General features: G+C 60.6%; 54 protein-coding genes and 1 tRNA gene (2 of these 55 running past the window's edge). 25 read left to right on the forward strand and 30 right to left on the reverse strand.

The window, feature by feature from the left end:
- Both dnaK and F3J08_RS08870 read right to left on the reverse strand, forming a co-directional pair.
- Nucleotides 1-473 carry the start of a molecular chaperone DnaK gene (gene dnaK / locus F3J08_RS08865; protein WP_166929374.1) on the reverse strand. Its footprint begins 1432 nt before the window's first position, so the window shows 473 of its 1905 coding nt (coding positions 1-473); it begins with the start codon at nucleotides 471-473; its stop codon lies beyond the left edge, outside the window.
- A 129-nt stretch (nucleotides 474-602) separates the two neighbouring features.
- Nucleotides 603-1190, reverse strand: a complete 588-nt coding sequence (locus F3J08_RS08870; protein ID WP_122038366.1) for a nucleotide exchange factor GrpE — start codon at nucleotides 1188-1190, stop codon at nucleotides 603-605.
- Nucleotides 1191-1451: 261 nt separating this feature from the next.
- On the opposite strand from F3J08_RS08870, the gene F3J08_RS08875 reads away from it, so the two are divergent.
- Nucleotides 1452-2165 carry a response regulator transcription factor gene (locus tag F3J08_RS08875; protein ID WP_023978270.1) on the forward strand — a complete coding sequence of 238 codons (714 nt, stop codon included), beginning with the start codon at nucleotides 1452-1454 and terminating at the stop codon, nucleotides 2163-2165.
- Nucleotides 2166-2171: 6 nt separating this feature from the next.
- Nucleotides 2172-3971, forward strand: coding sequence for an ATP-binding protein (locus tag F3J08_RS08880; protein WP_255493461.1), 1800 nt, complete (start codon nucleotides 2172-2174; stop codon nucleotides 3969-3971).
- An 11-nt stretch (nucleotides 3972-3982) separates the two neighbouring features.
- On the opposite strand, the gene F3J08_RS08885 is transcribed toward F3J08_RS08880, so the two are convergent.
- The 7 genes from F3J08_RS08885 to mlaD all read right to left on the reverse strand — a co-directional run bounded on the left by F3J08_RS08885 (nucleotide 3983) and on the right by mlaD (nucleotide 9169).
- Nucleotides 3983-4336, reverse strand: a complete 354-nt coding sequence (locus F3J08_RS08885; protein WP_122038365.1) for a UrcA family protein — start codon at nucleotides 4334-4336, stop codon at nucleotides 3983-3985.
- Between the two features lie 439 nt (nucleotides 4337-4775).
- Nucleotides 4776-5276 carry a disulfide bond formation protein B gene (locus tag F3J08_RS08890; protein WP_062165564.1) on the reverse strand — a complete coding sequence of 167 codons (501 nt, stop codon included), beginning with the start codon at nucleotides 5274-5276 and terminating at the stop codon, nucleotides 4776-4778.
- Nucleotides 5273-6616: a trehalose-6-phosphate synthase gene (locus F3J08_RS08895; protein ID WP_166929376.1), complete on the reverse strand. Its 1344-nt coding sequence runs from the start codon at nucleotides 6614-6616 to the stop codon at nucleotides 5273-5275. Before F3J08_RS08895 ends, F3J08_RS08890 begins: the two co-directional genes overlap by 4 nt.
- A complete protein-coding gene (otsB, locus tag F3J08_RS08900) occupies nucleotides 6616-7359 on the reverse strand; it encodes a trehalose-phosphatase (protein ID WP_166929378.1) in 744 nt (247 codons plus the stop codon). Before otsB ends, F3J08_RS08895 begins: the two co-directional genes overlap by 1 nt.
- 193 nt (nucleotides 7360-7552) lie before the next feature.
- Nucleotides 7553-8455 (reverse strand): DUF2155 domain-containing protein, encoded by a 903-nt coding sequence (locus F3J08_RS08905; protein ID WP_166929380.1) that lies wholly within the window; start codon nucleotides 8453-8455, stop codon nucleotides 7553-7555.
- A 10-nt stretch (nucleotides 8456-8465) separates the two neighbouring features.
- Nucleotides 8466-8672 (reverse strand): hypothetical protein, encoded by a 207-nt coding sequence (locus F3J08_RS08910; protein WP_166929382.1) that lies wholly within the window; start codon nucleotides 8670-8672, stop codon nucleotides 8466-8468.
- On the reverse strand, nucleotides 8669-9169 hold the full coding sequence (mlaD, locus tag F3J08_RS08915) for an outer membrane lipid asymmetry maintenance protein MlaD (RefSeq protein ID WP_023978262.1): 501 nt from the start codon (nucleotides 9167-9169) through the stop codon (nucleotides 8669-8671). The genes F3J08_RS08910 and mlaD overlap by 4 nt, the downstream gene beginning before the upstream one ends.
- A gap of 218 nt (nucleotides 9170-9387) precedes the next feature.
- Between mlaD and F3J08_RS08920 the strand changes: the two genes are divergently transcribed.
- The 4 genes from F3J08_RS08920 (at nucleotide 9388) to F3J08_RS08935 (ending at nucleotide 13236) form a co-directional block, all read left to right on the forward strand.
- Complete coding sequence (locus tag F3J08_RS08920; RefSeq protein WP_166929384.1) at nucleotides 9388-10938, forward strand: vitamin B12-dependent ribonucleotide reductase; 1551 nt, start codon at nucleotides 9388-9390, stop codon at nucleotides 10936-10938.
- A gap of 38 nt (nucleotides 10939-10976) precedes the next feature.
- Complete coding sequence (locus F3J08_RS08925; RefSeq protein ID WP_166929386.1) at nucleotides 10977-11453, forward strand: RidA family protein; 477 nt, start codon at nucleotides 10977-10979, stop codon at nucleotides 11451-11453.
- Nucleotides 11454-11638: 185 nt separating this feature from the next.
- The gene (locus F3J08_RS08930) at nucleotides 11639-12808 is read left to right on the forward strand and encodes a GNAT family N-acetyltransferase (RefSeq protein WP_166929542.1); all 1170 of its coding nucleotides are present in this window, start codon (nucleotides 11639-11641) and stop codon (nucleotides 12806-12808) included.
- Nucleotides 12809-12999: 191 nt separating this feature from the next.
- Nucleotides 13000-13236: a hypothetical protein gene (locus F3J08_RS08935; RefSeq protein WP_166929388.1), complete on the forward strand. Its 237-nt coding sequence runs from the start codon at nucleotides 13000-13002 to the stop codon at nucleotides 13234-13236.
- Nucleotides 13237-13352: 116 nt separating this feature from the next.
- Here the strand turns inward: F3J08_RS08935 and F3J08_RS08940 are convergent, their stop codons facing one another.
- On the reverse strand, nucleotides 13353-15392 hold the full coding sequence (locus tag F3J08_RS08940; protein ID WP_166929390.1) for a M1 family metallopeptidase: 2040 nt from the start codon (nucleotides 15390-15392) through the stop codon (nucleotides 13353-13355).
- A gap of 217 nt (nucleotides 15393-15609) precedes the next feature.
- The gene (locus F3J08_RS08945) at nucleotides 15610-16842 is read right to left on the reverse strand and encodes a hypothetical protein (protein ID WP_240149233.1); all 1233 of its coding nucleotides are present in this window, start codon (nucleotides 16840-16842) and stop codon (nucleotides 15610-15612) included.
- 416 nt (nucleotides 16843-17258) lie between these two features.
- On the opposite strand from F3J08_RS08945, the gene F3J08_RS08950 reads away from it, so the two are divergent.
- The 3 genes from F3J08_RS08950 to F3J08_RS08960 all read left to right on the forward strand — a co-directional run bounded on the left by F3J08_RS08950 (nucleotide 17259) and on the right by F3J08_RS08960 (nucleotide 21471).
- Nucleotides 17259-17657 carry a hypothetical protein gene (locus F3J08_RS08950; protein ID WP_122038356.1) on the forward strand — a complete coding sequence of 133 codons (399 nt, stop codon included), beginning with the start codon at nucleotides 17259-17261 and terminating at the stop codon, nucleotides 17655-17657.
- A 271-nt stretch (nucleotides 17658-17928) separates the two neighbouring features.
- Nucleotides 17929-20100, forward strand: a complete 2172-nt coding sequence (locus tag F3J08_RS08955) for a TonB-dependent receptor family protein (RefSeq protein WP_370458696.1) — start codon at nucleotides 17929-17931, stop codon at nucleotides 20098-20100.
- Nucleotides 20101-20109: 9 nt separating this feature from the next.
- Entirely contained in the window at nucleotides 20110-21471 is a 1362-nt protein-coding gene (locus tag F3J08_RS08960) for a PepSY domain-containing protein (RefSeq protein ID WP_166929394.1), read from the forward strand.
- Here F3J08_RS08960 and F3J08_RS08965 read toward each other — a convergent pair.
- The 3 genes from F3J08_RS08965 to F3J08_RS08975 form a co-directional block, all read right to left on the reverse strand.
- On the reverse strand, nucleotides 21457-22128 hold the full coding sequence (locus F3J08_RS08965) for an SCO family protein (RefSeq protein WP_166929397.1): 672 nt from the start codon (nucleotides 22126-22128) through the stop codon (nucleotides 21457-21459). The two genes, F3J08_RS08960 and F3J08_RS08965, sit on opposite strands and share 15 nt — an antisense overlap.
- A 137-nt stretch (nucleotides 22129-22265) precedes the next feature.
- Entirely contained in the window at nucleotides 22266-23555 is a 1290-nt protein-coding gene (gene ahcY / locus F3J08_RS08970; protein ID WP_062165552.1) for an adenosylhomocysteinase, read from the reverse strand.
- Nucleotides 23556-23702: 147 nt separating this feature from the next.
- On the reverse strand, nucleotides 23703-24074 hold the full coding sequence (locus F3J08_RS08975; RefSeq protein ID WP_023978254.1) for a hypothetical protein: 372 nt from the start codon (nucleotides 24072-24074) through the stop codon (nucleotides 23703-23705).
- Nucleotides 24075-24283: 209 nt separating this feature from the next.
- Between F3J08_RS08975 and F3J08_RS08980 the strand changes: the two genes are divergently transcribed.
- Nucleotides 24284-25369, forward strand: a complete 1086-nt coding sequence (locus F3J08_RS08980; RefSeq protein WP_035444349.1) for a CorA family divalent cation transporter — start codon at nucleotides 24284-24286, stop codon at nucleotides 25367-25369.
- A 134-nt stretch (nucleotides 25370-25503) separates the two neighbouring features.
- Here F3J08_RS08980 and F3J08_RS08985 read toward each other — a convergent pair whose 3' ends face one another.
- The gene (locus F3J08_RS08985) at nucleotides 25504-25788 is read right to left on the reverse strand and encodes a hypothetical protein (protein WP_166929399.1); all 285 of its coding nucleotides are present in this window, start codon (nucleotides 25786-25788) and stop codon (nucleotides 25504-25506) included.
- Nucleotides 25789-25819: 31 nt separating this feature from the next.
- Complete coding sequence (locus F3J08_RS08990; protein WP_166929401.1) at nucleotides 25820-26752, reverse strand: rhodanese-related sulfurtransferase; 933 nt, start codon at nucleotides 26750-26752, stop codon at nucleotides 25820-25822.
- Nucleotides 26753-26966: 214 nt separating this feature from the next.
- Here F3J08_RS08990 and F3J08_RS17545 point away from each other — a divergent pair, with 214 nt between their 5' ends.
- Nucleotides 26967-29216, forward strand: a complete 2250-nt coding sequence (locus tag F3J08_RS17545; RefSeq protein ID WP_122038351.1) for a Hint domain-containing protein — start codon at nucleotides 26967-26969, stop codon at nucleotides 29214-29216.
- 83 nt (nucleotides 29217-29299) lie between these two features.
- Here F3J08_RS17545 and F3J08_RS09000 read toward each other — a convergent pair whose 3' ends face one another.
- Nucleotides 29300-31648 carry a TonB-dependent siderophore receptor gene (locus tag F3J08_RS09000; RefSeq protein ID WP_205206841.1) on the reverse strand — a complete coding sequence of 783 codons (2349 nt, stop codon included), beginning with the start codon at nucleotides 31646-31648 and terminating at the stop codon, nucleotides 29300-29302.
- Nucleotides 31649-31996: 348 nt separating this feature from the next.
- Here F3J08_RS09000 and F3J08_RS09005 point away from each other — a divergent pair, with 348 nt between their 5' ends.
- The 4 genes from F3J08_RS09005 (at nucleotide 31997) to F3J08_RS09020 (ending at nucleotide 34677) form a co-directional block, all read left to right on the forward strand.
- Nucleotides 31997-32293, forward strand: coding sequence for a tetratricopeptide repeat protein (locus F3J08_RS09005; RefSeq protein ID WP_166929403.1), 297 nt, complete (start codon nucleotides 31997-31999; stop codon nucleotides 32291-32293).
- Nucleotides 32294-32406: 113 nt separating this feature from the next.
- Nucleotides 32407-32604, forward strand: a complete 198-nt coding sequence (locus F3J08_RS09010) for a hypothetical protein (protein ID WP_166929405.1) — start codon at nucleotides 32407-32409, stop codon at nucleotides 32602-32604.
- 98 nt (nucleotides 32605-32702) lie between these two features.
- The gene (locus F3J08_RS09015; RefSeq protein WP_166929407.1) at nucleotides 32703-33572 is read left to right on the forward strand and encodes an aldose 1-epimerase family protein; all 870 of its coding nucleotides are present in this window, start codon (nucleotides 32703-32705) and stop codon (nucleotides 33570-33572) included.
- 157 nt (nucleotides 33573-33729) lie between these two features.
- The gene (locus F3J08_RS09020) at nucleotides 33730-34677 is read left to right on the forward strand and encodes a S1/P1 nuclease (protein WP_166929409.1); all 948 of its coding nucleotides are present in this window, start codon (nucleotides 33730-33732) and stop codon (nucleotides 34675-34677) included.
- 60 nt (nucleotides 34678-34737) lie between these two features.
- Here F3J08_RS09020 and F3J08_RS09025 read toward each other — a convergent pair whose 3' ends face one another.
- Nucleotides 34738-36666 carry a S9 family peptidase gene (locus F3J08_RS09025; RefSeq protein ID WP_166929411.1) on the reverse strand — a complete coding sequence of 643 codons (1929 nt, stop codon included), beginning with the start codon at nucleotides 36664-36666 and terminating at the stop codon, nucleotides 34738-34740.
- Between the two features lie 168 nt (nucleotides 36667-36834).
- Here F3J08_RS09025 and F3J08_RS09030 point away from each other — a divergent pair, with 168 nt between their 5' ends.
- From F3J08_RS09030 to F3J08_RS09040, 3 genes are read left to right on the forward strand one after another with little or no spacing between them, the layout of a single operon-like run.
- On the forward strand, nucleotides 36835-37419 hold the full coding sequence (locus tag F3J08_RS09030; protein ID WP_062165547.1) for a DedA family protein: 585 nt from the start codon (nucleotides 36835-36837) through the stop codon (nucleotides 37417-37419).
- Complete coding sequence (locus F3J08_RS09035; RefSeq protein WP_166929413.1) at nucleotides 37416-38363, forward strand: SDR family oxidoreductase; 948 nt, start codon at nucleotides 37416-37418, stop codon at nucleotides 38361-38363. The genes F3J08_RS09030 and F3J08_RS09035 overlap by 4 nt, the downstream gene beginning before the upstream one ends.
- Nucleotides 38360-38668 (forward strand): hypothetical protein, encoded by a 309-nt coding sequence (locus tag F3J08_RS09040; protein WP_231944596.1) that lies wholly within the window; start codon nucleotides 38360-38362, stop codon nucleotides 38666-38668. Before F3J08_RS09035 ends, F3J08_RS09040 begins: the two co-directional genes overlap by 4 nt.
- Before the next feature lie 176 nt (nucleotides 38669-38844).
- On the opposite strand, the gene speE is transcribed toward F3J08_RS09040, so the two are convergent.
- The 4 genes from speE to fbaA all read right to left on the reverse strand — a co-directional run bounded on the left by speE (nucleotide 38845) and on the right by fbaA (nucleotide 41911).
- Entirely contained in the window at nucleotides 38845-39717 is an 873-nt protein-coding gene (speE, locus tag F3J08_RS09045) for a polyamine aminopropyltransferase (protein WP_023978245.1), read from the reverse strand.
- Nucleotides 39718-39800: 83 nt separating this feature from the next.
- The gene (speD, locus tag F3J08_RS09050) at nucleotides 39801-40277 is read right to left on the reverse strand and encodes an adenosylmethionine decarboxylase (RefSeq protein ID WP_023978244.1); all 477 of its coding nucleotides are present in this window, start codon (nucleotides 40275-40277) and stop codon (nucleotides 39801-39803) included.
- 207 nt (nucleotides 40278-40484) lie between these two features.
- A complete protein-coding gene (locus F3J08_RS09055; RefSeq protein WP_166929415.1) occupies nucleotides 40485-40796 on the reverse strand; it encodes a hypothetical protein in 312 nt (103 codons plus the stop codon).
- 5 nt (nucleotides 40797-40801) lie between these two features.
- Complete coding sequence (fbaA, locus tag F3J08_RS09060) at nucleotides 40802-41911, reverse strand: class II fructose-bisphosphate aldolase (RefSeq protein ID WP_031240430.1); 1110 nt, start codon at nucleotides 41909-41911, stop codon at nucleotides 40802-40804.
- 251 nt (nucleotides 41912-42162) lie between these two features.
- Here fbaA and F3J08_RS09065 point away from each other — a divergent pair, with 251 nt between their 5' ends.
- The 3 genes from F3J08_RS09065 (at nucleotide 42163) to F3J08_RS09075 (ending at nucleotide 44715) form a co-directional block, all read left to right on the forward strand.
- On the forward strand, nucleotides 42163-42825 hold the full coding sequence (locus tag F3J08_RS09065) for a TetR/AcrR family transcriptional regulator (protein ID WP_166929417.1): 663 nt from the start codon (nucleotides 42163-42165) through the stop codon (nucleotides 42823-42825).
- 132 nt (nucleotides 42826-42957) lie between these two features.
- Nucleotides 42958-43743 (forward strand): glutaminyl-peptide cyclotransferase, encoded by a 786-nt coding sequence (locus F3J08_RS09070; RefSeq protein ID WP_122038343.1) that lies wholly within the window; start codon nucleotides 42958-42960, stop codon nucleotides 43741-43743.
- A gap of 195 nt (nucleotides 43744-43938) precedes the next feature.
- Nucleotides 43939-44715, forward strand: coding sequence for an IclR family transcriptional regulator (locus F3J08_RS09075; RefSeq protein ID WP_162922153.1), 777 nt, complete (start codon nucleotides 43939-43941; stop codon nucleotides 44713-44715).
- Nucleotides 44716-44853: 138 nt separating this feature from the next.
- Here the strand turns inward: F3J08_RS09075 and F3J08_RS09080 are convergent, their stop codons facing one another.
- Complete coding sequence (locus F3J08_RS09080; RefSeq protein ID WP_370458697.1) at nucleotides 44854-45162, reverse strand: YggT family protein; 309 nt, start codon at nucleotides 45160-45162, stop codon at nucleotides 44854-44856.
- A 163-nt stretch (nucleotides 45163-45325) separates the two neighbouring features.
- Between F3J08_RS09080 and F3J08_RS09085 the strand changes: the two genes are divergently transcribed.
- A tRNA-Ala gene (locus F3J08_RS09085) sits at nucleotides 45326-45401 on the forward strand.
- 43 nt (nucleotides 45402-45444) lie between these two features.
- Here F3J08_RS09085 and F3J08_RS09090 read toward each other — a convergent pair.
- Both F3J08_RS09090 and F3J08_RS09095 read right to left on the reverse strand, forming a co-directional pair.
- Nucleotides 45445-46371, reverse strand: a complete 927-nt coding sequence (locus F3J08_RS09090) for a retroviral-like aspartic protease family protein (protein WP_166929419.1) — start codon at nucleotides 46369-46371, stop codon at nucleotides 45445-45447.
- Between the two features lie 5 nt (nucleotides 46372-46376).
- Nucleotides 46377-47312 (reverse strand): tyrosine recombinase XerC, encoded by a 936-nt coding sequence (locus F3J08_RS09095; RefSeq protein WP_166929421.1) that lies wholly within the window; start codon nucleotides 47310-47312, stop codon nucleotides 46377-46379.
- Between the two features lie 56 nt (nucleotides 47313-47368).
- On the opposite strand from F3J08_RS09095, the gene F3J08_RS09100 reads away from it, so the two are divergent.
- Nucleotides 47369-49603, forward strand: a complete 2235-nt coding sequence (locus F3J08_RS09100; RefSeq protein ID WP_166929423.1) for a primosomal protein N' — start codon at nucleotides 47369-47371, stop codon at nucleotides 49601-49603.
- Nucleotides 49604-49821: 218 nt separating this feature from the next.
- Here the strand turns inward: F3J08_RS09100 and F3J08_RS09105 are convergent, their stop codons facing one another.
- The 3 genes from F3J08_RS09105 to ykgO form a co-directional block, all read right to left on the reverse strand.
- Nucleotides 49822-50076 (reverse strand): hypothetical protein, encoded by a 255-nt coding sequence (locus F3J08_RS09105; RefSeq protein WP_146926680.1) that lies wholly within the window; start codon nucleotides 50074-50076, stop codon nucleotides 49822-49824.
- Between the two features lie 70 nt (nucleotides 50077-50146).
- A complete protein-coding gene (locus F3J08_RS09110) occupies nucleotides 50147-50929 on the reverse strand; it encodes a tetratricopeptide repeat protein (protein ID WP_166929425.1) in 783 nt (260 codons plus the stop codon).
- 37 nt (nucleotides 50930-50966) lie between these two features.
- Nucleotides 50967-51092: a type B 50S ribosomal protein L36 gene (gene ykgO / locus F3J08_RS09115; RefSeq protein WP_025886195.1), complete on the reverse strand. Its 126-nt coding sequence runs from the start codon at nucleotides 51090-51092 to the stop codon at nucleotides 50967-50969.
- A 167-nt stretch (nucleotides 51093-51259) separates the two neighbouring features.
- Between ykgO and F3J08_RS09120 the strand changes: the two genes are divergently transcribed.
- A complete protein-coding gene (locus tag F3J08_RS09120) occupies nucleotides 51260-51652 on the forward strand; it encodes a hypothetical protein (RefSeq protein ID WP_122038336.1) in 393 nt (130 codons plus the stop codon).
- Nucleotides 51653-51692: 40 nt separating this feature from the next.
- Here F3J08_RS09120 and F3J08_RS09125 read toward each other — a convergent pair whose 3' ends face one another.
- Complete coding sequence (locus tag F3J08_RS09125; protein WP_166929427.1) at nucleotides 51693-53822, reverse strand: S9 family peptidase; 2130 nt, start codon at nucleotides 53820-53822, stop codon at nucleotides 51693-51695.
- A gap of 236 nt (nucleotides 53823-54058) precedes the next feature.
- Between F3J08_RS09125 and F3J08_RS09130 the strand changes: the two genes are divergently transcribed.
- Complete coding sequence (locus F3J08_RS09130; protein WP_166929429.1) at nucleotides 54059-54589, forward strand: DUF2501 domain-containing protein; 531 nt, start codon at nucleotides 54059-54061, stop codon at nucleotides 54587-54589.
- Nucleotides 54590-54810: 221 nt separating this feature from the next.
- On the opposite strand, the gene mdoH is transcribed toward F3J08_RS09130, so the two are convergent.
- Nucleotides 54811-56110, reverse strand: partial view of a glucans biosynthesis glucosyltransferase MdoH gene (mdoH, locus tag F3J08_RS09135; protein WP_166929431.1) — the 3' portion only. 878 nt of this gene lie beyond the right edge of the window; only the last 1300 of its 2178 coding nucleotides appear in the window; its start codon lies off the right edge, out of view; it ends in the stop codon at nucleotides 54811-54813.

Raw genomic sequence — 56110 nt, forward strand, 5'->3', positions numbered from 1 at the left:
CCGGCATCGCGCGTTGCCTGACGCTGGGCGTCATTGAAGTAGGCCGGTACCGTGATGACGGCCTGGGAAACGGTCTCACCGAGATAGGCCTCGGCGGTTTCCTTCATCTTGCCCAGCACGAAAGCGGAGATCTGCGACGGGGCGTAGTTCTCGCCACGGGCGCGGACCCATGCATCGCCGTTATCGCCACGTACGATCTCGTACGGGACCATTTCCTTGTCCTTGGCGACGGTCGGGTCATCATAGCGACGGCCGATCAGACGCTTGACGGCATACAGCGTATCGGAAGGGTTGGTGACAGCCTGGCGCTTGGCGGCCTGTCCGACGAGACGCTCACCGTTGGCGGTGAAAGCGACCATGGACGGCGTGGTGCGTGCGCCTTCGCTGTTTTCGATGACCTTGGTCTCATCGCCTTCGCGGATCGCGACGCAAGAGTTCGTGGTGCCAAGGTCAATACCAATGACTTTGCTCATATTTCAGTCCTTTCAGCGGCGTCATCCGGCCCATTCAGGCACCGGGCAACGCCCTTGTTTTCGTCTCCCTGCCTCGGCAGGGGCGGGTTACAGATAAAATCTAGGAGCGCATGACGAGGGTTTCAAGCCTCATTCTGCGGCTTTGTTGCCGCCCTTCGCCACAACGACCATAGCGGGCTTAAGCAGACGGCCATTAAGCGTCCAGGTGGGGGTCCAGGCCTGCATTACCGTACCGTCCGCGTGTTCGTCGCTCGGCTGCTCGGCCATCGCCTGATGCAGATTGGCATCGAACACCTCGCCCACCGGATGCTGGCAGGTAATGCCATTGCGTTCCAGAATACCAAGGAAAGAGCGTTCCGTGCTCTCGAAGCCCTCGCGCAGCTTGGCGACGAGCCCTTCTTCACCTTCGGCCTTGGGCGGCAGGGAGGCAAGGCCACGCTGCAGGTTCTCAGCCGCTTCGACCACATCCTTGGCGAATTTCTGCACCGCATACTGGCGGGCATCTTCCACTTCGCGCTTGGCGCGGGTGCGGTAATTCTGCATCTCGGCTTCGGAGCGCATCCACTTGTCGCGGAATTCCTCAACCTGGGCTTCCAGCTCGGCAATGCGGGATTCAGGCGTCTGGCCTGCCGTATCGGGGGTGGCCTCTGCCGCTTCGGCGGTCTCGGGTGCCGGGGCGTCGTTCTGCGCGTCGTGCAGCGTGTTCTCAGTCGTCATCGTGGTCGCAACCTCGAAAAATCGGGCCCGGTCAGGCCGGGCAGCAAAAGGTCGGCTTCAGCGTACTCCCCCGCAACGGGGCGAGCATGACCGCCAGAAGCCACGGAAACACTCGGGTCGACCATCCAGCGATGTCCGACCGTTTTCGGCAGCCCCGTCTTGGGCGCAGCCGCGTGGTAAGATATAGGTGGCTGTGACAAGCCATATGCCAACCCCCCTTGGATTGGCAACAGGCAGAAATTGAAGGCGGATACATCGCGCATGGAGACGACAAAGCACACCATCGCCCTGGTGGATGATGACCGTAACATCCTCACTTCGGTCCAGATGACGCTGGAGGCCGAAGGGTTTGTTGTGCACGCCTATACCGATGGCGAAGCCGCCCTGCAGGGCATACTGGCGCGTCCTGTCAGTCTGGCGGTGCTGGACATCAAGATGCCGCGCATGGATGGTATGGAGTTGCTGCAGCGCCTGCGGGCGCGCTCATCCCTGCCGGTCATTTTCCTCTCCTCCAAGGATGAGGAACTGGACCAGCTCATGGGCCTGCGCCTTGGGGCGGATGACTACATCACCAAGCCTTTCTCGCAGCGCCTGCTGCTGGAGCGCATCCGCGCCCTGCTGCGCCGACAGGACGCCAGCCGCGCCGAGGGCAGCGGTACGTCAGGAGCGGGCGCCGCCATCGTGCGTGGCAGCCTCACCCTTGATGAGACACGCCATCAGTGCCTCTGGGCGGGGCAGGATATCATGCTGACCGTCACAGAATTCCTCCTGGTCAAGGCGCTGGCTCTTCGTCCGGGCATGGTGAAATCACGCGACCAGCTGATCGATGCGGCCTACGGTGAAAACATCTATGTGGATGACCGCACCATCGACAGTCACATCAAGCGCGTCCGCAAGAAGTTCAGGCAGATCGATGACAACTTCAATCAGATCGAGACCTTGTACGGCATAGGATATCGTTACAAGGAAGACTGAGCCAGTATGCCGCAGCGTGAATCATTCGGCAGGCGGTCGCGGCGCGGGGCGCCGGGCGGCATGTCACAGGCCTTCAAACGCCTGCGTCGGCGCTCATTTCGCCATGGTGACACGCTGGCGCTGGAGGCCGGACGTGAGAGCCGCAGGACGACACGTCGCTTCCGGCTGCCGCGTTTCGCCTCACCGCTCATGCGGCGCATCTTCCTGCTCAACACGCTGCCTCTGGCCATTCTGGCCGTCACGCTGCTCTTCCTGAACGACTTCCAGAACAGCTTGCTTGAAACCGATGTGAATGCCCTGCGCGAGCAGGCCCATATCTACGCGGCGGCCATGGGGCAGATTGCCGTGGTGCGCGACCCGGCCCGTCATCCCTTTCCCGGTGCCGAATTCATGCTCGACGGGGCGCAGGCGCGCCCCTTGTTGCTTCGTCTGACCGAACCCAGCCCCAATGTGCGCGCGCGCCTTGTCGGGCCGGATGGTACCCTGGTGGCCGACAGCCTGAACGAAGCCGCCCTTGTGCGCCGCGACCGCAAGGGGCAGTCGGGGGCGGGCGAGCCTGCGCCGCCGCCACGCTGGCAGCCGCCACGCAATAACGGCATCGAAATTGCCTATGAGTGGCTGCTTTCCCTGCTGCCGCTCTCCTCCCGCGAGGGGATTGTCATGCTGGAAACGCAGGATGCGCCGCCGCCTCTGCGCTCGGCAGGCGAATATCGGGGTGCCGAAGCCGCGCCCTATATCCGGCGCACCCCCGAGCATGAGCTGGTGATCACGGTGGCAGAGCCGGTCATCCATGACGGTCAGACCGTGGGGATCATCCAGCTTACGCGCCAGGCCCAGGAGGTCGATCGTTCGCTATTTGCCGTCCGGTCCTCCATACTCTCGCTGTTTCTGGCCGCAATGGCCGTGACGGTCCTGCTGTCATGGTATCTCTCGATCACCATCGCCCGCCCGCTGCTGCGTCTTGCGGTGGCGTCGCATGACATGCGCGATGTGGCCGGGCGCGCTGACAGCGTGCCGGAATCCCTGCTGGTACGCCGTGACGAAATTGGCGTACTTGCGCGAGCCCTGCGTGGCAGCGTGCTGGCACTATGGGCACGCATGGACGCGATCGAACGCTTTGCGGCCGATGTGAGCCATGAAATCAAGAACCCGCTTTCATCCATCCGCTCGGCCATCGAGACGTTGCCGCGTATCGAGAACCGTGAACGGCAGACGCGCCTGCTGGCGATCATCAACAACGATGTCCGCCGTCTGGACCGGCTGATTACCGACATTGCGGATGCAAGCCGTATCGATGCCGAGCTGTCACGAACACGCTCAGAACCCGTGGCGGTCGGTATGCTGCTCTCCATCCTGACGGAGATGCATCAGACAACGCGCAAGCCCGAAGACGCGATCATCATTCTTGATGACTCTCACGACGATGCCAATCATCCGCTGCGTGTTCTGGCTGTCGAGGACCGTCTTGTTCAGGTCCTGCGCAATCTCATTGGCAATGCCATTTCATTCTCTCCCCCGCGCGGGCACATAACGCTCTTCATGCGCCCCGAGGACAGGCAGATCCGTATAACGGTGAGTGATGAGGGGCCGGGTATTCCGCCTCTCAAACTCGAGGATATTTTTGACCGCTTCTATTCGGAGCGACCCCAGACCGAGAATTTCGGCCAGCATTCAGGCCTGGGGCTGGCGATCAGCCGCCAGATTATCGAGGCCCTTCACGGGACGCTCCATGCCGAGAACCGTTATGATGAAACGGGTCGGATCATAGGCGCCCGTTTCGTCATCCTGTTGCCACGCGCGCTGTAGCGCCTTTTCGCTCACGAGCGGGCCAGACGCGTCTGGCTGACCAGGGTGCGGCGGGCATAGATATCGCGCATCTGCTGTACGCCGTTTTCGTAGGCGGCCTGCGTGCATTCCTCGATATCGGCTTCGCGGCGATCGCTGGCGCCTACCGTGCGTTCACAGATGTCGGCCGCCTTGACACGAATGGTATCGGCAACGCGATTCCAGTCGCGGTCAGATTTCAGGTTGGTGTTGGAAACATCAATCTGAGCTGTCTGGTTTGCTGCGGCCTGGACGTTCTCGACCACAATGTCTTTCGCAAGGGCAGGCTGGGCAGCAAGAGCGACGAGGCTGGCAGCGGCGATGAAGGACTTGGTGAATGCGAACATGATTGAAATCCCTATGTGCCTCAGGCCCTTTGCCTGATGGTCTGATTTCTCTCTTGCAAGCACCGTGCCAAACTCGATTTACGGGCGTTATTCCGGAATTTTTTTGTTGTTATGCCGATTTATGTGCGACAAATTATCCCTTAATGGCGTCATGAATCATAGTATGGTGAAAAATACCCAATATTCTTGCTATCGTGATAGGGAGATAAGATTCTCACCCGCCTTGGATGAAAAATTTCAGGTTAGCGAACACAGACGGCGAGGTGCCAGATGCCTCATCTTCGATGATCAGGGCGGGGATCGTAGGCGCAGGACCCGCTGCGGATAGAGGTTGACGCTTTTCTTGCGTGGCCTCGGAACCGGACAAATCCCCCGAGCCCTGCCAGCCTCTATCCGTTTCGACAGGGATTGGGCGTTTCAGGCGGAAACCGCGACCGGTTCAGCGTGCCGCGTGCCAGCGCCGGGCCTGAAGCACGACGCTATAGCTGACGAGGATGAACAGCAGCGCAGCAGCAATACCGCCAAGGACCGTCATCGAAACAGGCAGATGAAAGAGATAGGTCGGGTCATCGCAGGGTTTGGCGGGGCGAAGAGGCATACTGGCCATACGCTCGCGGAAGCTGGCGCCTGCATGAAATACGGGTGCGTGACAGGCAGGAAGCGGGCTTTCCCACCATTTCTGCTCGACGCCATTATGGAGCCCGGCCAGCATGACGGCTGCAGCAAGGGCTGGCAGACTCAGGACCGTTGCCCAGAACCCGACCATACCCGGGATGAGCAGGGCCAGAACGCCAAGAAAGGCGACGATGCGCCACGGCGCACGCTCGATAAGGCAAAGCTCGCACGGGGCATAGCCGAGCACGTGCTCGGCCCACCAGGCGACGCCAATTGCGGCCATACCGGCGAAAAACAGTAATCCACCGGTCAGTCGAGCAATCATTCCTGTCTTTCGGTCTCTCTGAGCATTTCAAGAAAACGATCGGCCCAGTTTGCTGCGGTATTCTGGGTGACGTCGTAATGCAGAGCCTGCCAGCGTCTTTGCCGCTCTTCAAGACTCATTGTGATCCCGGCATGGATCGCATCGGCAATGCCTTCGTGATCATACGGGTTCACCATGAGGGCCTGCTCCATTTCGGGCGCAGCACCGGCGAGCGATGACAGGATGAGGGCGCCCGGATCATCGGCGCTTTGCGCGGCGACGAATTCCTTGGCCACAAGATTCATGCCATCGCGCAACGGGGTGACAAGTGCCACATCGGCAATGCGGTGGAAACCGGCCAGAACCTCGCGCGGGACAGACTGGGTGAGGTAGCGGATGGGTGACCAGTCGAAATTGCCGTGCATGGCATTGATATGCCCTGCCATCTCATCAAGCTCACGACGCAGCGCACGATAGCTGGCGACACCGGCGCGTGAGACGGGTGTGATCTGCAGAAGAACTGTTTCACCCTTATGCTCGGGGTAGCGGTTGAGAAAAGTCTCGTAGCCGTGGATGCGCTCCGGGATCCCCTTGGAATAGTCGAGGCGATCCACACCAAGGATGAGCTTGCGGCCGCGAAGGGATGCCTGGAGGCGCTGCACCTCCTCGGCCATGACATTCTGTTCGGCCTGCTCGCTGAATTCGACCGGGTCGATGCCGATCGGGAAATGAACGGCGCGGTTGGGCAGATTATTGGCCTCGAAGCACCCGTTCATGTTGCGGGCATCTTCCTCGGTCTGCACACCGATAAGGTCATAGGCAGCCATCTCACGCAGCATTTCCTCGGCGCAGGGAAGCACGCGCGTCACGCTCCAGGGCGGGAACGGAATGTGCAGGAAAAAGCCGATCTTGGCCTTGACGCCACGCCGGCGCAGCTTCGCGCCCAGCGGGAAGAGATGGTAGTCATGGACCCAGAGCGTATCGTCCTCGCGCAGGAGAGGAACGAGTTGATCGGCAAAGAGGGCATTGACCTCGCGATAGACCTGATAATCGATCCGTTTGTAGTCGATGATCCCGATGCGATAGTGGCAGAGCGGCCAAAGCAGCCCGTTGGAGAATTTCTCGTAGAAATGCTCGTACTCGCTGCGCGTCAGATCGATCGTGGCATAGGTGCAGCTCTCATGGGTGTCGAGCTTGGGCGTCTGCTCGCGAGATTGCGTGGTGTGGCGGCCTGACCAGCCAAACCAGAGGCTCTCCGTGCCACGCACGGCATCGCGTACGCCCACGGCCAGACCGCCTGCGGGCTGGCTGCGTTCACGCGGGGCAGGGACACGGTTGGAAACAACGACGAGGCGACCCATCAGGCAGTCTCCACATAACGGGCAAGCCATGCCCTGAATTCATAAGCGGTCGGGAAATCATCAGGAATGAGATAACCGAACCCGCCAAGGGCCTTGGCGGCCCGAACGCCGTCCATGTCAGTCACGTCGTCACCGACAAAAACCGGCACGCGTCCGGCGAAAGGAGGCTGCGCCATCAGAGCCTCGACGGCATTGCCCTTGTGAATACCGGCAAGGCGGATTTCCCAGGCCATCTTGGACGGATGGATTTCAAAATCATCCTGACCCGCCAGCCATGCGATGATTTCCTGCTCGAAAAGGCTGCCAGCGTCGGGATTGCCGCGATAATGCAGCACGAGCCCCGCCTTCTTGCGTTCGAGCGCCGTATTGGGGAAACGCCCTATCAGGGCTTCGGCACGGCTTTGCCATTCCGGGGGCAGGGGTGTTGTGACAACAGGTTCTTCCTGTCCATCGAGGCTGCGGCGCAGGGTAAGCCCATGCTCGCCTGCAACAGCGGTCGGAATACCAGGCAGAAAATGGTCGATCTGTTCGATCGGACGCCCGGTAACAATGGCAAGCGCACCGCCGCAACGATCTCTGAGGCGCAGCAGCGTCTCGATCAGGCCGGGCTCGACCTGAACAGAAGCCGGGGTCGGGGCAATATCGACCAAAGTCCCGTCGAAATCGAGCAGAAAGGCTGCGTGATCCGCAGAGGGCGCGATTGGGCCAGATGACGGAGTCGCCGTGGGAGAGGGGGTTGTCATGGGTTTGATAACTTCCTCATTGATACGCGGTTGCACCGAAATACAGGCACAGCTGCGTTATCAGCCCCAAATCTGATCAGAATATGGTCGTCATGTCATTTTGTTGCTTTGCACCCGATCCGCAACACTGGATCGGGCTTGTCGGACGGCGTGGCGACCGGGCGCCACGCCGTCGATGGGCAAGCCCGTGACGTTACTGTCCGTAGGGCTGGGGAGGCGGAAGGGGTTGGCCACTGCCATTCGATGGCGCGCCGTTTGATACCGGCCCGCCTGAAAGGGGCGCCAGCTGCATGGGACCACCCTGATCGGCGCCGGACGAAGGAGACTGGGGGGTACGAGGGAGTGATTGTCCCTGGCTCGTCTCGTTGCGAGTGGGCTGATTGTAAGCCCCTCCTACCGGGTGTGAGCTGGCTGCAGGGTCACCGAGTGGCGTGAGGCGGGTCGGCCCGGCCGAAGCGCCACTGGCCGGGTTGCCGCCATTTGCCGGAAGTGTGCCGGAGCGCACAGGCAACGCGGCGGAACCTTGCGACGGATCGTTCAGATCGCCCGGCTGGCTCTGGGCACTATCAGGTGTGTTCGCGCCCAGAACAGGCACGACCGGCTGCGGCAGGGGGGCGAGTGTGGGGTCGGCCTTCGGGCCGGAGCATGCAACGACCGAAATGCTGTAGAGCGCGCTCTTGTAGGTGCCGAGTGAAGGTTCCTGCGCCAGAATCCAGCCCGTGTAATGGGCACCAGGGTCCGTATCGTCACTGGTGGTAATGAGGGCTGCCGCATTGCTCGGCAGGGTCTCGGGACGTTCGACGCAGCGCGTGACGCCAAGATGCAGGCTGCGATATTGCGCCTGCCCCCCAACCGGAATGGTCATTGTCTCGATATGGGAGTCGGTTCGGTTGAGAACGCGGATCACAGCCTCACCGCGACCTTGCCACAGACCAGCCGGATACATCACCGGAGGCGCCACGGCTTCTGCCGCCAGAGCGGGCATGGAAGAGGCGGTCATGAGGGCAATGACAGCCAGAGGTGCGAGGCCGGACAAACGCAGGACGCGCTTGTGGCCCTGTGTCTGGAAAAGAGCGTGTATCCCGGTGCGTTTCATAGGGCGCATTTCATGGATTGAGTTCTTCCAGCGCGTCGATCATGCCAGCCAGATGGCGGCGCATGACTTCGGGGGCGACGCCCATCAGCAAGGCATCCTCGAACACGTCCTGCAGCGTCTGGCGCAGCTCGGTGTCGTTTTCACGCAGGACCTTGAGTTTCTCCACGCAGGCAATCGGGGTGCCGTTGCGGTCGGTCCAGGGCGTCGCCTCGTTCATGGGGTGGCGGCCTTGCGGCTCTTGTCGAGCGAGTCCGTCACCGAGAAAATGAACTTGCTCAGAAGCTGTTCGAGGCTGATGGCCCCCTGGGTCTGCCCTACGACGGAGCCGGGTGTCAGGTTCTTTTCATCGCCGCCGGGGGAGAGAGCAATATACTTCCCTCCAAGCAGGCTGTCAGACGTCACGATGGCGGCACTGTCGGTTGGCAGATTGATGCCATTGCGTACCGTGAAGCTGACCTGCGCACGATAGCTTTTCGGATCGACCTGCTCGGAGGTGACATGGCCCACCGTGATGCCGGCCAGACGGACATCCGACCCGACCGAAAGACCATCGATCTGGTTGAAAACGGCCTTGAGCATATAGCCGTCGCTGCCACCCTGATGACGGCCCAGAACGGCAAGGGCAAGCAGGGCCGCCAGGATCGCAAGAACCACGAAGCCGGTCGTCAGTTCGAGAAGATCGCGACGGGGGCGCACGCCAGACAGTGAACTCATGGGATTTGGCAACTCGCAGGCTTGGACCCCGGAAAGGGTGCGCTGTTGAAAGACAACCCTGCCAGTCCTACAGGCTTCGCTCGCAAGCGTCTATCACCCTGCCCTGGCGGGGGGCAGGAATGTTATCCACCATATCCCCATTTTGCGGACCATTATCCCCAGTGGGCGGTGCCGAAACACCCTTTTCCCGGCCCGAGTCGATGCCTAGATTCAAGGGTATGACAACGCTTCTCCATTGGAACGGGGTGCGTATGCGCACAACGCATGTCGCTGCCGATCCGGACGATCTCGCCCTGCGCGCCGTAACCCTTCCTGCAAGCTGGGAAGACGAAGCGGCGATAGCACTTTTGCAGCTTTCGGCATCGAGTGGCGCCTTGCGCCTTTCGAGCGAGGCCGCACGCTGGCTCGACCGGCTGACCAGCCTGCCTGCGCTGCCGGGTGATTCAGTGGGGAGTGCCGGTCTTGGTGCCGCACTGGCAGCCGCGTTGCTGGAGCGACAGATGGCGCCGATGGCGCCGCTCTGGCAGGGGCAGGTCGATCGTCGCAGCGGGTTCGTGGTCAATCTGGCGGCTTTCGTTCAGGAAGGTGATTTCAACGGCGAGGCCTTTGTCACGCTCATTCGCCTGGCCTGTAGCGCCCTGCGCCGCCTCCATGCGGTCAATGGCCCCATGCTCAACGGTGAATTGCCGCTTTTCGACGGTCCTGCCGCCGCAACACCCGAGCAGGAGGCTCAGGGTGGCCCCGCAGGGACGCTGCTGCTGACCAATCTGGATAGCTGTCTCGCCCTTATGGGGCTCGATTATGACAGTGAAACCGGGCGTGATGCCGCCTGCTATCTGTGCTGGCTTGCCACCTCCCTTGCGCGTCAGGGTGCAGGGCCGGTGCCGCTGCCTCCTGTCTCCTGCCCGATCCCGGGACTCGAAGTCACAGGGCGCCAGATACGCGACGAGATGGAGGATACGCTGCCCGATCTGCCCAACAGGGTGCTGATCGAGACCGGCTTTTCCCAGCCCGGCCCTGTCGATGCCCTGTTGGGTGTCGAGGCATGCGGGCTGGCTCCCATCTTCTCGCCGTTGCGTGCCGATGGAACGCTGCGTGCAAGTGCCCTGTCACGGCTGGCTCATCGCGGGTTGACGCTGGAAGGCGCGTTCGCCCGTGCGGTACTGGGCGAAAACCCCCTGCCCCAGCCCGGACCCGATGCCCATCTTCTGATGCATCGCGCCCTGACCGGGTTTGTCGATCGTATGCCTGCGCGCCCCGATCCGGCGTCGCCCCTGCCTTTGCGTGCGCGTCTGGAGCGCGGTGTGCGTCGCCCCCTGCCGGCACGTCATGGCGGGTTCACGCAGCGCAGTGCGATTGGCGGGCATAGGCTCTATCTGCGTACGGGTGAATATGAGGATGGCTCGCTGGGCGAGATCTCGCTTACGCCCGGTCGTGAGAGCGCGATGGTGCGTGGCCTGCTTGAAAGCGTCGGACAGGCCGTGACAATCGGCCTCCAGCACGGTGCCCCGCTGGCGGCGTATGTCGAGCAGTTTGCCCATACGCGCTTCGGGCCTGCCGGTACGGTCGAGGGCGATCCTGTGGCGGCTTATGCCTCATCGCTGCTTGATTATGCCTTCAGGGCGTTGTCAGATAGTTATCTGGGCAAGCGTCTGCCCGACAGCGCACCCGAAGATCCTCACGTGATCGAGGAGGATCCGATGTTGCCGCTCGATATTCCGGGTGATCTTCCGCCGCGTGAGCGTGGCAGGCTGCGACTGGTCAGCTGAGGGAGATCCCCTCAGCCCCTCTGCAAGGAGACAAGCCGATGTCACAGACCTCTGACGAAACCCCGACCGCCCGTCTGACCGCCCTTGGGCTTGAACTGCCCAAAGCCGCAGCCCCGGTGGCAACCTATGTGCCTGTGGCACGCACGGGCTCGCTTCTGGTCGTTTCCGGCCAGCTGCCACTTTCAGGCGGTACGCTCAAGGCCACGGGCAAGCTGGGTGAGGATGTTGCGGCTGAGCTGGGGCGTGAATGTGCCGAGCTCTGCTTTCTCAACATTCTCGCACAGGTGCAGGCCGAACTGGGCGATCTGGCCCGCGTGAAGCGCATTGTGCGTCTTGGCGGGTTCATTGCCTGCACGCCTGACTTCACGCAGCACGCCACCGTCATGAATGGCGCCTCCGATCTGGCGGTTGCTGTGTTCGGTGACGCCGGGCGTCATGCCCGTTCCACCATTGGCGTACCCTCCCTGCCGCTGGATGCGCCGGTCGAGGTTGAGGCGCTGATCGAAATCGCCTGATCACTCCCCTCGAAAAGCCCTGCGGGCGTGGTATTTCTTCTGCCGCGCCTGACAGCGCTTTTCAGGACTGCCCTGCGCTGGTCAATCACCGCTGAAAGACGCGCAGGATGCGTAAAACCACGTTTTGCAGCCTGACGATACCGGGCAAGGTTGTTTTGCCTTCAGGCCTGGACCACATGCTGCCCATGACAGACTGGTCCCTGACGCTTCATGCGTCCATTGCCGAAATTGACGCCGCTCTCTGGGATCGCTGTGCCGGGGACGATAACCCCTTCCTGTCCCACGGTTTTTTCCTGACGCTTGAGGAAAGCGGTTCTGTCGGGGCCAGAACAGGTTGGCTACCGCGTTATGCGGCGCTCAGGAACGGCGAGGCGCTGGTTGCCGTAGCTCCCCTGTTTCTCAAGGGTCACTCCTACGGAGAATATGTTTTCGACCAGAGCTGGGCGCGCGCCTATGAGCAGGCCGGGGGCGATTATTATCCCAAGCTTCAGATCGCCGTCCCGTTTTCTCCCGTCAGCGGGCCGCGCCTGCTCATCGATCCAGTCCGGCTGACCCATGATCACCTGACGGAAGGGACAGTACGCGGGGTCTTTGGCGATGCGCTGCGTCAGGCCTGTCAGGAGCTGGGTCTGTCCTCCATTCACATGACATTCTGCATCGGTCAGGAGCAGGAGGCTCTGGCCTCACATGGCTGGATGGAGCGGCTGGGCCTGCAATATCACTGGCATAACAATGGTTATCAGGATTTCGAGCAGTTTCTCGAAGCGCTGGCCTCGCGCAAACGCAAGGCGATCCGTCGTGAGCGGCGTGATGCACAGGGATGCGGGCTGGAATTTCGCACCTTGCGCGGGCCGGAAATCACCGGCCGGGACTGGGATCGGTTCTATGGATTCTATCAGGCGACCATCGACCGCAAATGGGGACAGGCCTATCTGACCCGCGCTTTCTTTTCGGGTCTGTCAGAGCGTCTGGGTGAGAAAATCGTGCTGATGCAGGCCTTGCATGAGGGCGAGCCCGTGGCAGCAGCGTTGAATCTGGCAGGGCGCGATACGCTCTATGGGCGCAACTGGGGATGCGAGGGCGAGTGGCCCTTCCTGCATTTCGAGCTGTGTTATTACCGCGCCATTGATTTCGCCATCACGCATGGCCTGTCTCGTGTCGAGGCAGGGGCGCAGGGTGAGCACAAGATCCAGCGTGGCTACCTGCCCAGCCTGACCTATTCGTCCCACTATATCCGAGATCCGGCTCTGGCGCGGGCTGTGCGGCCTTATCTTGCCGAGGAGAGACGGGCCATTCTTGAAGAGAAAGACGCACTCGCCGCTCTTTCGCCTTATCGTCATGAAAATAGTTGTTGAGAACGACTCTCACTATCATATAGGCTGACCTTGTTTCCGGGGTAATGCGGTTTTTCCCATGCCCCTCCGGCGGATTGAAATCCCGGGAGAGAACCCCCGCGACGACAATCCTTCGGGCCTTTTTTCCATGCGCCTTTGTCTGGCTGGGGGAAATGCTCCGGTTGGGGGCGCAGTCGCAAGGGTCAGACTGAATGATCAGATATCTTTCGACCGGCGCCGCCGATCTTGCCCGCTTGCTGGCGCAAAGCCATGGCAGCCGGGGCCGTGGGCCACAGGGTGCCGCAACACACGGCCATATGGCCCAATCCTCGCTCGTCTGGGCCGAGGCTCAGATGTTTTTCGGCTTCGACAGTGCTGAGCGCAGCGAGGCATCTGCTTCGGGGGGCTCGACCCACTGGAGCGAGCGCACGGAAGGCCTCGCCATCTGAACGCGTTATTCTGGCAGGTACCGGGACGATCGGCCCTGCCAGAATGATGAATTCCCGTCCCTGATGTTTCGGCTGGCCTGCCGAAAGTCGGCAGGCTGTATTCAGGGATAGGGATTTCAGGGGTGAGCGGGTTCCTGCGGGGCGGTTGTCGTTGTCTGGGGTGACAGGCTCAGGCCGCTGCGATCGGGAATGGGCAGACCCTGATCAGGGTCTAGCGCAATCGTCTTGACTGCACCGTGATCGGGAAAGCTGAGGCTCAGCCGGTCATGAAGCGCCCAGGCCTCTGTCGGGATGAGACGCTCCTGATGCGACCCATCCTGCCAGGTTACACGCAGCAGCACAGGCAGAAGAAGCTTGCCCTCATTGCGCACGCCAATGGCGATGCTGCCGGGTTGCCCTTCCTTTGCGGGCTGGGTGGTCATGCCATCCAGACGGTATTGCGGCCACCAGTTCTCGAAATACCAGCCGCGCCAGAACCAGGTCAGATCCTCTCCCGCCGCGCTGGACATGAAGCGGAAAAAATCCGACGGCGTGGGGTGTTTGAAGGCCCAGGCCCGGATATAGGCCCTGAAAGCCTCATCGAAGCGCTCTGGCCCGAGGATTTTTTCCCGAAGCAGCATCAGCCCGTAGGCACCTTTGAAATAGGTCACCTTGTGGCGGTATTTCTCTGGCACGAGTTCAGAGGGCATCATCAGGGTTGGCGCATCGGTGGCGGTGAGCACCGGCACGATGTCCTTCGCCGGGTCACCTGTTTCAGGGGCGAATTCCGGGTCTTTCTTGGGCGCGTATTCACCGTGGTTGAAATGCTGCGAAGCATAGGCGTCGATGAAGGTATTGAACCCCTCATCCATGAAGGCATGGCGGCGCTCATTGCTGCCGACGATCATGGGGAACCAGCCGTGGCCCAGCTCATGCGTGGTGATCCAGAACAGTACGTCGTTTCTGTCCTGCCAGCCATCGAACACAATGCCCGGATATTCCATTCCCGCACCATGGCCGCCAAGATTGACGGCGTTGGGCCAGGGGTAGGGGTACCATTGCGACGAGAAATACTCGATCGCGTGTTTGACATATTCCGTCGAGCGGTCCCATGCCTGCGGGCCTGCGCCTTCGCGTGGATAGACGGACATGGCCAGACGCGGCTGCGGTTTCTGGCCTTTGGCTGCGGGCAGGGCAGGCAGGTCGAGTCTTGCGGCGTCCCAGATGAAAACAGGCGAGGCCGCAAAGGCCACGTCGCGTGTGTTTTCCATATGAAAGCGCCAGGTTTTCTCGCCCGAGCGGGCGAGGTGGCTGGCAGGGTCGAGCACATCCTGTGCCGTGCGGATGAGAACGCGCTTGTCGCTTTTGGCGGCTTCAGCCAGACGCGCCCGCTCTGTCGGGGTCAGCACATCCTGCGGGTTGGTGAGTGCGCCTGAGCCGACAACCGTAAAATTCCACGGCACGGTCACGGCGTAGTCGATGGTGCCATATTCCAGATAGAATTCCTGCCCCAGATAAGGGAGCGTATCCCAGCCGCGCAGATCGTCATAAACGCTCATGCGCGGATACCATTGGGCAATCTCGTAAATCTTCCCGTCCTTGACCGGGGTGACGGCAGTACGACCGCCCCAGAGGCCGGGAATGGTGTGATGCCACGTGACATGCAGCCTGAGCTGCTTTCCGCCCGCGGCAAGAGGGGCAGGCAGGGTGATCTGCATGCGTGTGTCTGAAATACGAAAGGAGACCGGCTTTTCATGGCCGTTTTCCTCAATGGCAACATGCTCGATCACGAAGCCATCCGAGCTGGCGGGATGCCAGTCGGGATAGGCCACCCATGAGCGGGAGTCCTTGCGATACATGTTCTGGTCGAGTTGCAGCCACAACACGTCAAGGGCGTCGGGGCTGTTATTCGTATAGGTGATGGTCTCTGCGCCGCTCAGGGTCTGGCTGGCCGTATCGATGCGTGAGTCGATGCGATAATCGGCGCGGTTCTGCCAGTAGCCGGGACCGGGATGACCGGAGCCGGTGCGGTTCCACAAGCCCGGAGCATCGGGAAGGACCAGCGTATCGAAGACAGGTCGCATGGAGAGGGGCATGGACTGGCTTGGCGCGGGTCGCGCCGCCAGGGCGGTGCCCAGACAGGACGCCACACCAATAAGAGGGATAAGCAAGCGCATCGGAAAGAGACCTTGTCGACTGGGGATACCCGTTCCGCCAATCGTTTCATTTCCGATCTCAATAGACAAGGTGGTTTTATCGGACCTTGTGCAGCCGGTCATACCGGATGGATTTCCGGCGCATCAGACGCAGAAAGGGCGCTTTCTCGGGCCATATGTCAGCACCCGAGGCAGGGTGCGGCCATACGGTCAGCGAAAGCGCCCTTCAGGAGTTGGATCAGACTGCCTGCCAGTGCGGGGTGTGGTGCTTGTAGGGTGTATCGAATTCCTCGATCAGATGACTGAACATGTGATGATCATGCACGCTGGTGGGTGCCAGAGGGGCGAGACCCGAAACATCACGATGAATCAGGCGGTTCAGCGCGCGGTTGAACACGCCTGGACCGGTCTTGTAGGCGATGAACAGGCCAGGATGGAGGTAGCAGTTGCGGTAGATGTTCAGCAGGGCCTCGTTCAGCAGCGGGCTCTGGGCCACGGCACCGAAGAAGTCGTTATGAACAACGTTGTTATGCGTCAGGAACAGGACATTCTGCTCGTGACGGTCCAGCATGAATTGTACGGCCTGCTGGTCACGGATGCGGATGTCGGCATCGAGCCACCAGCCGCCCAGCGCCTGAATGACATGGACGCGCAGGATATCGGCCGCTTCCGCCGGATGGCGGGCACCGAGGAAAAGCGAACGGGCCTCAACGCCATAGACGTCATAGAGCCATTGTTCTGCTTCCGGCTTGTCGAAAATCTTGACCTCAAGACCGGAAATCTGGCGATGGAACTCGAAATTACGCTGAATTTCCTCAGGAGGGTTCTTGTCCCAGTAGAGGAAAAGCTTGTTCGGGATGACGCGATGATCAGCGCTCCCTTTGGTGAAGGGAAAGTTCGCCTGAAGCGCGAAGCCCAGATACAGGGAGTCGATTTCCTCACCCGTATGAAACTCCTCGAAGGCATTTGACGTCAGACGCATGGCGCCCGTGGCATCTCCTTCACGCCAGGCCTTGTAGACGCTCTCGATGAAATTGGCATGAGGAATGCACAGCGCGCGTAGCTCGGCGACTTCGTGGGCGGGAAGATCGCTCCCGGATTTCAGAAGGCAAAGCAGACGGGCCTGAAGCAGAGACTGCGCCAGTGGATATTCGCCCGGGCTCTTGGAGTGCATGTCAAAGGCCACGCGATAGAAACGCGAGGCTTCCTGCACGCGAAAGCTCGTATGCATGATATTGGCCAGCGTGAAGGCATGCATGACGGTTCGGCAACCATTCTGACGATAGAAATTGATCGCCTGTCCGTCATGGGCGAAATCTTCATCAGTAAGGGAATCCAGCCCAGCCAGCGTATCTGGCACAGAGGCGGCATGGGGTTCGGCGTCGGCTACGGGTGTCTCGTCGGACCTGAGTTCATCCCAAGCGTCGATATCGACCGATGCAGGGTCTGATCCCGGATTCTTGCTGTCCATTGCCCTTGAATTCCCGCTTCTGTGACAAATGCTTTGGCGACCTATCTCACATCTGTATCCATATGTCCATTCATGAGTTGAGGTAGTAAAAGATTATATTATCATTTTATTTCCATATATAATATACGTGTTGGATAATGATACTGAAATATTGAGAAACGAAACCTGGTCTTACTTATATTGATGGCTTTGTGCGTTATCAATTGCCCGAATGTGTTGCGACAGGTCTCTGCTCAAATAATATCTCGTCGTATTCAATCAGATCACCTTGGATAATTGATCGAATAGCATCGATTTTCTGATGGGTTATTCTTTCTCTTTGCCCTTCCGGCCTGTTGAGCGGAGTTCCTGGCGCCCCCCTGCGGAGGCGTCAAAACTATGGGCAAACGGGCACTGATGGCTTAGTGAACGGGGTCATGGCATCTGTGCGGCAAATAGACAGGGTAAGGGCAGTTTTCTGGCTTCTGAGCCTGCTTGCCGTCGCACTGCGTCTTGTCGGCGGGGCACCGCACCCGGCCTTCGCGCTCTCATCAGACGACCCGCAGGGTGTGTTGAGTGCGCTGGAGGTCTTGTGCGACAGCACCGCGCCCGGCGGTTCAGGCGGCAAGCATCACGACACAATATGCGCTGATGACACGGCGTGTCTTTCCGGCGCAATGGAGTCCCATGCACCCCTCCTGACAGCGCTTGTCCTTGCTTCTGTTCTGGCTGGACCGGGCACGTTTCGTTGCTTCTGGTGTTTTCCGCCGATACGCGGGCCACCCTGCGACGGGTTTGTGACCCGTTCGGCCCAGGGGCCACCCGCCATCACCTGACCCATTTCGACTCATGATGTCCCAGGGCGCTGTTCCGCGTCCGATGACTCATGACCCCCGTTCCCTGTCAGGTTCATGGTCAATGCCCATTTTTCATCGCGCTGCCCTGCTATGCGGCAGCACAGTCCCTGCCCTGTTTGCATGGGGCTGCGCATCCTCTTTCGCATCTACCGTCCCGACTACTGACCCGCAGTGGCCAGTACATCATGTGGCGCATCATCTGGCGTCCCCCCGGCCCGTGAATCCGACCACGCATGGGGGAGCAAAACCCGTGCCTGAGTCCATCCTCGTCAGAGGACAGGCGCGCGGGCCTGTTACCCTCTCGCCTGTGGGCCAGACCACCTACAGCGCCGAGCGCAAGGATTTTGCCAGTCATGTGGCCCAGAACGTGGCGGACATGCTGGTGACGGTGCCGGGGGCGAGCTTCCTTCAGGGGAACGGCCCGCGTGACACCGTGGTCTCCATCCGCGGTTCAGGCGCCCGTCAATCCTACGGTCTGCGCAACCTGCAGGTGTCCGAGGACGGATTTCCCGTCACCCAGCCCGATGGCACGGCGCGTGCCGATCTGATCGATCCTCATGCCTATGAGGGGGTCGATGTGTTTCAGGGGCCGGCCTCCACGCTTTACGGAAACTACGCCATCAATGGTGCGATCAATTTCCGCACGCGCAGCGGCGCGTCGATCCACGGGCTCGAACTCGGCTCGGATTTCGGCAGCTTTGGCATGTTCAACAATTACATGACGCTGGGCGCCGGCAATCGTGTCTATGACTTCATGCTTTTTGCCAGCGATGTGCGCAGCGACGGGTTTATTGCCAACAGCCAGTATGCGACCTCGACCGAGAACATGCGCCTGCGTGTATCGCTCTCCCCCAGCGACCGTCTTGTTCTGAAATTCATCAACAACGTGACCGATGCGTTCCTGCCGCTGCGGCTGTCGCTAAACCAGTATCGCCTCAATCCCTATCAGCGGGGATGCGCTACGGCTTCCGGGGCCGCTGCCGGATGCGGCACGGTTTCGCTCTATCGCAACGGCGCCTATGGCGCACAGACCGCCGTAACACCGCAGCAGGCCAATCTGGGGCGCTTCGATAGGCGCAGTATCGTCGGGCTGCGCTGGGAGCACGATTTCACGCCACGTATGGTCTGGCGTAGCCAGTTCACCTATGACCAGCGCCATGTCGAGCAGCCGACTTCGACCACAGCCTTTGTGGGGCCTTTCAACTCCTACAATGTCCAGACGGATCTCACCCGTCGCGACACGCTCGGTAAAACGCCCCTTACCAGCTTTGTCGGGGCGAATTTCGACTACATGGATTACGGCTATCAGGTTTATGCCCTGTTGCCGCAGGCGGGGGCCACGCGGGGCAGCGAGACATCGACCTCTTATGGCCATCAGTGGAATATCGGCCTGCGTTTTGAGGAAGACTGGCAGTTTGCGCCCAGATGGCATGCGGTGATCGGGCTTGGTGGCACGCAATCCGATATTGGAGCGGTGCAGACCGTCTACAGCCGCAGCGCTACCGCCACGCGAGCGCAATACATCACGGCCAACCGGCGCTTTTTCAACCTTGCCCCTGAGGCCTCGGTCGTCTTCACCCCCGACAAGGCCTGGACCTGGCATGCGCGGCTGGGCACGGCCTATGCCACGCCGGGCTACTCCAGCTTTTTCGTCACGCCGCAGGGCAATTATGGCAACAACACCCAGCTCAAGAGCCAGAGCAGCCTCGGGATCGATCTGGGCACGGCATGGCACCCGTCGCCGGTTATGGATATCCAGGCGACCGGATTTTATGAATTCTACAGAAACGAGCTGGTCAGCCAGTCGGCTGGGGTGAATACCCAGGCAGGCAGCTACACCTTCAATGCGCCTGCCTCGCAGCATCGTGGCGTGGAACTCGCCGCTACATGGCAGGCCCTTCCGCACAGCCTGCCGGGGGCGAAGCTGCGCCTGTCCTATACCTATGACAACCAGATCTACACGAATTATACCGAGATCCTGTCAAACAGCACGCTGTCACGCAGCTTTTCGCGCAACGGGAATCTGATCCCCGGGGTCATGCCGCATTTCCTGAATGGGCGTGTGCTCTATGACCAGCCTTCAGGGTCCTTCGAGGGGCTTGGCGGGTTTGCTGAAGTGACATGGCGCAGCGCCTTTTTTATCGACAACGCCAATCTGCTCAAAGTCCCCGGATATGGTCTGCTCAATCTGGAGATGCATTACGACCCACCCGCAAGGCTGGGTTGGGTGCATCGTCTGCACAGCTATTTCGAGGTGCAGAATGTCGCCAATACTGTCTATGCCGCAGGGGCGACGACCATCAGTGACAGCCTTCTCGCCAATGGGCAGCAGGCTGGAGCCTCCGTATTGTCTGCAAAGACAGGCTCGATCTATGCGGGCAGCCCACGTGCCTTTTTTGGCGGCGTGCGGGTACGGCTCTGAGGAATGACCATGACGCAGAATTCCCGCACCCCTCGTTCTGCTTATTCCCGTCCGGTCTGGCCCGATCGGGCCATGCTCTGGCGCTGGCATTTCTTCGCCGGGCTGTTTTGCCTGCCTTTTGTGATCATGCTCTGCGTGACTGGCTCGCTCTATCTGTTCAAACCCCAGATCGAGACCTGGCTCGACCGCCATATCGATCATGCCGTCACGCAAGGATCGCCGCAAACCGTGAGCGCCCAGCGTGACGCCGCCCTGGCTGCCGTGCCGGGAGGGCATTTCCTCGCGCTGGAGATGCCGTTCCGCAAAACTCAGGCCACGCGTGTTCTGGTGGCTCATGGGGCAGATGTGGCGCGTGTCTATATCGACCCTGTTACGCTCAGGGTTCTGGCCCAGCGCGATGAGCAGACGCGTTTCGAGCGGCTAGTGTTCCGGCTGCACGGGCAATTGCTGATCGGCAACTGGGGTTCCGTCATCATGGAAATGGTCGCGTCCTGGACACTGGTCCTGATCGTGACCGGACTCCTGCTCTGGTGGCCGCGAAAGGCGGGTGCGGGCGGTACCATCCTGCCGAGGCTGGGTGCGAAGGGTCGCCTGTTCTGGCGCGACCTCCATGCTGTCGGGGGAATGTGGATCTCGCTCGTTCTTGTGCTGTTTCTGGTGTCGGGTCTGCCCTGGTCCTTTGTCTGGGGCTCGGCCTTTGCTGCGGTCGAAAGCCGTCTCGGCAGGCTGGTTGCCGTCCAGGACTGGGAGATCGGGGCGGTACCTATCGCTGCGACACTTTCAGGCCATGCCACCATGCCTGGTATGTCGGACGCCGAGATGGCGGGTATGGCGATGGACACCGCGCCTCAGCCCATGTCGCCGCAGGCGGGGCTGGACGCTGTGTATGAAACGGCGCGCCAGCTTGCTTTTCCTGCGCCAACCCTCATCACCCCGCCAGCCAGTGCCAGGGACGTGTGGCACATACGCTCCGATGCCCAGAACCGCCCGAAGCGGGTCGAGGCCAGCGTGACAGCGCAAGGGGAGGTCACTCATGTCACCCGTTTTGCCGATAAGGGGCTGTCCGACCGGTTGATCGGCTACGGCGTCGCCTTCCACGAGGGGCATCTGTTCGGGGTCCTGAATCTGCTCCTGAACCTCATTGTCGCGCTCTTGCTCGCCCTTGCCTCGGTGGCAGCGCTCATGCTCTGGCTCAGGCGCCGCCGGCCGGGCCATCTCGATGCCCCGCAGAGCTCGCCGCGACCCATTGGCTGGGGTGCGTTGGCGGTCATGGGGGTTATGGGAATTCTTCTACCTGAGCTTGGGGCCTCGTTGCTGCTGCTGGCATTGGCGGGGCGGTTTCTGGGCAGGCGGTTTTCAGCGCTTCGCTAGATAGGGTGCGAGATTATGGGCCACCGTGGCGGGGCTCGAATCAGCTGGCAGGATGGCCTGCAGGTGATTCTGGCCATCCATCAGATAGAGCACGGAGGAATGGTCGATCCGGTAATCCCCCATTCCCTCATCGCCCCTGTCATGGCCTGCCATGGGGTCCACGGTCACATGGGACGTCACATGAAAGGCCTTGGCGACAGCATCGATCTGGGCGGCTGTGCCCGTCAGACCGATGATCTCGGGTGAGAAGCGCCGCGTATAGACCCCGATATCCTCGGGGCGGTCGCGCTCCGGATCGAGTGTGATGAAAAGCGGGACGGGGCGCTGTGTTCCGGGCGGAAGCAGCGTATAGGCCTGCGCCACTGTTGCGAGCGTCAACGGGCAGACGTCCAGGCAGTGTGTATAGCCGAAATAGATGAGAGTCTGACGCCCGGCGAAACGCGCCTGAGTGGTTGGGTGATTAGCGCTGTCGATCAGGCTATAGGGCCCGCCAACCTGTGTTGTGTGCCGATGGGCGGTCAGGGCCTGCCACCCGATGGCCCCGGCAAACAGCCCGGCAATGATCAGCGTGGGCATGGCCCAGAGGCGTAATGCCGCCCGCCGGGAGCCGGGTTGTTTTGAGCGGGCAGGTCTGGGGGCGGAGCGTTTTCGGGCCATGCGCGTCTCCCTGATGGAAGAGGCGGGGCTCTGCCCCGCTCCCCGGAAAGGGGCGAACCCCTTTCATCCCCGCATAAAGGGTTGCCAGAGGGTCCAGCCCTCCAGCGGTTTGCAGGGCTAAGCCCTGCGCAACCCTCTTAGTAGCGGTATTCTTCGTGCTTGAACGGACCGGCAACCGGCACGCCGATGTAATCGGCCTGCTTGTCGCTCATCTTGCTCAGCTCGGCACCGACCTTGGCGAGATGCAGCGCGGCTACCTTCTCGTCCAGCTTCTTCGGCAGGGTGTAGACCTTGACGTCGTACTGGCCCGGCTTTGCCGTCCAGAGTTCGATCTGTGCAAGCGTCTGGTTGGTGAAGGAGGCCGACATCACGAAGGAGGGGTGACCCGTCGCGTTGCCGAGGTTCACGAGGCGGCCTTCAGACAGCAGGATGATGCGCTTGCCGTCGGGGAACTCGATCTCGTCCACCTGCGGCTTGACGTTGTCCCACTTGTAGTTGCGCAGCGCCTCGACCTGAATTTCGCTGTCGAAATGCCCGATATTGCACACGATGGCGCGGTGCTTCATCTCGCGCATATGCTCGACGGTGATGATGTCGACATTGCCTGTGCAGGTCACGAAGATATCGCCACGCGGTGCGGCGGCTTCCATCGTCACGACCTCATAGCCTTCCATCGCGGCCTGAAGGGCGCAGATCGGATCGACTTCGGTCACGAGCACGCGGCAGCCTGCATTGCGCAGCGAGGCGGCCGAGCCCTTGCCCACGTCGCCGTAACCGGCAACCACGGCAACCTTGCCCGCCATCATGACGTCGGTGCCACGGCGGATGGCGTCCACCAGGCTCTCGCGGCAGCCATAGAGATTGTCGAATTTCGACTTGGTGACGCTGTCATTCACGTTGATGGCCGGAACCTTCAGCGTGCCCTTCTTCGCCATTTCCCACAGGCGATGCACGCCCGTGGTCGTCTCTTCGGACAGGCCGCGCACGTCGTTCAGCATCTCGGGGTACTTGTCGTGCATGAGCACGGTCAGGTCGCCACCGTCATCGAGGATCATGTTCGGCGTCCAGCCATCGGGACCCTTGATGGTCTGCTCGATGCACCACCAGAATTCTTCCTCGCTCAGGCCCTTCCAGGCGAAAACCGGCACGCCGGTCGCGGCGATGGCGGCAGCAGCCTGGTCCTGGGTCGAGAAGATGTTGCAGGACGACCAGCGCACGGTCGCGCCCAGAGCCGTCAGCGTCTCGATCAGCACGGCGGTCTGGATGGTCATGTGCAGACAGCCCGCAATGCGCGCGCCCTTGAGCGGCTGGCTGGCGCCGTATTCCTCGCGGAGCGCCATCAGGCCGGGCATTTCGCCCTCGGCAATGGAGATTTCCTTGCGGCCCCATTCGGCCAGGGCGATGTCGCGCACCTTGTAATCGGTCATTCTGAAACCCTTGTTTCTCTGGTGAGGGGCATTTGTATAGAGCGAGTTCCGGCTTTGGGCCAGCGCACATGAAAAAAGGCGCCCGATCCGCTCAGGATCAGGCGCCTTTTGATGATGCGCCAACGGCAGGGCCGTTGGGGACAAACCTTACTGCTGGGCCGATTTGTCTGACATCTTCATGCTTTTCATGCTGTGCTTGTGTTTGGAGGCCTTCTCATGCTGGGGCGATGAGATGGGCATTTTCTCCGAGGTCTGACCCGTCGGCGCTGCCGTACCCGTGGGCGCACTCGGTGCCTTGGGGTCGGGCTGCTCGTTCATCTGGTTCTTGAACGTCTTGTTCTGCTCGGTCGGGTTGTGGATCTGGGTCGACTGGTTCTTGAGCGTCTCTGCCTTCTGGGCCGAAGGCGCCTGCTCGCTGTCAGTGGCCGTGGTGGCCTGTGCGAAGGCAGGGGCCGGGGTCAGAGCGGGGGCGGCAAGCAGGGCAGAGACGGCCAGAGCGGCTTTGAATACGTGTTTCATGACAGGCTCCTGTCGAAAAACGGGGTAACGATGTCAGGCTTGATTGTTCGTTTTGCGGGACATCTTGATGAACTGGTAACAAACCGGCGGCGTTCCGGTTTCCTTGCGGCTACATTAAGCTTTGAAAGCGGTTGCCTGGGCCCCTCACCCATGCGAGACAGCGAACAGCGTTCGCCCAGAACAAAGATTTCCTCAGGATGGAGGATGGCATGTCCAACACACGCTCACAGATGCCGTTCTCCGTTGTGGCGGGCCAGGATATGAAGCCGTCAGGCGCGCTGCCCCATGGCATTGCCAATGGGCTGGTCTGGGCCGTCAGGGCCCGGCCGGGTGAGGACCCCTCGCCGCTTGAGCCGCATGAAATCGAGAGCCTGCTCAACGACCGCACGCCGCCCTCGAATTATCCCAAGCCTTCGGAAAGCTGGGCGTGGCTCCATTTCGACACGGTGCACAGCTCGGCCAGACAGCATGTGGCGACCCTGCCCTGCCTGCCCGAGGATGTCAGTGCCATGCTGGCCGAGACAGAATATGGCGTCATGCTGGAAGCCATGCCCGGCCTTGTCTGGGGGGCCTTGCCTGCGTTTGACGATGCCGTTTCGGAGGAAGATCGCGATATCTGCGCCTGGCGCTTTGCCATGCGCCCGGATCTTCTCATCACCACGCGGCGTAACCCCATCCCCGTGCTCGGCGCGGCTTTTCGCACCCTCCGTGCGGACTCCATTCCCCGCAGCCCTGCGGGTGTGATCGACCGCGCCCTTCGCGAATTTACCGGCAGTGTGCGCCGCCAGATCGGCAAGCTGGATGACGAGCTGGACCGCGCCGAGGACGCGCTGCTGCTGATCGAGCGCCGCACCGATCTGGGTCATCTTGGCGGTATTGTGGGTAAGGGCCGACGCCGTGCCACCGAATTGCGTCGCGTGGTTACCCCCATCGATCGCGTATTGCGCGACGAGGATCTCGAATTGCCTGAATGGGCCGAGGACGAGTTGCGTGACCGTACCGAACGTCAGGTTCACGCCGCGCTCGATGACATGATCGCCCTTCTCGATCGTGCCCGCTCGCTGCAGGACGAACTCGGGTCGTCACAGGCGGAAGAAACCAACAGGCGTCTTTATATCCTGACGGCGGCCACCATCCTCATGTTCCCGGCAACTCTGGTGACCGGGTTCTTTGGCATGAACACAGGCGGGATGTATCTCGCGGGCGGCGCCTATGGCACGCTTGAAGCCGGAGCCGTGTGCTTTATCGCCATGATCCTGACCTGGGTGTTCCTGAAACTCGCCCGTTTGCTCTGATAGCCTCGCCTCGCAATTCTGAAAGACGGCGTTACTCCCGCGTCCTACCCTCGCAGACAGGTTTCCAAAGGACGACCGTCCTTTGGTGGGGTGTGGGGCGACGCCCCATACACACTATTCTGAGCGCCTGTTGATTACGGTGTTTCCCTACCCTTGAGCTCGCTCAGGCGCTGAAGCGTTGCCAGAAGAACGCGTGGTGCGCCGCGACAGCCGTCATGGCCCTCCTCACGTATGACGCTCGCCATAGCCTCCATCAGACGATAGGCGGCGCCGTCACCGTTGAAGATACTGTCCTCGATGGCCTCCAGATCCAAAGTGAGGGTTGTGCGCCCCTTGTCGCGTTCCTCGATGAAGCGGTCCAGGGCTTCGGTGAACCACGGATCGGAGGCCCAATGATACCCGGATGGCTCGTCAATCATGATGATCTCCCTCAGGCGTTGTTCAGTCGAGTCAGGCATCACCGCCGATGTGATGGGTACCGCGGGCACGGGCAAGATCTTCCTGATGCTGGCGCGCAGCATAACGTGCGCGCTGTTCGTCGGTACGTTCGGCCGCGCAGGCAGGACACTGGATTCCGTCAATGAACAGCGGTGATGTCTTGTCCTGAGCCGATACCGGACGGCGGCAGGCATGGCACAGATCATAGGCGCCGGGTTCCAGCCCGTGGCGCACGGTCACCCGCTGGTCGAACACGAAACACTCGCCTTCCCACAGGCTTTCAGCTTCGGGCACATCTTCCAGATATTTCAGGATGCCGCCCTTGAGATGATAGACATCCTCAACCCCTTCGGAGAGGGCGAAGGCAGTCGATTTTTCGCAGCGTATGCCGCCTGTGCAGAACATGGCGATTTTGGGCTTGCGCCCTTCGGCTTCCAGCGCAGCGCGTCGGGCACGAAACCAGTCGGGAAATTCACGAAAGCTCTGAATGTCGGGATCGATGGCGCCCTTGAAGGTGCCTACCGCCACTTCATAGTCGTTTCGCGTGTCGATGAGGATGGTATCGGGATCCGAAATCAGCGCGTTCCACTCGGTGGCAGGGACGTAGCGCCCTACACCGGCCAGCGGGTCGATATCGGGCTGACCCATTGTGACGATTTCGCGCTTCAGGCGTACCTTCATGCGGTTGAATGGCATGGCGTCGTCCCAGGAGAGTTTCCACTCCAGCGCATCGCAGCCGGGAAGGCTGCGAATATGGGCCAGAATGGACTCGATGCCCTCGGCGCTGCCTGCAATGGTGCCGTTTATCCCTTCGCGTGCCAGAAGCAGCGTCCCCCTGATGCCGTGCTGCAGGCAGGCCTCAAGCAGCGATGCCCGTAGAGCGGCAGGATCGGCAAAGGGGGTAAAGCGATAAAGGGCGGCGATGCAGACCGGCGGCTGCGACATGATGACTGTCCCTGAAACCTTGAAAATGACGTTGCCGGTTGCATAGCGCAGGTCGGGCCGTAACGCCTATCAAGAATGGCCGAGCCGGCCCGTCCAGGTCAGGCTTTGTGTCATGGTATGTCAATTCCATTGCATATGATTTGAGCAAGGCGTTAGAACCCACAATTTGGTTGCCCAGTCTGTTCTTGTGCGCGATCACAGGGAGACAGAGGCTGTGGCGACAACATCGGCAACCGTGTTGAAGGGTGGTGACTGGTCGGCAATCGATCGTGATGGTGTCACCTGGTATGTGAGCAATAGCGTTTCCGCTACCGGGGCTGTCGTACTGTCAGGCGTCAACAGCCTCACGATCTCCAATGGTGCTGTCGTGTCAGGCGCCATGCTCTCGGGGGGTATCCCCACGGTTTCGGTGCTGAGCGGCGGCGCCATGATTTCCTCCACCGAGGTCAACGGTTATCTGCGTGTCGCCAGTGGCGGCATTATTTCAGGAAACACGCTCAATTCGGATGAGGTCACCCTTTCTGCCGGGGCCAGTTCGGTGCGGGACGTGTTTCTCAACAGCGGTTCCGTGGCTGATGGCAATGCCTATGTCTATGTGTCCTCCGGCGCCAGTCTGCTAGAGGCGACCATGACCGATGGCGCTCAATCCGGATTAAGCGCCTTTGCCTATTCAGGTGCCACTGTATCAGGGCTTACGCTTGGTTCGGGTGCTGCGGCCTATCTCTCCTCCGGAGCGGTTGCAGCGGATATCGATGCGGGCAATGGCAGCGTACTCTCGATGGCAACAGCCTATGGTAGTGCAAACGCTTCCGTTGCGCCTTCTACGCAAGGGGCCACAGTGCTCACCGGGGGCACCTGGTCGGCGGTGCTGTCAAACAACACCACCTGGTATGTGAGCGGTGCTGTCTCAGCCAGCGGACGCGTCGTTCTGTCGGGTATATCGACCCTGACCATATCGAGCGGTGCTGTGGTTTCCGGGGCGACGATCAGTGGCAGCGTGGCGACTGTTTCGGTGATGAGCGGTGGCGTGATGCAGAACTCGCTGCTGCTCAATGGCTATGTCTCAGCCATGAACGGCGCCACCCTCTCGGCCAATGTTCTGAATTCTGATGTCGTCTATCTCTATTCGGGCGCACGCTCGGTCAGTGATACCTACCTCAATAGTGGCTCAGGCACGGACGGGTATTCCGATGCCTATGTCTATAGCGGGGGCAGTATCGAAGCGCCGTATATCGGGGCCGCCACAAATGGCGGTTTCACGGTATGGGTCTCGTCAGGCGCCTCGATCAGCGATCCGACGCTTGTTCGCAATGGCGGTCAGCTTTCGGTATCGGGCGGTACGTTCACCACCACTGAACCTGCCCCCTGTTTTCTGGCCGGCACCCTGATCGAGACAGAAAACGGCTTGATACCGGTCGAGGATATCCGCATCGGCGATCACGTCATGGCGTATCAGGGTGAAAGCTGCACGCCGCGCAGGGTGATCTGGGCCGGGCGGACACGCGCAGTTATCGATGCGGGAAAGCCCGATGATCTCTCTGGCTATCCGGTGCGCGTTGTCAGGGATGCGCTTGGTGAAGGCAAGCCGTTCAGGGATCTGATGATCACTGCAGAGCATTGCCTGTTTCTGGATGGGGCCTTTATTCCTGTGCGCATGCTCGTGAATGGCACATCCATCCACTACGACAAGACAGTCGCTGAGTATGAGTATTTTCATATCGAGACTGAAGACCACGCCATTCTCATGTCTGATGGGGCGCTGAGCGAGAGCTATCTGGACACCGGAGACAGACGACGTTTTCGTCAGGCTGGCACGATCCATGTGCTGGGTGGTCGCGTTTTGACATGGCAGGATTCTGCCGCAGCCCCTCTGGTGATCGAGCGCAGTTTTGTCGAGCCCATCCACGAGCGCCTGATGCGTCGGGCCGAAACCCTTTCGCTTGGGCAGGGAGGGGTATCGCAACGGCACGTCACCCATGATCCTGACCTGCATATCGTCACGGAGTCAGGCGAATGGATTGCCGGCTGTCAGCGGCAGAACGGGCAATATGTCTTTACCGTGCCGGAAGAGGCGCAGGATATCCGTATTGTTTCGAACAGGAGCCGGCCGAGCGATGCAGTAGGCCCTTATGTCGATGACCGGCGCATGCTGGGCGTGCTGGTCAGCGACATCAGGATTTATGACAGCTGGGGGACGATCGAATTGCCGCATGTTCTGGCAGGCGGGATCGCCGAGGGCTGGAAGCCGATCGAGGCATGTGGGCGGCGCTGGACTGATGGCAATGCCAGCCTCTTCCTGCCTGAGAGGCGCGCTGGCGGTATCACGCTTCTCGCACTGCGCATCGATGTGGCTGGCCCCTATGTGACAACTGCCGACCCGGCAGCGATCAACGATAGGAGCAGGTCACACAACAGGAATTCAGCCCTCACGCATGAGGCGCATTCCGCGCGTCTCTACGCCTGATCTACTTCCCTGTACGTTCCGAGCCTGTGATACCGCCGCTTCCAGCGGCGGCTTGACATGGGAAGGGCTGAGACCTCACCGGATCAGTAGCTCATGCTGATCTGGCCAAGGAAGGAACGGCCGGCCGAAGGGGTGGCGCGATTGGAAAACAGGCTCTGGTAGTTCAGACGATTAGCCAGATTGTAGCCGTTCAGCGCAATTTTCCAGTGCTGGCCCAGACGATGGGAAATCACGGCATCGAAGTCCAGATTGGCCGGGACCTTCAGGGTGTTGGTCGTGTTGAGCCAGACATGCTGGCGCCATGTCATGCCGCCACCGAATGAGAGATTGTACGGCGTATTCGGGAAGGCCTCGTACACCGACCAGAGAGTCGCCTGGTTATGGGGCACATACTGCACCTGCTTGCCCACTGCAGCAGCCGTATCCGAAGCCAAAGTATCGCTGTCATACAGGGCGTAAGTGGCTGAGATGTTCCAGTGGCGTGTGATCATGCCACCGACGGAAAGCTCGAGCCCCTGATTACGCTGCCGGTCGCTCGATCCCTGAACCTGCCCGGTAACCGGGTCGGCATTGATGGCATTGTTCTTTTCCAGTCGGAACAGCGAGGCCGTGAACCCCATGCGGTCATGAAAAGCGCTGTATTTCGCACCGACCTCGTAGAGATTGGCTTTCTCCGGGCTCGCAAAGCTGTTTGTGCCGGGGCGTATCGGCACGGAGCCGTTGGTCACATACATGCCGCTTGGCGTGGTCGAGGTTGCCCAGGTGAAATAATAGGTCTGATGCGCATCGGGCGTCGCGACGAGGCTGACATTGGGGTTAAAGACGCTGCTGACCTGATGGTAATGAATATCAGGATTGGTCGCGACATTGCCGCCTGTCAGATTATAGCTGGTCTGCCAGCGGTCCCAGCGGAAGCCACCCTTCACCGACAGCCAGTTGGTGAACCAGATCTGGTCATAGAAGAACAGGCCGGTATCAAAGCCATAGCCGTTTGAATGTGATTTGGCCCCCAGAGCACCGAGGCTGACCAGCCCGCCCGGATTCAGATCGCCAGGCACCAGAAGCAGATTGCCGACATAGGGGTTGGGGTTGACCAGCGAGGCATAGGGCTTTGCCTTGAGATAGGTCGATTGCGAGCGCACATCGTTGACACGTTCGAGATCGAAACCTGTCACGATCTGATGCTTCAGAAAACCCGTATGAAAATCGGCCACCATCGAGCCGACATTCTGCACCGACCAGCTTGTCTGCTGATAGGGCAGGGGCGCCATGTATGTGCCCGGCCCCTTGCCGTTTCCGGCGCCATTGGGGCCTGAGCGGGCAACGAGCGCCGAACCGGCGTGACCGAGGAAGTAATTGTTTACGCAGGTCGTGTCGCAGGTGGCTTTGGAGGCAGCGAAAGTCCGGTAAAACTGGCCACCGCGCAGATCATCGAAGAACTTGATATGGTCGTTTAGTTTGTAGGAGAAACGCGCCGTTTCCATATTGTCGTTGGTGGCGTTCTGATCGTTGTTCGTGCCGTAGAAATTGGTGCGGCGAATGCCGTACTCCGTGATCGGACCGCCAGTTTTCGCACCGGGTGGTGTGACGACAGGCACACCGAAATCCGGGATCGAGTTCTCCTGCTGGTGCATGTATTGCAGCACCAGTGTGGCCTTGCTTCCGAGCCCGAAAGCGATGGAGGGCGCAATACCCCAGCGATGCGAATAGAGGAAATCGCGCCCGACAATATTGTTCTCGTTGCCCATGCCGGTGATGCGCAATGCGGTGTGGTCATCCAGCTTCTTGTTCACGTCGAGGACGCCCCGATAATAGGAGCCCGACCCGCCATTGAACTCGGCGGCATAATGGTCGCGCAGGGTGGGGGTCTTGGTCACCATATTGATGGCGCCGCCCGTCGTCCCGTTGCCGAACACCTCTGATGAAGGGCCCTTGATGACCGAGATCGTCTCGAGGTTGAACGCATCGCGGCTATAGACGCCGAAATCGCGCAGCCCGTCCTGATAGATATCGTTCTGGGCCTGAAAGCCGCGGATCAGGAACTGGTCGCCATTCATGCCGCCCGCGCCCTCGCCAATCGATGAGGTCACACCCGGCACGTTACGCAGGGCTTCATCCACCGATTTCACGTTCTGCTGCTTCATGAGCATCTGCGGTACGATATTGATCTGCTGCGGCGTATGAAGCGCGTCCTGCGGCATGCGCGACAGGCCGATCGGGTCTTTGAGTGTGTTGAAGCCGTTGCCGAGCACGGTGATATGCTCGTCGGACTTCTCCTCAGATTTCTGCTTTTCGACCTTCCGTTGACGCTGCGGTTTCCTGTCCTTGCGGTCCGCTGAACTGTCGTCAGCGGCGTGGGTTTGAGTCGCACCGAGAATGATCCCGGTGAGCATCGGTAGCAGGGACAGGGATGTGCGCGAGAGGGATCGCATCGTGCGCGACGCTCCATTTCAGTTGCGAGGATTTCGCAACTACTTAATGAAAGCGCGACTAAGTCTCAATTGATTTGTTGCGAAATATGTGTGGTTTTTTGCGAAATGTTCGAAACGTTCCCGCAGGGTATCGACGCAATACGTCTGATCAGGCCCTTCAATCACCTGCCGGGAGTCGGCGTGGCGCGCACTATGCGACCTCGTGCCAGGGGCGTGGCAGGCGAAGTGCCGTGTCGGGGCGTGACGCGCCGACCCTGCGTCACGGTAATCTGCCTTAGGCTATCGTAAGGGGATCCGTCAGAGAGCCTGTGCCGGCCATGTGCTCGAACAGGTGCAATCGGGGCAGGTGTGACGCGATGGCGTGTATATGCCTCCCCCGGCCTGAATATGCTTGGGCGTTGTTACCACTCTTGCTGGGGGGGCACGCCGGATCTGACTCGTGCTGCTGCCTGCTTTGGGCAAGCTGTTCTCAAAGGCGATGTCTGGGGATGTTATGATCTGGCGATCCTGACCATACGGGGCATGGGTGTGGCACGGGATCTGATACGGGCGCTCTCGCTTTTCACGACAGGCGCCGAAGCGCGACACGTCAAATCGATGAATCTCTACGCCCGTTTTCTCGGGGAAGGCTGGGGGGTCGCCTGAAACGTTGCGCAGGCCGGGATATGGCATCGACGTTCGGCTGAGGCAGGCGATACAGGGTCCAGCATAGCTATGCGACCCTGCTCTGTGATCGCGGTGCTGATCGGGTGGCATTCATGTGGTGGCGCAAGGCCGTACATGAGGCAAAGTCTGACATTCTGCTGGCCATGCGCGCGCGGCTTAAGTCCCGTGTGCACGCGGCAAGGGCGCCCTGTTGCGGGGAGGAAACGGTGCTGCCCGATCTGGTCAGGCAGCGTCTGGCGGGGCTGGAACTTGACGTCGGGTTACCGCTCCCTCACGAAACAGTCTCTTGATCTGCGATGGTTTTTGGGGAAGGTCGTTGGACCTTTAGCCAGATCGCCTCTTGCCGGGTGATCGCTGCCGCAGGCCGGAAACAGGAGCGCGATGAGTGATGTCCGACAGCCATGTCTTCAGCAATGGGCGATTCAAGGCGCGCGTTGCTGCCCACGGTGCCGAGCTTTGTTCACTTTGTGACGAAACGGGGCGCGAGCTCATCTGGAGCGGGGGCGCCTGGCCACGCCATTCTCCCGTCCTGTTCCCGATTGTAGGGCGTCTGCGCGACAATCATGCCCTGATCGATGGTCTCGACTATACCCTCACGCAGCATGGTTTTGCCCGTGACCGCGTGTTTCGCTGGGTCGAACGCCATGAGACGGGTTGCACGCTGGTGCTTGAGGATGATCCGACAAGCCGGGCGATCTTTCCTTTCGCCTTCCGGCTCACGCTGCAATACACGCTCGATGAAGACGGCCTGCACCTTGCCTATACGCTGGGCAATCCGGACAGCCGGAGCCTTCTCCATGCGTCGCTCGGGGCTCATCCGGCCTTCATCTGGCCGCTGGTGCCGGGAACAGACAAGACAGACCATGTGCTCGAATTCGAGGCTCCCGAGCCAGAGCCTCTGGCCGTTCTTGAGGAAGGGCTGATTGCGCCGGGGGAGCGTCCCAACCCGGTCAAGGATGGAATTCTGCCGCTCGATGACAGCCTGTTCGACCATGACGCGCTGATCTTCCTGCATCCGGTGAGCCGCAAGCTGCGGTTTCATGCCCGTACGGGCGAGGCGCTGGTTTTCTCGTGGCATGGTTTCGAGCAGCTTGGCATCTGGATGAAGCCAGGCTCCGATTTCCTCTGCCTCGAACCCTGGATGGGATATTCCAGTCCGGCCGATTTTGACGGTGCTTTCGAGGAAAAGCCGGGATTGCTGCATCTTCAGCCCGGTGAAAGCTGGTCGGCTGGCTGGTCGGTTCGATTGGGCGCCTGATCGTCCGGGCGGCCAAACGAGGGCTTTCCGGATGGTCCGTCACCCGCGCTGTCATCAAGGGGCGAGAGACGAGGGTGTCATCATAACATCCCTTGCATCCTCGGTCCGGGAGTGAAACGGTAGTGGCACTTCCTGCTGCTTTCGTTTCCGAGGCCTCATGACACGTCGCTCGCTTTTCGCCCTCCCGGCACTGCTTTCTGTTGCCGCGCTGACCCTTGCCTCAAAACCTGCCCAGGCCTGGGGTCCCTATGGGCATGCCATCGTCGCTGATATCGCACAGAGCCGCCTCACGCCGCAGGCTGCCAGTGCCGTGACGCAGCTTCTTGCGCTTGAGCATCATCAGAGCCTCGATCAGGTGGCGTCATGGCCCGATACGATCGGGCATGTGCCGCCGGAAAAAGGCGGCCTGCCCCAGACGCTGCCGTGGCACTATGTCGATACCGATGCTTCTTTTGCGACCTATGACAAGGCACGCGATTGCGGCAACGATATCTGCGTCACCGAAAAACTGCCTGAAATGGAACACGTGCTGGCAGATCAGAACGCGACGCCCGAAGCGCGTCTTGCTGCCCTGAAATGGGTGGTGCATCTGGTGGGCGATCTGCATCAGCCCCTTCATGCTGCCGAGCGCGACCACGACAAGGGCGGCAACATGGTGAAGGTCTCGTATTTCGGTCAGGACCGGAACGGCCATGAGAACCTTCATTCATTGTGGGATGAGGGGATCATGGACCATGAGCGGCATCTGGTCGTGGGGCCGCATTATACGATCGATTTTGCCAAAGCCCGTGAAGAGGCCGACCGGCTGAACAGCCAGATCACCCCTGGCCAGGCTGCATTCTGGTCCGGCGCGCTCTCTCCCGACACCATGCATGAGGCTGTTGTGCAGTGGACCGATGAAAGCCACGGTCTGGCCCGTTCCATTGCCTATGGTGCGCTGCCCGGCGGCAACAGGAAGGATCTCGGCGCGGCTTACACGGACATTGCTTTTCCGGTGATCGAGACGCGCCTGCAGCAGGCGGGGGTAAGGCTCGCAGATGTCCTGAATACGGCGCTTTCTGCGCCTGTCAGCGCAATGGGTGCCCCTTCCTCCGCAACACCCTGATCGTTTTCAGGATTGAGGCGCGTTCTGCGATGCGCCTCGACCGGGCCGTATTCGTTCCCGTCAGGCGTTCTGCGATGATGCGAAGACCTGCTGGTAAAAGGTCAGTTCGCGCGTGAAGCTGTCCTGCAGGGTCTGTTTCTGACGAAAACCGTGACCCTCACCGGGGTAGATGTGCAGGGCGGACTGCCGCCCTCGCGCCACAAGCGCATCATGCATGGCCTGGGCCTGTGCCAGAGGCACGACCTTGTCCTGGTCTCCGTGGAGAAACAGTGTGGGCGATCTGATCGTCTCGACATGGCTGATCGGTGAGCGTTGCAGATAGAGGGCGGCTTGCTCGGGGTAAGGGCCAATCAGTCGATCGAGATAGCGGGACTCGAATTTATGCGTCTCCTCTGCCAGAGCGCGCAGATCGGTCACACCGTAAAGCGAACAACCCGCCGCAAAGACATCGGACATCGCCAGCGCCATGAGCACGGTCAGCCCTCCTGCACTGCTGCCTCGTATGACGCAGCGTGCGGGATCGACCAGCCCCTGTGCGACGACATGGCGCACGGCTGCTATGCAATCCTGCACATCGACGACACCCCATTGCCCCTCAAGGGCTTCGCGGTATGTGCGCCCGAACCCGGTCGATCCCCGGTAATTGACATCGAGCACGGCAAAGCCGCGACTGGTCCACCACTGCACCTTGAAGGAGAAAGCTGTGCTGGCCCGTCCCGTGGGGCCACCATGCGCCATGACCACCAGAGGCGGCTTTTCGTTGTCAGCAAGACTGTGATGCCGGTTTGCTGGGGCATAGAAAAGCGCGTGAGACAGGATACTGTCCCCGCCAGATGCATCAGCGTCGACAGGGAAAGTGATCGGTCGGGCTATCGCACAATCCTGCGCATCGATGCCCGATGGAAAATCGAAAGCACGTCTTATGATCCGTTGCGGGTGGCCAATGACGATGGCGGGGGGGGCATCGGGGGCAGTCTCGATCCAGGCAGGCTCGTCACCAAACCAGACAGGTACCTGAGCGGCATCGATATGCGGCCATGTCGTCCAGACTCCATTTTCAAACAGGGCGGTACGGCTCAGACCCTCTGTGATGATCTGGGCCATGACACGCCCCTGCCCGATGGGCGACAGGCTGCGCTGACCGAAAACCCAGTGTGGAAAGCCTGTCTCGCCTCCCGGATCTGGCAGATAGTCGGGGCCGACCGGTGTGTCTGTCTCATTCGGGATGAAAAAGCGGCAGGGCCGCCAGCTGCCCTGCGTGTCCAGACTGACCAGAAGCGTATCAGCGCTTTCCCAGACGGGATCGACACAGCTGCACCGCGTATCATCGCCTGCGAGTATCCGTGTTGCGCCAATATGCGGGCGCCTTGCCTGCCATGATAGCGGTGCGATGAGGAGTTTCGTGGCATCCCAGGGCATGTCGGGGTGGGACCAGCTTATCCATACCAGATGCCCGTTGCCGGGTGCGGGGCGCGGTGCGGCGTAGAAATCATCACCTTCGACCAGAACGATTTCGTCCTGCCTGTCGAGCCAGACAATGGCGGCTCGGGGTTCGCCTTCCCCGCGATGATCTTCCCTGACGCAGAAAACGCCGCTGCCAGTGGCATCGAAACTGAAATCCGCATAGGCGCAACCCGATGTGCAGGCCATGGGGGTGATGCTGCCATCGGGATGACAGAGCGAGACAGCCCCGGTCTTGCGATCGCTGAAAACGACTTTCTGGCATGCAGACACCCCATAGGCGCCGCCACCATATTCATGGACATTCGTGCCGATCTGGTAATCGACGGGGAGCAAATCCCGTTGCGTTTCGCCGCGTTTGAGGCTGACAAGGGCCGTGCGCCCCCCTTCCTGCGGTCTGCCTTCGAGCCAGTATAACCTGTCTCCCTGTGCCTGAAGCTCGGAAAGGGACACGCTACGCCCTGCCACGAGGTCGGATGACACCCAGGAAGGCCAGGAACCGGAAGGGATCGAAGATGGATTCGTCATGGGATTCAGGATAATCCGGGAGAAACCATCTGACGAGTTTTCCCGGGAGCGGCTTTCAGGCATCAAGTCGACCTCTTTATCGCTACGCCTGCAAGGATCAGAGCCCTGCTGCATTATCTGGAACATCTGCTCAAGGAATATGGCTACGGCATTGTCGGCGTCGTCGTCATGCTCGAGAGCATGGGCCTGCCTCTGCCTGCCGAGAGCCTGATCATCGGCGCGGCCCTCTATGCCGCGACCACGCATCATCTTGAAATCCGATGGGTCGCTGTCGCGGCCGTGACGGGTGCCATCATGGGTGATAATTTCGGCTATCTGATCGGACGTTCGATCGGGTTCAAGCTTCTGCAAAAGCATGGTGGCAAGGTTGGCCTGACCCATGAGCGCCTGCTGCTGGGTCGCTACCTGTTCAAGCGTCATGGCGGGACCGTTGTTTTTGTCGGGCGCTTTGTCGCGATCCTGCGCGTGTTCGTGGCCCTGCTTGCCGGGGCAAACCATATGCCCTGGCGCTCCTTTCTCTGGCACAATGCGCTTGGTGGCGTGGTGTGGGCCGGTGGGTACGCTATCGCGACCTATTTCCTCGGCAAGGAAATCCTCAGTCTATCCGGGCCTCTGGCCATTGGTATCGGCTCACTCGTCGTGATCTTTCTTGGCGTCTGTCTCTATTTTCTCAAGAAAAATGAAAAGCGTCTGACCGATGAGGCCTTGAAGGAAGCCAAGGCCGAGGAACGCTCAGGAAAGGCCAGGGCATGAGTGACGCTTATCCATCCTGCCGGGGTAAAACGGCAATTGTCACAGGTGCAACAGGCGGACTTGGCCTTGCGACGGCGCTTGGCCTGGCCCGCGCTGGTGCCGAGGTGATCGTGACAGGGCGCAATGCCGAAAAGGGACGCGCGGCGCTGGCGACGATCCAGGCGGCCCTTCCCGATGTCATCCTGCGGTTTGAGGGGCTCGACCTTGCCTCGCTGGCATCCATTGCACGCTTTGCCGAGCGTATGGCCGACCAGCCTGTGCATGTGCTCATCAACAATGCCGGTGTCATGGCCCCGGCGCAGCGCCGCGCCACACAGGACGGATTCGAACTCCAGTTCGGCACCAACCATCTTGGGCACTTTGCGCTCACCGGCAGGCTTCTGCCTTCGCTCATTGCCGGTCAGGCCCATATTGTCACGGTGGCGTCTCTCGCTGCATGGCGGGGCGATATTCCGCTTGATGATCTGAACGCCGCTGGGCGTTATCGCCGCTTCGACCGGTACAGCCAGAGCAAGCTGGCCAACCTGATGTTCAGTCTTGAGCTCAACCGGCGTGCTCATGAGGCGGGGGCGCCTTTGCATGTTCGCACCGCTCATCCTGGCTGGTCCACCAGCTCCATCATTTCCAACAGCGCCGCGCTGAGTGCGGCGCAGACGCCCGTTTCACGCCTGCTGGCTTATGGGCAGGATCGTGTCGGCAATGCCCTGTTCCGCCTGCTGGGGCAGGACGTCACTGCAGGTGCCGAGCCTATTCTCTATGCGGCCTTGTCTCCCAAGGCGCGTGATGGGGGCTATTACGGGCCGATCGGTCGTGGGGAACGACGCGGGCCACCGGGGCTTGCCGTTATTCCACCTAGGGCCACGGGGCTTCCCCTTGCGTCCAAGCTCTGGCAGGCTTCCGAGAACATGACCGGAGTCCGGTATGACTGGGAGGTTGTCCGATGAGCATGACCCTGTCCGTATTCAAGGAAAGCCTGCAAGACGGTATTCCGCCCGATCCTGTGTCACCCGCGCTGCTTGCACTGTGGTGGGCCAAACGGGAGGACTGGGCGGCCGCCCACGAGATCGTGCAGGCCAATGAGCGTGACCCGGAATGTAACTGGGTTCATGGCTGGCTTCATCGCGTCGAGGGTGACACTGACAATGCCCGCTACTGGTACCGGCGTGCCGGTCACGCGATGGGCCATGGTGATCTGATGGAAGAATGGCAGGCTATCGTCATTCGCCTGCTGAGCGGTTCGGGCTATTAGAGCCCAGTCAGGGCCATCCTGACAGGAGGCGCTGCCCCATGCCCCGCCGAAGGACAGTCGTCCTTCGCAACTCTGATCAAGAGCCGAAACGGGGATCGAAGGGGAAATTCCCTCCGCGGGTGCAGGGCAGAGCCCTGCATACCCCGGACATACAGATGTCTGTCCGGGGACGCTGATCAGCCTTCCTGCTTGGGCAGGTTCTCAGCGATATAGGGCGGCAGGTTGAAGCTGCCGACATGGATTTCCGGGGTCCAGTAACGTGTCGTGCCCAGAATACCTGCGGCCTCTGCGCGGGTACGCACGTCTTCGACAGTCTGCTTTGTCGGGTTCACGCCCTTGGCGGCAACGCCGAGCGTCATGAAGCCACCGACATAGGTCGGCACGGCGGCAACATAGGCCGAGACATGCGGGAAGAAATTGGCACGGCGCAGGCTGGTTTCACGCAGTTCATCCGCCTGCATGAATGGCACGCCGCACTGGTTCACGATCAGACCCTGAGCGGAGAGGATGCGGGCGCAATCCTTGTAGAAGGCATCGGTGAAGAGCACTTCGCCCACGCCGATCGGATCGGTCGAGTCGACGATGATGACATCGAACGAGCCGTCCGCTGCCTTGGCGACATAGTCGATACCATCGCCGACGATGACATCGGCGCGCGGGTCATTCCAGGCGTCGCCAGCGATATTGGGGAGATGCTGCTTGGAAAGCTCGATAACCGCCCCGTCGATCTCGACCATGACGGCCTTTTCAACGGTCTTGTGCTGGAGCACGCGACGGAGCACGCCACCATCGCCTGCGCCGATGATCAGCACGCGCTTGGCATCGGGGTGGGTCAGAAGCGGGACATGCGTGAGCATTTCCTGATAGACGAATTCATCGCGCTCGGTGATCTGGATGACACCATCGAGAACGAGCACGCGGCCGTGGAAGTCGCTTTCAAAGACGACGATGTCCTGAAAGTCGCTCTTGACGCGTGCGAGCTCGCGCGTGACGCGAAAACGCTGGCCCCAGTCGGGGTAGAGGGTTTCGTTGATCCAGGATTCAGACATGAGGCGGTCTCTCCCAATTTTATCAAAAAAAAGGCCGGGCAACGGGCCCGGCCTTGTCTGCTTTTGAGCGCAGCGTAACGCGCTCAGCCTGCAGGCGAGATCTTTTCACGACCACGACGCACTTCGTCAGAGACGACGCGACCGGCCTGGAAAAGACGCTGCATGACCGGAATCGTCAGATTCGGGTCGCAGGCGCCGCACATGAACACGTCAACGGCGGCAAAATTGCGCTCGGGCCATGTGTGGATCGAGATGTGGCTTTCGGCCAGCACGATCACGCCCGACACGCCGCCATTGGGCGTGAAGTGATGGAAGTGGCTGTGCAGGATTGTTGCCCCTGCGGTAACCGCTGCCTCGCAAAGCGTGGCGTCGATCGCTGCGGGATCGTCCAGATTCGTGGCGTCCCAGAAATCGATCAGCAGGTGATGACCGGCGAAGCGTTCACCATCACGCTCAATGAAGTAATCCTTGCACACCTCTTCATGAGATGTGTTCGATGTGACAGTCTGGTTATCTCTCGGGAGTCCCGATACCATCCCCAGTTGAGCAAGTGCGTTCATCACGTACCTCTAAACCAGTAGACAGCCTGTTGGGCAACATGCCCCCTTGGGCCAAGGCCGCCCGATTAAAGGTCATGCCCCCCGGATGCAAGGACTTTCTGCCCGATTCATCCGATTTTCTTCATATTGTTACTTGACCCGGCCAAGGCTGTGTCGCTGCGACAGCACACAATGCGTTTGCCTGTTCCTGCAAGCTTGGAGATGGCTTCAGGCCGTTGCCACGACCTGAAATGCCCCGATGAAATGCCAGTTCTGGAGCAGGGGCGAGCAGGCCTCATCGAGGGCTGCAAAGGCATCGGGGTGATCCTTCTGGAAATCCAGATAGGCCCTGTGCGACGTCCATTCATCAATGGCGATATAGTCGCCTGGCTTGTCGAGATCGGCAATGAGGCGTGTGCCAAGATAGTCGCGAACATTGCGATAGAGCCGCGCCCACGGGCCTTCCGGCCCGTAGGTCGACTCGAACAGCGCAGTCTGGCTTGGCACGACGCTGAATGCCCTGACGATCTCGCAGGTCACGTCCTTCAGTCCCTGGTAGCGATGGATCTGCCTTTCGACCCCAGATCGGCAAAAGCCTCTTCCAGGCGGTCGACGATGCTCTTTTCACCAACGCGCAGCCATTTGCGCGGGTCATAGAACTTCTTGTAGGGCGCGTCGGTCTCGGGGTCGATCTGGTGCAGGAAAGCCTTGGAGTGATCGAGCACGTATTGGCCAATGCCATTGGCAAAGGCAAACTGCACGTCGGTGTCGATATTCATCTTGAACACACCATAGGACACGGCAGCGGTGATCTTGTCCTTTTCCGACCCCGATCCGCCATGAAAGACGAGCGCGAGCGGCTTGGGGCCAAGGCCCGTCTTTTCAGCGACGTGCTCCTGTGAATGGAGCAGGATCTCGGGCCGAAGCTGCACGTTGCCCGGCTTGTAGACACCATGCACATTGCCGAAGGACGCTGCCACAGTGACGTGACCGAGCGGCGAGAGACGGTTCCAGGCGGTAAGGACGTCTTCGGGCTGCGTGTAGAGATGGGCATTGTCCTCATGATCTTCGAGATCATGGCCCACACCGTCTTCTTCACCACCCGTGACACCCAGTTCGATTTCAAGGCTGATCCCGAGCTTGGCCATGCGGGGCAGAAGGCGCGCACATTCGGCCAGGTTGTCCTCAAGCGGCTCTGCAGAGAGATCGATCATATGAGAGGAGAAAAGAGGCGGACGCCCGGCGGCAACCTCAGCCTCACTCAGATCGAGCAGACCTTCCACCCAGGGGATAAGCTTGCGATCGGCGTGGTCTGTGTGAAGAATCACGCAGATGCCGTATTCCTTGGCCAGAAGATGGACGTGGCGGGCCATCGAGGCAGCGCCCAGCACACGGGCCCGGTGCTGATCAGCCAGACCCTCGCCGGCGTAGAAACGTGCACCGCCATTGGAGCACTGGACGATGACGTCGGAGTTGTTCTTCGCTGCGGCCTCGAGCACGGCATTGACGCTGTCGGTGCCTACGACGTTGACGGCAGGAAGAGCATATCCGCCCTGCTTGCAGGCCTCGATCAGGGTGAGATAGTCATCACCTGTGACAACTCCCGGGGGCAGGGCTCGGCTGGGGCGCGACGCATTCGGGTTTGTAGGGGTCATAAGGATCTCATGTCTCTGAAAACGGGTCGTCTCAACCAATTTATCGCGATCCGCAGGCGCAATGCCTAGACCTTTCATGGACACATTGAAGTCATTCTCGTTGCAGTTCTGAAGGATTAACGCGCGTTGGGCAGTTTTGGCTTGCGCTGATCGACCCGTTCGGTCAGTTCTGAGGGTCCGCCATCGGGCCGCTCTCAAGTTTCGCGCGTTGCCCACCGGCATCAGACCAATGCGCCAGACGGATGGACCGGTTGAACAAGAACGACACTTTCGCCTCGCCCGACAACGAAGACCCCGCTCGGGACAGTGTGGCCTGCAACGCCAAGCGCCGCCAGATTCTTGATGGGGCCGAGGCGATCTTTCTCGAATCCGGCTATGAAGGGGCTTCCATGTCCCAGATCGCCTGTCGTGCCGGCGTGTCGAAAGGGACGCTCTACAACCATTTCGAGAACAAGGCAGCGCTGTTTGGCGCTGTCATCGAGGATCTGAGCCGGGGTAAACTCGCGCCCGCCATTTGTCAGAGTCACCTGACGGCCATGACATGTGAGGAATCAGCCACCAAGCTGGCCGAGCGGTTTATCACCGTTCTCCTTCAGCCTGGCCCGTTGCGTCTCTATCGTATTATCGTATCCGAAGCGCCGCATTTTCCGGTTCTGGCCGATACATTCTGGCGTCACGGCTTCGGACGCACGCTCAAGACCATGACAGACTGGATCGGGCACTGGGTCGAGCGGGGGGACATCGTCACCGATGACCCGCTTTTTGCCGCTGAGCAGTTCATGGCGCTGTGTCAGACACGGCTTGTCCAGCGCAAGCGTTTCGAGTTGCCCGTCGATTGCAGCGAGGAACAGATTCATGACGTCGCAAGGCGTGTGGGCAAGGCCTTCATGGCGATAAACGGTCGCCCATCCTGAGATAGTCGCGCCATTTTTCCCGTCCATTGGGCTGAACAATCGCCCTGGTTCCGGATCGAGAGAGGGTGATTGTGGGAAAATGAGGGGCAGGCGTATAGCGTTTGGGTGAAACCGTCAGCGAAAAGCTTTCCCATGCGCCTTTCATTTGCCTGTATTGCCTCGTTTTCCGGTCTGGCAATGACAGCCTGTCTGTTCGCGCCTGCTGGCCATGCCAGTCCGCCTGTCGAGCCAGCACAGATTATCGCCCGTTTTCCCCATGACCCTTCGGCGTTCACCGAGGGATTGTTCTATCGAGATGGCGCGCTTTTCGAGAGCACGGGGCTCTCGGGCCGATCAGTCATACGACGGGTCTCGCTGGAGACGGGCAAGACCCTCGCACAGGCTACCGTGCCCGACGGGCATTTCGGTGAGGGCATTGTGGACTGGCAGGATCGTCTGATCAGCGTCACATGGCGCAGTGGTAGCGGCTACATCTGGAGTTTCCCGTCACTGACGCTGGGGGGACGATTCCATTATGCCGGAGAAGGCTGGGGCCTGACCCATGATGACAAGACACTGATTCTTTCGGATGGAACGCCTTGTCTGAAGCATCTTGATCCTGTGTCATTACATGTCATCAGCAAAATCTGTGTAACGGCCGATGGTGTTCCAGTAAACAGACTGAATGAACTGGAATATATTCATGGAGAAATCTGGGCAAATGTATGGATGACCCCAGAAATAGCCAGAATCGATCCCGTAACGGGTCAAGTGAAGTCATGGGTCGATCTGACGAATCTTGAAGAAGAAGTTGGCCTGGACGATCCGGACGCTGTGCCGAATGGCATCGCCTATGATCGCGAAAATGATAGATTATTCGTTACCGGAAAATATTGGCCAACGCTTTACCAGATTAAAATTCCTTCCTATAAACACTGATTTGAAGCAAAATTGGAACTGCCCACGTCTTGATTACATAGATGTGACCGGAAAACGAAGATAAGTGTTTATTCGCCCGTGAATAACGTTATGAGATGCTTCTGTGCCTCCCTTGTGGAGCAATAAAAAGTCTCAAAAGCGAACGAGAAGCCCTTTCAAAGTCCAAGGCACCGTTCAAAGAACATGGAGCGGCATGTGGCATATTCGGATAAAGACTGGCCCCAGGGTACACAGACATTGGGGCGCGGCCTGTCAATCATTCTGGCCGTCAAGGCCGGCGTCGATACGCTTTCCGAATTGGCGCTGGAGATTGGCTGCACACGCAGCACAACACAGCGCCTGACAGCAGCCCTGTTACAGCAGGGCTGGTTACGCCTGAAATCCATGGGGCGCTATGGTCTTGGTGAAAAACTGACATCGCTCACAACCCAAGCACAGGCTGTTACTCCTCTTCTGGGGCTCGCATCCCCATTGCTGCAGAATCTGAACGAGACAACGGGTCGTATGGTCCATCTGGGTGTTCGGGCAGACAGTGCGGTCATCTATCTGATGCGTCTGGAAGGGCGTATGCCTCTTTCTGTGCGTAGCCGGACAGGCCAGCACCTCCCGCTTGCACGCACGGGTACGGGGCGTGCGCTCATTCTCGACGAATTGGAGACCGAATGGGCGCGTCTCTATCGCACCAGTTATCGCCATATGCCTGCCGGACTGTCGAGCTGGATCAATCGCATGCGCTTCTATCGCTCGACCGACTGTGTGTTCGATTTGGAAGATGACGAGATTGGTATCCACTGCGTTGCCTCCCCGGTGCGCGATGCTTCGGGCAGCATTGTGGCATCGATCAGTGTGACGGGTGGGGCAGGCGATATGCCGCTTTTGCGTATGAAAGCCCTGGCCCCTCAGGTGCGCCAGACAGCATCGTTGCTGTCGGCCAAGCTCGGTTGGCACGAGCTGAGCGACGTCGCCGACTAGGTTTGCCATTCCTGTTGGCCGGATCGACATATCTGGCCAGCTTTCGGCTCGGAGAGGCAAGCGGGTCGCCGATGGCCGGTCGTGATCGATACGCCCATCGGCTTGGCCAGCGATCGCGAGGCGCGCTGGCGATGCGCCTTAGAAACTGCCATGCAGTGAGGCAAAAACCAGTCGGTTGAGCACTGGCACAACCAGATACTGAAGCCCTAGCAGTACCGCGAGCGGGCTCAGATCAAGGGCGCCGAATTGCGGCAGGATTGAGCGAACGGGGTTCAGTACAGGCTCGACAATGCGACCCAGGAAAATCACGACATTGTAAACGAGGCGGTTGCCCGGATCGAGAATCCGGAAACCCACCAGCATGCTCATCACGCAGTAAAGCAATAGCGCCCATGTGAAGAGCTGAATCAGCATCATGAGGATGTTGTAAATGGTGATGATCAGCAAATCCGGTCTCTTTGAAAAACGATGGAATGCCTAGCTTAGCGTTTGGCAGGGCCGCGAGACAACATGTCAGCTGCGCAAGCCCTCCGGCCGGTTGCTGGAGCGACCATAAAGCAGGCGAATCTTGACTTTGGAGCAGGACCGTGTAGCTTCCGACGCGTTCCGTGGGGCTGTAGCTCAGATGGGAGAGCGCCTCGTTCGCAATGAGGAGGTCAGGGGTTCGATTCCCCTCAGCTCCACCATGGAACACTCTCCGACTTTCGATATGTCCCGATGTGCAGCGGCTTAACGCACCCAGACCTGTCCGGCGCTGAACGAGATCCAGATATCATGCTGGGCAAACCAGTCGGCTCCGAGCAGCATGTCGGCATTGTCTCGCATGTCGGACACGGTCAGTACCGGGTCTTTCCACACTGGATTGCCGGTACCGGGCTTTTCTTCCTGCAAATGCAATTCGTGAAAATGATGCCAGTGATACCAGCGTGCATTGAGATCCACGCCGCTTGTCACGCCGCCCTGATCCCGGCGCAGGATATCGTCACTGATGCCCATGGCGTTGGCAAAGCGCCGTGAGAGTATGTGAGAGCGTGCGCCGCTATCGAGCAAGGCAAGCCCCTCATGACCGTCCAGCGTGAAAGACAGCGCCAGACGGGCCCCTTCGCGTCTGGCCCGCAAGGTTGTGTAACCGGCAGGCCATGAAGGCGCGATGTGGCAGCGTGCGTCGCGTGAGGGTGAACGCCACAGCGTGAGGCGTTTTTGCGGTACGTTGAACTCGACATCCATCCCGCGCAGCAGATCGACGCCCATGAGACCGGCAATCGGGGGGGACAGGACCGGAAGCCCCGGCAGGGCGCCGAGTGGTATCGAGCGCGAGCCCAGAGGAAGCAGCCCGAAGGACAGAGCGCGTATCATCATGTTGGGGGCGAGCTGACCACGCCCGTTTGGCCCCTGTATGACCGTCAGATGCGCCGGATCGGCTGCGAGCTTGAGAGCCGAGGCGGCCTCTGGCGTGATCAGGCTGCCTTCAGAACCCGTATCGACAATGAATCGCGCCTGACGTCCATCAAGCACAACAGGGGCGTTCAGGAAGAGCCCGTCATTATGGAGCGGAATGTCGGCAATACGTTCGGGCGTGCAGGGGCCGGCATGGGCACGAGACAGGCCTGAGCCCGCCAGCATGATGGCGAGGAGAAAGGCAACAGGGCGCATCATTCTTGTTATTTCCTTGCGCGTGGATGGGCCTGCCAGACGGCAAGGAGGTGGCGTTCATCGGCCAGCGTATAGGCCTGCGTCGTAGAAAGGCTGGCGTGACCCAGGAGTTCCTGGATGGCACGCAGATCCGCACCGCCCTCCAGCAGATGGGTGGCGAAGGAGTGACGCAGTGCATGAGGGGTGGCGCTGTTGTCCAGACCGCTCTGCTCGCGCCAGACCTGCATGACACGGCGCGCCACGGCGGGTTGCAGACGCTTGCCGCGTAACCCGACGAAGAGCGGCGCCTCCGGGGCCGGACAGGGATGCTGGCTGCGCCACAGGGCCAGTGCCTTGAGGACATTTGGCAGAAGCGGCACAAGTCGCTCCCGGCCGCCCTTGCCGGTAACGCGCAACCCGGACTCCGCAGCACGGTCGCAGTCACGCAGATTGAGCGCCAATGCTTCGCCGATACGCAGGCCCGCGCCATAAAGCAGGGTGAACAGGGCTTCGTCGCGCGCGGCGCAAAGCGGGTGCTGCTCAAGGGCTGCAATATCGACAGCCGCACTGCGTGCCATGTCGCGTGAAAGCGGGCGCGGCAGACGCTTGCGTGTCTTGGGTGCCTTGAGCTGGCGCAGGGCGCTGGCGCTGACCCCATGCCTGATATGGAGGTAGTGATAGAATGACCGTAATGCCGAGACCCTTCTGGCGCGCGAGCGGGCGCGACCATCGGGCGTGCCTTTCCCGCTTTCGGCTCGGTTCGTGTCATAGGCCAGCCACGCCCTGAAATCGCTTGTGCGCAGGGACGCGAAGGCGGAGAGATCGGGCTCCTGCCCCAGATGCTCGCCCAGAAATGCCAGAGCGGTCGCGACATCGTTGCGATAGGCCAGAACAGTGTTGGGGCGCGCCCGTTTCTCATGAGTCAGCCAGTTGAGCCATGAATCGAGACATTCATGCATCAGCATGACGGCGGACCTCGTCTCGGCTAAGAGGGCAGGGCAGAAGGGGGCGCTTGGGCAGCATGACAGAACCGAGCTTAGTGAAGCTGAAGGCAGATGGCGAGAGAGCTGTGCGCATCAGCGTTCTGCTGCCGCTGCCTTTTCCCACAGCCCTTGATTATCTCGCGCCTGAAGGTGCGGTTGCGCCGGGTGACCTGGTCAGTGTGCCGCTCGGGCGACGTCAGGAGACCGGCTGCGTGTGGGACACGCAAAGCGACGTTCCCGCCGATTTTGCACCCGCCGCAGCACGCCCCATTGCGCTCACACGCCTCAAGCCGGTGCTGGGGCGGCTCGATATGCCTGCCATACCGGGTGATCTCAGGCGGTTTATCGACTGGCTGGCCGCTTATACCCTGACGCCGCCCGGCCTTGTGCTTGCCATGGCCATTCGCGCCCGTCACACCATGCCCACAAAGGTTCAGCTCGGTTGGGTCAGGGGGCAGGCCGACCCGGCAGGGTTGCGCATGACGCAGGCGCGTCAGTCGGTGCTGGAGGCCGTCAGTGAGGTTCCCCTCTCCACGGCAAGCCTGACGGAAAAGACCGGCGTCTCGTCATCTGTCCTGCGGGGGCTGGCGGCAGCCGGATTGCTGCAGGAGGTCCCTCTGGTTTCGGCACCGCTATTTGCCACGCCAGACCCTGCTTTTCATCCTCCCCATCTTTCAGATGAACAGCAGGCGGCCGCGCATGTACTGGCCAGTGCGGTGCAGGGGCACAGCTTTGGCGTCACCCTGCTTGAGGGGGTGACCGGCTCGGGCAAGACCGAAGTCTATTTCGAGGCCATCGCCGCCTGTCTTGCGGCCAACCGGCAATGTCTCGTGCTGCTGCCCGAAATTGCGCTTTCCACGCAGTGGACAGATCGCTTTGCCAGACGCTTTGGCGTGCAGCCTGCGCTCTGGCATTCCGAACTGGGCGGCAAGAAACGCCGCGAGACATGGCATGCCATTGCCAAAGGTCAGGCCCCGGTTGTGGTGGGCGCACGATCGGCCCTGTTTCTGCCCTTCCCCGATCTCGGTCTGATCGTGGTGGATGAGGAGCATGAGACAGCCTTCAAGCAGGAAGAGGGAGTAACCTATCACGGGCGCGATATGGCCATTGTCCGGGCGCGCCTGTCAGATGTGCCGGCCATTCTTGTTTCTGCCACGCCCAGTCTCGAGACGCTTACCAATGTGGAGCACGGGCGCTACCAGCACGTGGTGCTGCATAGCCGCCACGGCAACGCCACGCTGCCCGATGTGCGCCTTGTCGATATGCGCCGGGCGCCGCCCGAGCGCGGCCAGTTTCTGTCGCCTGCCCTGACAGACGCCATCAGCGCGACCTTTGCGCGTGAGGAACAGGCCATGCTGTTCCTCAACCGTCGTGGCTATGCGCCCCTCACCCTATGCCGTGCCTGCGGTCATCGTATGGAGTGCCCCAATTGCTCGGCCTGGCTGGTCGAGCATAGGGCCCGGCAGATCCTGACCTGCCATCATTGCGGGCATCATGAGCCCCTGCCCGATACCTGCCCGTCCTGCGCTGCCGAATCCAGCCTCGTGGCCGTCGGGCCGGGTATCGAGCGCGTGCATGAGGAAGCGCGGCTGCATTTTCCCGATGCGCGTATTCTGGTCATGGCATCCGATACGCTGGGCTCGCCCTCAGCGACGGCCGACGCAGTCAGGCGCATCAGCGATCGCGAGATCGACCTTGTGATCGGTACCCAGATTGTTGCCAAGGGCTGGCATTTCCCTGACCTCACTCTTGTGGGTGTGGTCGATGCCGATCTCGGTCTTGGCGGTGGCGACCTGCGTGCCGCCGAGCGCACGGTCCAGCTTCTGCATCAGGTGGCGGGTCGCGCTGGCCGTGCGGAAAAGCCCGGGACGGTTCTGCTTCAGAGCTATCTGGGGGACCATCCCGTTATGAAAGCGCTCGTCTCGAATGATTATCTGGCGTTCATGGAGCAGGAATCGGCGCAGCGAAAGCCCGGTTTCTGGCCGCCCTACGGGCGTCTGGCTGCGGTCATTGTCAGTGCGGATTCAGCCGAGGCCGCTGATAAGGTTGCCAATCTGCTGGGCGCACGTGCCCCGGAAGGCGCCGGTATCCAGGTGCTTGGCCCTGCACCGGCCCCTCTCGCTATCCTGCGGGGTCGCCATCGGCGTCGCCTTCTGCTGCGTACCCGACGCAACGTGGCTGTTCAGCCCATCCTGCGAGCATGGCTCGAGGGCGTGAAACTGACGAGCCATGAGCGCATCGATATCGATATTGACCCGATTTCGTTTCTCTAGGAAGGAAGCGTTTCGCCGACTTGTTGGCATTGGGGCGCGGCCCCAAACCCCGCCAAAGGACAATCGTCCTTTGGAAACCTGCTTACTTCGAAGCGGGGGTTGAAGGGGTGTGCCCCTTCACGGGTGCAGGGCAGCGCCCTGCTAGGGCCGGGCACCCCCGGTATCGCCCTCGCCCGGTGAGGAAACTTGTTACCCCCGGGCGAGGGAAGGAGTAAAAATCAGGCGGACTTGTCTTCGCGCTTAGGCTTGATGGCCTTGACGACGAAAGTCACGATGGCGATCACGGCGAGGAGGTGCTGCAGATGGGGACGCAGCTTCTTGGGGCCGAACATGCTGAGAAAGGTCAGGCCACCCAGGATGGCTTCCTTGGTCTGCGGCTTGGCCGAGCCGCACATCTTGCTGATGCAGCAGCCCTTCTTCTGGGCCTCGGGGGCCGTCAGTTCGGTAACCTGAGCCTTGTTCTTCTTGAACATGATGTTCTCCTTTGACTTCGACATCTCATCAAACTGCATAATCAAGGCAGAGTTGAGATCGTGACGCGCTTTAAATGGCGCGTCCATCCAGTTGGGCCTGCAGCGCCTTCACACGTTTGGCACCGCCGCTGGCCAGCGGATCGACCACAAGAAGCTGTCGGGCCGCCTGCAGGGCCGCCTTGAGATCGTGGCGTTCCTCCTCGACCTGCGAGAGCAACTGCCATGAAAGCGGGTCGTCAGGGTCTTTCTGCAAGGCAACGCCCAGATCGCTGATCGCCCCTTCGAAATCGCCTGCTGCATAGCGCACCCGCGCACGGCCGCGCCGGATGAATGGCTTGTCAGGCTGAAGCACAAGGGCGTTGTCGAGTGCCGCCTCGGCCTTGCGATAATCATGGGCCTTGAGGCTCGAATCCGCATTTTCCAGCAACAGGCGCGTACTGGCAGAGAGGTTCTTCTGGCGCAGCGTCTCGGCGCGTCGTTCCAGCGCGCGGGCTTCTGCGGGCGTATGCGCTATACGCAGGGCCTTGCTCGTTTCCTGAAGGGGGTCAGGCTTTGGCGCGCTGGGGGGCTTGGTACCTGGAGAGGCCGTGGCAGAATCCGGCTTGCTGTTATCTCGCATCGCGGGGGGCGTGCCTGCAGACCCGTTTGGCCCTGTGTCTGTGGGGCTGGTGGTCGTCCTGTCAGGGATTGCCGGAGAGGTGGCAGCTCCGTGCAGGCCGGGTTTGTGGCCGGGCACCGGGTGACCGTCAGGCGACCCCTTGGCCGGGGAGAGCGCCAGAACGACAAAAGCCGCGCTGCCCAGGAGCAGACACGGCCTGACGACGGCCCCGCGAAGGGCCGTATAACGCGTCAAAACGGGGCGAAAGCTCCGTTTCGGCATCAGCAGGGAATTAGCCCTGGCGAGCCTTCATGCGCGGGTTCTTCTTGTTGATGACGTAGACGCGGCCACGACGGCGAACAACGCGGCAGTCCTTGTCGCGGATCTTGGCAGATTTGAGGCTGTTACGAATCTTCATGATAATTTGCTTCCCGGGCCATGCAAGACGAACGGGCGTCGCGCCCGCGAGAGGTGGTCGGAATACTCATGGCTCCGGTCAGAGTCAACTCCCGACTGAGCCTCAACCCCATGAAACCCTTTATTTTGGGCGTTTTCAAAGGATGAAAACCCAATTATCCTGATTCCATGAAGAAAGCTCTGCCTGTTCTAGCCGCCCTCATGGTGGGTCTGCCCCTCTCGGCGCAGGCTGCGCCCAAGCCCAAGAATGATCCTGCCTCGGTGCTCAACCGGATTCTGGCCGTTCTCCAGACCGACCCGGACTCGGCCAGCGACAGCTGTGTGGAGGCGCTCAAGGAGCTGCACAAGACGCAGAAGATCGTGGCGAACCAGGACTCGGACAGCAACAATCAGGATGCGGCTGTGGCGCGCGATGTGCTCGAATCCGATTTTGAGGAGACGATCGAGGTTTGCGGCACGGATGCTCGGACGTTGTGCCGCACCAAGGGTGAGGCCGATCCCAAGCTCCCGGCCATGTGTGCCGCCATAAGGCCACGCCCCCAGGCCGATAGCGACGAATGATTATGGTCCCGGCCCCGTATGAAGGGGGCCGGGTTCCGGATCAGAAAGTCTGATCCGGCAGCGGGCGACGCGCCATGGCCCAGAGTGCGAAGCCATAGACATAAGCCACTTCTTCCAGTCGCTTGAACCGGCCTGATGAGCCCCCATGCCCGGCATCCATGTTGATACGGCACAGGAAGGGCCCGCCTGTGGCAACTTCACGGAGTTTCGCGATCCATTTTGCCGGTTCCCAGTAGGTCACGCGCGGGTCTGACAATCCACCCATCGCCAGAACCGGGGGATAGGCCACAGGTCGGATATTGTCATAGGGCGAATAGCTGGCGATCAGATCATACGCGTCGCGGTCTTCCAGCGGGTTCCCCCATTCGGGCCATTCCGGCGGGGTAAGCGGCAGGGTGTCATCTGACATCGTGTTCAGCACATCGACAAACGGTACCTGGGCGGCAATGCCGGCGAACAGCTCCGGGGCAAGATTGGCAACCGCCCCCATGAGCAACCCGCCCGCAGAGCCGCCATGCGCCACGATACGCCCGGCCTGTCCGTAGCCCTGCCCGACCAGATGATGGGCGCAGGCCACGAAATCGGTAAAGCTATTGGGTTTGTGTTTGCCGCGACCCTCAAGAAACCAGTTCCAGCCTTTTTCCGAGCCGCCACGGATATGCGCGACGGCATAGACCCAGCCGCGATCGACAAGGCTGAACACCGAAGTGCTGAACCCGGACTCCATCGAGATACCGTAAGACCCGTACCCGTAGAGCAGGAGGGGAGCCGTTCCGTCGCATGGGGTATCTCGACGCTTGAGAACGGTGACGGGCACCTCTGCGCCATCAGAGGCGATGGCGAACAGGCGATGGGTCTCGTAAAGGGACGGATCATGACCCGAGGGGATTTCACGAACCTTCCTCAGGCTCTGCTCGCCTGTGCGCATATCGAGATCGTACCAGTGCGCGGGCGTGGTCGGTGATTCGTAGATATAGCGCAGGATGCTGTCGTCATATTCGAGAAAGCCCAGCAGGGTGAGGTCGAAAGCGGGTTCCTTCATGCCGATCGTGCGGACCTTCGTGCGGATATCGCCCTGATCGGTATCGTTACCGGCACGGTCCCCCGCAGCGCTCTCTGACACGACATGAATCTCGATATTGCCGTTCACCCGTTCCGCCCAGGCGAGATAGTTCCGACACGCTGCGGCACCCAGCAGGAAGCGCCCCGGCTCATGCGCGAGGAAAGGCGTCCAGTTCTCTCGCGATGGCGACTGGTCCGGCGCCTGCATGAACTGGAAATCGACTGCCCCTTCCGCATTGGTGAGAATGATGAAGCGGTCATTCCAGTGCGTGAGGGTATAACGCTCGCCCCGTTTGAGCGGCGAGGCGATGCGGGGGGCCTGTGTCGGGTCGCTGGCAGGGATCAGCAGCGTCTCGTTCGTGTCATGATCGCCACGTTCAATCAGAATCCATTGGCGTGACGCTGTGACCGACAGGCTCAGGAAAAAGCCTGAATCGGGCTCATCGAACACAAGAACATCCTCGCCGCCTGCCAGCGGACGACGATAGACGCGCGAGGGCCGTCCGTGGTCATCACGGTAGATCCAGAACAGCCAGGCACTGTCGGGCGAGATCACGAAGCTGCCCGCGGCACTCTCGACAGGAGGAGCAAAGGCGTCACCGGTGGCTGTATCGATGCTGTGCAGGCGATAGACCTCTGACCCCTGCGTATCGGCGGCATAGACGAAGACCCGGTGGTCATCGGAATGACGGACGCCAGCCAGGGCGAAATAGGCGTGGCTTTTGGCCAGTGCCTCGACATCGAGCAGAACCTGATCCTCACCGCCGGACCGGGGGCGGCGCAGATAGACCGGATGCTGTGCATCCTTGGCGAAGCGGGAAAAATAGAGCCATGCCTCGTCGGGCCAGGGAACGGAATCTTCTGCCGGGGGAATACGGCCGATCATTTCCTGAAGCAGCGCGGCGCGATCTGGCGCCACATTGGCCAGGCAGTGCTCGGTGTAGCTGTTTTCCTCGCGCAGGGCCTCGGCGATATCCGTGCGGAGCAGGGACGGATCACGCAGGACTTTCTGCCAGTTCTCGTCCTTCATCCAGGCGTAGTCATCCTGCCTGACCCGTTCAAGCTGGGTAATGGTGTGCGGTACGCGCCGTGGCGAGGGAGGAATCATGGCAGGACCTCAGTCTGGAAAAACGAAACCTGTATCAGAGTGCGGCAGAATGGGGCGCATCTCAACGTCCTCGTGGTGAAACGCCGAAGTTTCGATAGGGGAATAAACCACTTAGCGCCTCACATGTTAGGAAAGCACACGTCCTTCATCCCGATATATTTTCGGGAAAGCGCGTTTTAACAGGCTCCGCTTGCAAGAGACGGGTCTGAAAAAGAGCAGAAAAAAGGATCGCTTTCATGTTGCCTCGTCTATGTCTTGGTCTGACGGCCGTTGCTGGTCTTACTTTTGCTGGTGCCTCGGCACATGCACAGCAGGCTCCCTTGCCGTCCGTCGCACCAGGAACGCAGTCCACCGTGATGCCTGCCGGGTCCATTCCTGTTCATCGTGATGGCGCTCCGGATGCAGCCAGTCACGTCATGCAGGCCGTTGGTGGCAGCGGCGTGAGCAACACGGTAGCGACCGCCAGCACGCCGGGTGTTCTCGATAATTATGGTCTGCCCTCGCTCGACGCGGCCAAGGCGGGCAATCTCGCTGGCCTCGCCAGCTATTGTGTGCGTAACCACTTGGTGCACGGCAACACGCTGCGCGTTGTAGGCCGCAAGCTGGCCAAGCGTCCCGATGTGCAGAACGACCAGTACTACTCGCTGGGTGGTCAGGGCCTGCTGCAGAGCAACACCAACGTTCCCTTCGATGTCTCGACCCTCGATCTGAGCCATCGCACGCAGCTTTGCGCCCAGGTCCGTCAGCGCGGGCAGGATTTCAAATAAGCGCCTGCCACGATCGAACGACAAAAGGGGTCAGCCGCAAGGCTGGCCTTTTTTTGTGGCCTGTCGTTGTGGGGCGCTACCCGAGACCATGCCTGCAGGTAGGAAGCTTCCGCGATTCCGGGAAATTTGGTGGGGGATTGAAGGGGTTTAACCCTTCATAGGTGCGGGGCCGAGCCCCGTGGGGATAATGCCTGGACAGGCATTATCCCCATGAGCCCTGTTCAGGCAGGAAGGCCGAGAATGAGGTCCAGACCTTCGGCGCTGCACAGGACAGAGGCTTTTTCCTGCTTGGACAATGTCGCGAGAGCGTTGTCCACGGAAGCCGCTTCACGCAATTTCAGCAGACCGACCAGCAGATTGGCGTCGATAGCGGCACCGGGCTGACGGGCGACGGGCAGGGCGCGACGATGCTCGGCGGCGAGGGCCGGATTGCTGCGCAGGGCCGCGAAGGCCTCGGCCGGGGGGCGATCCGGCATGGCTTCGGCCTGGGTGCGACGCAGATCGTTCTCGGCGGCAAGCTTCAGGATGGGCGGCAGGTTGGTCTCTTCGGGGATGAGCAGAAGCCCCCAGCTTCTGAGCCACAGACCGACATCACGGCTTGCGGTCATGGCGGCCAGAGGAATGGCCAGGGCCAGACCAATCAGAACCGGCGTCATCCACAGGAAGAGCGAGAACGAGACCGACCAGGCCGCAGCAGCCATGACCAGGCCATAGGCGGTATAGATCCAGTAACCATGCGCCACTTCCTTGAGGGAAACGCGCCCGTCATCACGGTTCTGGGCGTTCCAGCCGGAGTCGCGACCACTCAGGATCGAAATAACGCCTGAGGTGTGGATCAGCATCGCAATAGGCGCGATCAGACCGCCAATGAGCGTTTCCAGCAGGATGGAGGCCACCAGACGGAAAAAGCCACCACAGCTGCGCAGCATGGCACGATCAAACAGGGCGGCGATCAGGGCGAGCGCCTTGGGGGCGAGCAGAACGGCCATCGTGCCGATAAACACGTATTTGGCCTGTACAGGATCGACCTGCGGCCAGTGCGGATAGAGCGTCTTGGTATCACCGAAATATTCGGGCCGGTCGAAATGGGCCTGAAGCGAGATCAGGATACCGAACATGAGGAACAGCAGCCACAGCGGCGAGGTGATGTAGGCACCGATACCGACCATCATGTGCATGCGGCTCATCCAGTGCAGACCGCGTGACAGAACGATCTTGCCATGCTGGAGATTGCCCTGACACCAGCGGCGGTCACGGATGGCCACATCGGTGAGAGAGGGCGGGCTTTCCTCATAGGAACCGAACAGACCCGGCACCATGTGAATGGCCCAGCCGCCACGACGCATCAGGGCGGCCTCGACAAAGTCATGGCTGAGAATACCGCCACCGAAAGGCTTGCGGCCCGGCAGGTGAGGCAATCCGGCCTGTTCGGCAAAGGCACGGGTACGAATGACGGCGTTATGCCCCCAGTAATTGCCTTCCGAGCCATGCCACCAGGCAATGCCGTGAGCGATCAGCGGC

Origin of the sequence: Asaia sp. As-1742 (assembly GCF_011753235.1) — a bacterium.
GTDB classification, from domain to species: domain Bacteria; phylum Pseudomonadota; class Alphaproteobacteria; order Acetobacterales; family Acetobacteraceae; genus Asaia; species Asaia bogorensis_B.

What these genes read in the sequence shown, in the direction of transcription:
- F3J08_RS08870 (WP_122038366.1), bottom strand. Translation starts at nt 1,190, where the DNA reads ATGACGACTGAGAACACGCTGCACGACGCGCAGAACGACGCCCCGGCA.
- F3J08_RS08875 (WP_023978270.1), top strand. Translation starts at nt 1,452, where the DNA reads ATGGAGACGACAAAGCACACCATCGCCCTGGTGGATGATGACCGTAAC.
- F3J08_RS08880 (WP_255493461.1), top strand. Translation starts at nt 2,172, where the DNA reads ATGCCGCAGCGTGAATCATTCGGCAGGCGGTCGCGGCGCGGGGCGCCG.
- F3J08_RS08885 (WP_122038365.1), bottom strand. Translation starts at nt 4,336, where the DNA reads ATGTTCGCATTCACCAAGTCCTTCATCGCCGCTGCCAGCCTCGTCGCT.
- F3J08_RS08890 (WP_062165564.1), bottom strand. Translation starts at nt 5,276, where the DNA reads ATGATTGCTCGACTGACCGGTGGATTACTGTTTTTCGCCGGTATGGCC.
- F3J08_RS08895 (WP_166929376.1), bottom strand. Translation starts at nt 6,616, where the DNA reads ATGGGTCGCCTCGTCGTTGTTTCCAACCGTGTCCCTGCCCCGCGTGAA.
- otsB (WP_166929378.1), bottom strand. Translation starts at nt 7,359, where the DNA reads ATGACAACCCCCTCTCCCACGGCGACTCCGTCATCTGGCCCAATCGCG.
- F3J08_RS08905 (WP_166929380.1), bottom strand. Translation starts at nt 8,455, where the DNA reads ATGAAACGCACCGGGATACACGCTCTTTTCCAGACACAGGGCCACAAG.
- F3J08_RS08910 (WP_166929382.1), bottom strand. Translation starts at nt 8,672, where the DNA reads ATGAACGAGGCGACGCCCTGGACCGACCGCAACGGCACCCCGATTGCC.
- mlaD (WP_023978262.1), bottom strand. Translation starts at nt 9,169, where the DNA reads ATGAGTTCACTGTCTGGCGTGCGCCCCCGTCGCGATCTTCTCGAACTG.
- F3J08_RS08920 (WP_166929384.1), top strand. Translation starts at nt 9,388, where the DNA reads ATGACAACGCTTCTCCATTGGAACGGGGTGCGTATGCGCACAACGCAT.
- F3J08_RS08925 (WP_166929386.1), top strand. Translation starts at nt 10,977, where the DNA reads ATGTCACAGACCTCTGACGAAACCCCGACCGCCCGTCTGACCGCCCTT.
- F3J08_RS08930 (WP_166929542.1), top strand. Translation starts at nt 11,639, where the DNA reads ATGACAGACTGGTCCCTGACGCTTCATGCGTCCATTGCCGAAATTGAC.
- F3J08_RS08935 (WP_166929388.1), top strand. Translation starts at nt 13,000, where the DNA reads ATGATCAGATATCTTTCGACCGGCGCCGCCGATCTTGCCCGCTTGCTG.
- F3J08_RS08940 (WP_166929390.1), bottom strand. Translation starts at nt 15,392, where the DNA reads ATGCGCTTGCTTATCCCTCTTATTGGTGTGGCGTCCTGTCTGGGCACC.
- F3J08_RS08945 (WP_240149233.1), bottom strand. Translation starts at nt 16,842, where the DNA reads ATGGACAGCAAGAATCCGGGATCAGACCCTGCATCGGTCGATATCGAC.
- F3J08_RS08950 (WP_122038356.1), top strand. Translation starts at nt 17,259, where the DNA reads ATGGCATCTGTGCGGCAAATAGACAGGGTAAGGGCAGTTTTCTGGCTT.
- F3J08_RS08960 (WP_166929394.1), top strand. Translation starts at nt 20,110, where the DNA reads ATGACGCAGAATTCCCGCACCCCTCGTTCTGCTTATTCCCGTCCGGTC.
- F3J08_RS08965 (WP_166929397.1), bottom strand. Translation starts at nt 22,128, where the DNA reads ATGGCCCGAAAACGCTCCGCCCCCAGACCTGCCCGCTCAAAACAACCC.
- ahcY (WP_062165552.1), bottom strand. Translation starts at nt 23,555, where the DNA reads ATGACCGATTACAAGGTGCGCGACATCGCCCTGGCCGAATGGGGCCGC.
- F3J08_RS08975 (WP_023978254.1), bottom strand. Translation starts at nt 24,074, where the DNA reads ATGAAACACGTATTCAAAGCCGCTCTGGCCGTCTCTGCCCTGCTTGCC.
- F3J08_RS08980 (WP_035444349.1), top strand. Translation starts at nt 24,284, where the DNA reads ATGTCCAACACACGCTCACAGATGCCGTTCTCCGTTGTGGCGGGCCAG.
- F3J08_RS08985 (WP_166929399.1), bottom strand. Translation starts at nt 25,788, where the DNA reads ATGATTGACGAGCCATCCGGGTATCATTGGGCCTCCGATCCGTGGTTC.
- F3J08_RS08990 (WP_166929401.1), bottom strand. Translation starts at nt 26,752, where the DNA reads ATGTCGCAGCCGCCGGTCTGCATCGCCGCCCTTTATCGCTTTACCCCC.
- F3J08_RS09000 (WP_205206841.1), bottom strand. Translation starts at nt 31,648, where the DNA reads ATGCGATCCCTCTCGCGCACATCCCTGTCCCTGCTACCGATGCTCACC.
- F3J08_RS09010 (WP_166929405.1), top strand. Translation starts at nt 32,407, where the DNA reads ATGTGGTGGCGCAAGGCCGTACATGAGGCAAAGTCTGACATTCTGCTG.
- F3J08_RS09015 (WP_166929407.1), top strand. Translation starts at nt 32,703, where the DNA reads ATGTCCGACAGCCATGTCTTCAGCAATGGGCGATTCAAGGCGCGCGTT.
- F3J08_RS09020 (WP_166929409.1), top strand. Translation starts at nt 33,730, where the DNA reads ATGACACGTCGCTCGCTTTTCGCCCTCCCGGCACTGCTTTCTGTTGCC.
- F3J08_RS09025 (WP_166929411.1), bottom strand. Translation starts at nt 36,666, where the DNA reads ATGACGAATCCATCTTCGATCCCTTCCGGTTCCTGGCCTTCCTGGGTG.
- F3J08_RS09030 (WP_062165547.1), top strand. Translation starts at nt 36,835, where the DNA reads ATGCTCGAGAGCATGGGCCTGCCTCTGCCTGCCGAGAGCCTGATCATC.
- F3J08_RS09035 (WP_166929413.1), top strand. Translation starts at nt 37,416, where the DNA reads ATGAGTGACGCTTATCCATCCTGCCGGGGTAAAACGGCAATTGTCACA.
- F3J08_RS09040 (WP_231944596.1), top strand. Translation starts at nt 38,360, where the DNA reads ATGAGCATGACCCTGTCCGTATTCAAGGAAAGCCTGCAAGACGGTATT.
- speE (WP_023978245.1), bottom strand. Translation starts at nt 39,717, where the DNA reads ATGTCTGAATCCTGGATCAACGAAACCCTCTACCCCGACTGGGGCCAG.
- speD (WP_023978244.1), bottom strand. Translation starts at nt 40,277, where the DNA reads ATGAACGCACTTGCTCAACTGGGGATGGTATCGGGACTCCCGAGAGAT.
- fbaA (WP_031240430.1), bottom strand. Translation starts at nt 41,911, where the DNA reads ATGACCCCTACAAACCCGAATGCGTCGCGCCCCAGCCGAGCCCTGCCC.
- F3J08_RS09070 (WP_122038343.1), top strand. Translation starts at nt 42,958, where the DNA reads ATGCGCCTTTCATTTGCCTGTATTGCCTCGTTTTCCGGTCTGGCAATG.
- F3J08_RS09090 (WP_166929419.1), bottom strand. Translation starts at nt 46,371, where the DNA reads ATGATGCGCCCTGTTGCCTTTCTCCTCGCCATCATGCTGGCGGGCTCA.
- F3J08_RS09095 (WP_166929421.1), bottom strand. Translation starts at nt 47,312, where the DNA reads ATGCTGATGCATGAATGTCTCGATTCATGGCTCAACTGGCTGACTCAT.
- F3J08_RS09100 (WP_166929423.1), top strand. Translation starts at nt 47,369, where the DNA reads ATGACAGAACCGAGCTTAGTGAAGCTGAAGGCAGATGGCGAGAGAGCT.
- F3J08_RS09105 (WP_146926680.1), bottom strand. Translation starts at nt 50,076, where the DNA reads ATGTTCAAGAAGAACAAGGCTCAGGTTACCGAACTGACGGCCCCCGAG.
- ykgO (WP_025886195.1), bottom strand. Translation starts at nt 51,092, where the DNA reads ATGAAGATTCGTAACAGCCTCAAATCTGCCAAGATCCGCGACAAGGAC.
- F3J08_RS09120 (WP_122038336.1), top strand. Translation starts at nt 51,260, where the DNA reads ATGAAGAAAGCTCTGCCTGTTCTAGCCGCCCTCATGGTGGGTCTGCCC.
- F3J08_RS09125 (WP_166929427.1), bottom strand. Translation starts at nt 53,822, where the DNA reads ATGATTCCTCCCTCGCCACGGCGCGTACCGCACACCATTACCCAGCTT.
- F3J08_RS09130 (WP_166929429.1), top strand. Translation starts at nt 54,059, where the DNA reads ATGTTGCCTCGTCTATGTCTTGGTCTGACGGCCGTTGCTGGTCTTACT.